35 protein-coding genes, 2 tRNA genes, 3 rRNA genes and 1 pseudogene are annotated in these 55144 nt (G+C 40.1%); 6 read left to right on the forward strand and 35 right to left on the reverse strand.

Features of this window, described 5'->3' with window-relative positions:
- Window positions 1-62: 62 nt before the first annotated feature.
- Entirely contained in the window at window positions 63-1163 is a 1101-nt protein-coding gene (gene trpS / locus HCG69_RS09005; protein WP_221649774.1) for a tryptophan--tRNA ligase, read from the forward strand.
- 82 nt (window positions 1164-1245) lie between these two features.
- Here the strand turns inward: trpS and HCG69_RS09010 are convergent, their stop codons facing one another.
- The 22 genes from HCG69_RS09010 to tig all read right to left on the reverse strand — a co-directional run bounded on the left by HCG69_RS09010 (window position 1246) and on the right by tig (window position 36587).
- Complete coding sequence (locus HCG69_RS09010; protein WP_025867898.1) at window positions 1246-2430, reverse strand: OmpA family protein; 1185 nt, start codon at window positions 2428-2430, stop codon at window positions 1246-1248.
- 213 nt (window positions 2431-2643) lie between these two features.
- Window positions 2644-2775, reverse strand: coding sequence for a hypothetical protein (locus HCG69_RS20690; RefSeq protein ID WP_255585636.1), 132 nt, complete (start codon window positions 2773-2775; stop codon window positions 2644-2646).
- An 86-nt stretch (window positions 2776-2861) separates the two neighbouring features.
- Window positions 2862-4745 carry a DNA mismatch repair endonuclease MutL gene (mutL, locus tag HCG69_RS09015; protein WP_221649775.1) on the reverse strand — a complete coding sequence of 628 codons (1884 nt, stop codon included), beginning with the start codon at window positions 4743-4745 and terminating at the stop codon, window positions 2862-2864.
- 66 nt (window positions 4746-4811) lie between these two features.
- Window positions 4812-5114 carry a hypothetical protein gene (locus HCG69_RS09020; RefSeq protein WP_221649776.1) on the reverse strand — a complete coding sequence of 101 codons (303 nt, stop codon included), beginning with the start codon at window positions 5112-5114 and terminating at the stop codon, window positions 4812-4814.
- A gap of 4 nt (window positions 5115-5118) precedes the next feature.
- The gene (locus HCG69_RS09025) at window positions 5119-6720 is read right to left on the reverse strand and encodes an OstA-like protein (RefSeq protein ID WP_370634143.1); all 1602 of its coding nucleotides are present in this window, start codon (window positions 6718-6720) and stop codon (window positions 5119-5121) included.
- Window positions 6721-6761: 41 nt separating this feature from the next.
- Window positions 6762-8153 carry a peptidylprolyl isomerase gene (locus HCG69_RS09030; RefSeq protein WP_002562350.1) on the reverse strand — a complete coding sequence of 464 codons (1392 nt, stop codon included), beginning with the start codon at window positions 8151-8153 and terminating at the stop codon, window positions 6762-6764.
- 9 nt (window positions 8154-8162) lie between these two features.
- Window positions 8163-9008 carry a peptidylprolyl isomerase gene (locus HCG69_RS09035; protein ID WP_221649778.1) on the reverse strand — a complete coding sequence of 282 codons (846 nt, stop codon included), beginning with the start codon at window positions 9006-9008 and terminating at the stop codon, window positions 8163-8165.
- A 58-nt stretch (window positions 9009-9066) separates the two neighbouring features.
- Complete coding sequence (locus tag HCG69_RS09040) at window positions 9067-10614, reverse strand: peptidylprolyl isomerase (RefSeq protein WP_221649779.1); 1548 nt, start codon at window positions 10612-10614, stop codon at window positions 9067-9069.
- Window positions 10615-10830: 216 nt separating this feature from the next.
- Entirely contained in the window at window positions 10831-12306 is a 1476-nt protein-coding gene (gene guaB / locus HCG69_RS09045) for an IMP dehydrogenase (RefSeq protein WP_221649780.1), read from the reverse strand.
- Window positions 12307-12434: 128 nt separating this feature from the next.
- Window positions 12435-15773 carry a T9SS type A sorting domain-containing protein gene (locus HCG69_RS09050; protein ID WP_221649781.1) on the reverse strand — a complete coding sequence of 1113 codons (3339 nt, stop codon included), beginning with the start codon at window positions 15771-15773 and terminating at the stop codon, window positions 12435-12437.
- Between the two features lie 30 nt (window positions 15774-15803).
- Entirely contained in the window at window positions 15804-16865 is a 1062-nt protein-coding gene (locus tag HCG69_RS09055; protein ID WP_221649782.1) for a hypothetical protein, read from the reverse strand.
- Between the two features lie 97 nt (window positions 16866-16962).
- A complete protein-coding gene (locus HCG69_RS09060) occupies window positions 16963-18450 on the reverse strand; it encodes a leucine-rich repeat domain-containing protein (protein WP_221649783.1) in 1488 nt (495 codons plus the stop codon).
- Window positions 18451-18463: 13 nt separating this feature from the next.
- Window positions 18464-20176 (reverse strand): BACON domain-containing protein, encoded by a 1713-nt coding sequence (locus tag HCG69_RS09065; RefSeq protein ID WP_221649784.1) that lies wholly within the window; start codon window positions 20174-20176, stop codon window positions 18464-18466.
- A gap of 11 nt (window positions 20177-20187) precedes the next feature.
- The gene (locus HCG69_RS09070) at window positions 20188-22797 is read right to left on the reverse strand and encodes a DUF4458 domain-containing protein (RefSeq protein WP_221649785.1); all 2610 of its coding nucleotides are present in this window, start codon (window positions 22795-22797) and stop codon (window positions 20188-20190) included.
- An 18-nt stretch (window positions 22798-22815) separates the two neighbouring features.
- On the reverse strand, window positions 22816-24669 hold the full coding sequence (locus HCG69_RS09075) for a hypothetical protein (RefSeq protein ID WP_221649786.1): 1854 nt from the start codon (window positions 24667-24669) through the stop codon (window positions 22816-22818).
- Window positions 24670-24689: 20 nt separating this feature from the next.
- Window positions 24690-25592, reverse strand: coding sequence for a DUF4984 domain-containing protein (locus HCG69_RS09080; RefSeq protein ID WP_221649787.1), 903 nt, complete (start codon window positions 25590-25592; stop codon window positions 24690-24692).
- Between the two features lie 11 nt (window positions 25593-25603).
- Complete coding sequence (locus tag HCG69_RS09085) at window positions 25604-27133, reverse strand: RagB/SusD family nutrient uptake outer membrane protein (RefSeq protein WP_221649788.1); 1530 nt, start codon at window positions 27131-27133, stop codon at window positions 25604-25606.
- Between the two features lie 17 nt (window positions 27134-27150).
- Entirely contained in the window at window positions 27151-30078 is a 2928-nt protein-coding gene (locus HCG69_RS09090; protein WP_221649789.1) for a TonB-dependent receptor, read from the reverse strand.
- Between the two features lie 755 nt (window positions 30079-30833).
- On the reverse strand, window positions 30834-33014 hold the full coding sequence (recQ, locus tag HCG69_RS09095) for a DNA helicase RecQ (protein WP_002562363.1): 2181 nt from the start codon (window positions 33012-33014) through the stop codon (window positions 30834-30836).
- Between the two features lie 166 nt (window positions 33015-33180).
- Window positions 33181-34428 carry an ATP-dependent Clp protease ATP-binding subunit ClpX gene (clpX, locus tag HCG69_RS09100; RefSeq protein ID WP_221649790.1) on the reverse strand — a complete coding sequence of 416 codons (1248 nt, stop codon included), beginning with the start codon at window positions 34426-34428 and terminating at the stop codon, window positions 33181-33183.
- Between the two features lie 2 nt (window positions 34429-34430).
- Window positions 34431-35093, reverse strand: coding sequence for an ATP-dependent Clp endopeptidase proteolytic subunit ClpP (gene clpP / locus HCG69_RS09105; RefSeq protein WP_002562365.1), 663 nt, complete (start codon window positions 35091-35093; stop codon window positions 34431-34433).
- A 138-nt stretch (window positions 35094-35231) separates the two neighbouring features.
- On the reverse strand, window positions 35232-36587 hold the full coding sequence (gene tig / locus HCG69_RS09110; RefSeq protein WP_221649791.1) for a trigger factor: 1356 nt from the start codon (window positions 36585-36587) through the stop codon (window positions 35232-35234).
- 731 nt (window positions 36588-37318) lie between these two features.
- On the opposite strand from tig, the pseudogene HCG69_RS09115 reads away from it, so the two are divergent.
- From HCG69_RS09115 to HCG69_RS09125, 3 genes and pseudogenes are all read left to right on the forward strand, one after another.
- Window positions 37319-39038 (forward strand): annotated as a pseudogene (locus tag HCG69_RS09115) (SusC/RagA family protein); the annotation flags it as partial.
- A 550-nt stretch (window positions 39039-39588) separates the two neighbouring features.
- A complete protein-coding gene (locus HCG69_RS09120; RefSeq protein ID WP_221649792.1) occupies window positions 39589-39834 on the forward strand; it encodes an RNA-binding protein in 246 nt (81 codons plus the stop codon).
- A gap of 74 nt (window positions 39835-39908) precedes the next feature.
- The gene (locus HCG69_RS09125; protein ID WP_221649793.1) at window positions 39909-40400 is read left to right on the forward strand and encodes a GNAT family N-acetyltransferase; all 492 of its coding nucleotides are present in this window, start codon (window positions 39909-39911) and stop codon (window positions 40398-40400) included.
- On the opposite strand, the gene lptB is transcribed toward HCG69_RS09125, so the two are convergent.
- Entirely contained in the window at window positions 40397-41161 is a 765-nt protein-coding gene (gene lptB / locus HCG69_RS09130) for an LPS export ABC transporter ATP-binding protein (protein WP_002562379.1), read from the reverse strand. The genes HCG69_RS09125 and lptB overlap by 4 nt on opposite strands.
- Before the next feature lie 75 nt (window positions 41162-41236).
- Between lptB and HCG69_RS09135 the strand changes: the two genes are divergently transcribed.
- A complete protein-coding gene (locus HCG69_RS09135; protein ID WP_002562380.1) occupies window positions 41237-41980 on the forward strand; it encodes an ABC transporter permease in 744 nt (247 codons plus the stop codon).
- Window positions 41977-42747, forward strand: a complete 771-nt coding sequence (locus HCG69_RS09140; RefSeq protein WP_221649794.1) for an ABC transporter ATP-binding protein — start codon at window positions 41977-41979, stop codon at window positions 42745-42747. The genes HCG69_RS09135 and HCG69_RS09140 overlap by 4 nt, the downstream gene beginning before the upstream one ends.
- A gap of 222 nt (window positions 42748-42969) precedes the next feature.
- Here HCG69_RS09140 and HCG69_RS09145 read toward each other — a convergent pair whose 3' ends face one another.
- The 12 genes from HCG69_RS09145 to HCG69_RS09200 all read right to left on the reverse strand — a co-directional run bounded on the left by HCG69_RS09145 (window position 42970) and on the right by HCG69_RS09200 (window position 54646).
- Entirely contained in the window at window positions 42970-43617 is a 648-nt protein-coding gene (locus HCG69_RS09145) for a response regulator transcription factor (protein WP_221649795.1), read from the reverse strand.
- A gap of 83 nt (window positions 43618-43700) precedes the next feature.
- A complete protein-coding gene (gene der, locus HCG69_RS09150) occupies window positions 43701-45014 on the reverse strand; it encodes a ribosome biogenesis GTPase Der (RefSeq protein ID WP_221649796.1) in 1314 nt (437 codons plus the stop codon).
- A gap of 47 nt (window positions 45015-45061) precedes the next feature.
- Window positions 45062-45943: a GTPase Era gene (era, locus tag HCG69_RS09155; protein WP_221649797.1), complete on the reverse strand. Its 882-nt coding sequence runs from the start codon at window positions 45941-45943 to the stop codon at window positions 45062-45064.
- Window positions 45944-46030: 87 nt separating this feature from the next.
- Complete coding sequence (locus HCG69_RS09160; RefSeq protein WP_002562386.1) at window positions 46031-47035, reverse strand: beta-ketoacyl-ACP synthase III; 1005 nt, start codon at window positions 47033-47035, stop codon at window positions 46031-46033.
- A 104-nt stretch (window positions 47036-47139) separates the two neighbouring features.
- Complete coding sequence (rpmF, locus tag HCG69_RS09165; RefSeq protein ID WP_002562387.1) at window positions 47140-47325, reverse strand: 50S ribosomal protein L32; 186 nt, start codon at window positions 47323-47325, stop codon at window positions 47140-47142.
- Window positions 47326-47338: 13 nt separating this feature from the next.
- Window positions 47339-47920: a DUF177 domain-containing protein gene (locus HCG69_RS09170; RefSeq protein ID WP_221649798.1), complete on the reverse strand. Its 582-nt coding sequence runs from the start codon at window positions 47918-47920 to the stop codon at window positions 47339-47341.
- Window positions 47921-48076: 156 nt separating this feature from the next.
- Window positions 48077-49222 (reverse strand): HAMP domain-containing sensor histidine kinase, encoded by a 1146-nt coding sequence (locus HCG69_RS09175; protein WP_221649799.1) that lies wholly within the window; start codon window positions 49220-49222, stop codon window positions 48077-48079.
- A gap of 282 nt (window positions 49223-49504) precedes the next feature.
- Window positions 49505-49615 (reverse strand): 5S ribosomal RNA (rrf, locus tag HCG69_RS09180).
- Window positions 49616-49694: 79 nt separating this feature from the next.
- A 23S ribosomal RNA gene (locus HCG69_RS09185) occupies window positions 49695-52580 on the reverse strand.
- 173 nt (window positions 52581-52753) lie between these two features.
- Window positions 52754-52827: transfer RNA gene (locus HCG69_RS09190), tRNA-Ala, on the reverse strand.
- A 68-nt stretch (window positions 52828-52895) separates the two neighbouring features.
- Window positions 52896-52969: transfer RNA gene (locus HCG69_RS09195), tRNA-Ile, on the reverse strand.
- A gap of 153 nt (window positions 52970-53122) precedes the next feature.
- A 16S ribosomal RNA gene (locus tag HCG69_RS09200) occupies window positions 53123-54646 on the reverse strand.
- Together the 16S, 23S and 5S rRNA genes with 2 tRNA genes alongside form the textbook arrangement of a ribosomal RNA operon.
- Window positions 54647-55144: the final 498 nt, after the last annotated feature.

A 55144-nucleotide genomic window follows, 5' to 3' on the forward strand; every position in this document is an offset into this window, starting at 1 on the left:
TTTATTCGTATCTTTGCCAAAGCGAAAATAAGCTGCACCTAATATATAAAAGTATAAAGAAAATGGGAAAAGAAAAGATCATATTAACGGGCGACCGCCCGACAGGTAGACTTCACATCGGACACTACGTGGGCTCTTTGAAAAGAAGAGTAGACCTCCAAAACTCCGGCGACTTCAGTAAGATGTTTGTCTTCATTGCTGATGCACAGGCTTTGACGGATAATATTGATAATCCCGAGAAAGTACGTCAGAATGTTATTGAAGTAGCTCTCGACTATCTGGCTTGCGGACTCGATCCGGCCAAAGCTACTATTTTCATTCAGTCACAGATTCCGGAACTTTGTGAATTGTCTTTCTATTTCATGGATCTGGTGACTGTATCACGTTTGCAACGCAATCCGACGGTAAAGACAGAAATCCAAATGCGTAACTTTGAGACGAGTATCCCAGTAGGTTTCTTTACTTATCCCATCAGTCAGGCTGCTGATATCACTGCATTCCGTGCAACAACGGTTCCGGTAGGTGAAGATCAGGAACCTATGATTGAACAGGCAAGAGAAATTGTACGCCGCTTTAATTACATCTATGGTGAAACTTTGGTAGAGCCGGAAATCCTGTTGCCGGATAATGCTGCTTGTCTACGTCTGCCGGGTACCGATGGTAAGGCTAAAATGAGTAAATCATTGGGTAATTGTATTTATCTCTCCGAAGATGCTGACGAAATACAGAAAAAGGTAATGAGCATGTTCACCGATCCCGATCATCTGCGTGTACAGGATCCGGGTAAGATAGAAGGCAACACTGTATTCACATATCTTGATGCATTCTGCCGTCCGGAACATTTCGAGCGTTATCTGCCGGATTATCCGAACTTGAATGAGTTGAAAGCCCACTATCAGCGTGGTGGACTGGGAGATGTGAAAGTAAAACGTTTCTTAAATGCCATCATGCAGGAGACATTGGAGCCGATCCGTAACCGCCGGAAAGAGTTCGAGAAAGATATTCCTGCCATCTATGAGATGTTGAAACAAGGATGCGAAGTGGCAAGAGCCGCTGCGGCCGATACACTGGCAGATGTTCGCAGATCTATGAAGATCAATTACTTTGACGACGCAGATCTGATAGCAGAACAAGTAAAAAAGTTCAGCACTCCTGAAAAGTAAGCAACGTTGAGAATCGTTTATGAAAATACCCCGCTACCGGTAAACCGATAGCGGGGCTTTCTTTTTTATATAATCCTATCTCTTAATTGTTAGATTTCACCAATACAACACGGTTCAGGATAGGTTGTCCGAATTTATCTACACCACCATTACCATCAACGCTCAGACGGTTTGCTGAAATACCATATTGTTTAACCAATACATTCACAACGGCTTGTGCACGTTTCATACTCAATTCTTTATTAAAGCTTGGAGTACCTGTTGCGGAGTCTGCATATCCGTTTACAACATATTTAGTATCCGGGAATTTCTTCATCTGCTCAGCCAGATAAGACAAGTTCATTGCTTCACGAGGAGATATCTCGGCAGAACCAATATTAAAGAATACGGTACGAGGAGCGATATTAGCATCTACGATCACTTCTTGTTCTACAACCTCTGTTGTTGGCTGGCTCTCTGCTTCCTGTAACTGCTGTTGCAATGTAAGGTTGGCAGCAGCCATTGCATTCATCTGTTCGCGCATATTTCTCAATTCCAATTCAGAGATAATCTGCGGGAACGGACGTTGGAATCCACGGTTCGGGAAACGATAAGTCAAACCTATAGAAGCTCCGAAAATACCATCGTAGTCGTGCTTGCCACCATGTTCACCATCAAATTTGCCTTCTACTCCCGTAGCACTTAACTCAAGATTGATATCAACTGCACTCGAAATACGGAAACGGTTTATCAAACCTGCATTTATTGTTAATGCATTTACGTGAGGTCTTGTGTAAGCATGAGTGAAACCAGCTCCCAAATAAGGAATCAACTCATATACACGATGTGAATTGTAACCACCAAAAAGGGCATTCAGATTGAACATAATATCACCATGCAGATTCATGTAGTCAAATTTCTGTTTGTAATATCCATCACCCAGTTCATTACCGGTTACATAAGGGGCAGTTTTATCGTATGTAAAACCTTTAGCTTCAAGTCCGCTATATTGCAAACGCAATCCCAATCCGGGAGTGAACCATTTACCAATTGCAACATTTAATACAGGACTGATACGGTCTTTGAACGCTCCGGCTTTATCACCATTTCCATAAAGCACCTGAGCACCTCCGCCAACAGAAAAGAACCAGTTACTCCAGAACGGGTTGGTTAACACTTGATATTTGTCTTGAACCTGAATTTCTTCAAACTCGGTTACAGTAACCTGCTGAGCAGAAGCTACAGCAGTAACGCCGGCAAACGCCAGCAACATTAGAATCTTTTTCATATACCTAAATAGTTAAAGTGGTTATTATTTTTCCTATTGAAACTGTTTAAATAACACCAAGGGAAATAAAAGGTTCTGAAAATAGATGATTTTATGTTTTTTCTTGTGAGAAAAGGAGAGTGAAGAGCCTGATGGAGCAGTCGGCATACTACTTTATGATTAGCTTTAATCTAATTGATGAATTGGCATATTGACAGATTATTAATCAGCTTTTTAGGTGAAACAGCGTTCTATTTCTATGGCACACGGATAAGCCAGATCAGGCAGATGACGACGGATTAAATTTTCTTTTCCCTGATTACCAATAAATGAAAGACCTGTTATCATCTGCCTGATCTGGCTCATCCGTGTGCCATATAGAAAACAAATCTATTAAGCTCATTTTTTTATCAATTAACCATCGCTTGGCGTACCTCCCCGTGCGGGAAGCACTATCTGAAGAGTTTCTCTATCTCTTCTTCCTTTATTGTGGAAAGTACCACTTTGCCATCGGGAGTATAGTTAGGGGCCACACAGGCAAACAGATTATCTACAAGATTCACCATCTCTTCGTTTGACAAAACTTGACCGTAAACAATAGCAGCAGCCCGAGACAAAGTCAGTGCCAGAATACTTTGTACTTCTTCTTTCACATCGCTACCTTTTTCCATTGCTGTGTGTAACATACTACGCACCAGTTCTACCGGATTCAACCCTTCGATACCAGCAGGAATTCCATTAATAGCATAACTTCCTCCACCCAGATCACTAAGTTCAAAACCCACAGCAGCAAGATCGTCCATAATACTTTGCAACACAGCTGCCTCAGAAACGGGTAATTGCAATATTTCCGGAAAAAGAACTCCCTGGGACATTCCTTGCTTTTGCTTAATCTGCATCATATAACGATCAAATAATACCCGGATGTGAGCACGATGCTGGTCAATAAGCATTAGACCGGATTTTACAGAAGTAAGAATAAAACGCCCCTTAAACTGTAAATGCAAATTTCCCTTTTCCATAATAGGTTCATTAGCATATAAAGTCGGAGGAGTCACCGACTGAACCTCTGCATCAGTAGGAAAGAAATAATCCGGTTCTGCCTCTGGTTCATCGATAACAGGCCGATTCATTTTACTGGCCTTTTCCAATCCGCCATAAAGATCTTCCCAATCCACTTTTTGACGGGAATACCCCGCAGCGCTTCCTCCAGATCCGAAAGAAGAAGTTTTGAAAGGATTAAAGTCCGAATTATATTGTACACGTGGCGGCTCCGGTGGAAGATTTTGTTCAAAAGCCGGAATATCAGGCATATCTTCCGTATCAAAATCAATCGAAGGAACAGCATTAAACTTGCCTAATGACTCCTTAACAGCTGCTGAGATAATCTGCCAGATAGCCTGTTCATTCTCAAACTTGATTTCGGTCTTTGTAGGGTGAATATTCACATCAATATTAGCAGGGTCTACCTCAAAATAAAGAAAATAAGAAATCTGTTCACCTACCGGGATCAACTGTTCATAGGCATCCATCACAGCCTTATGGAAATAGGGATGCCGCATGTAACGCCCGTTTACAAAGAAATACTGATGGGCGCCTTTCTTACGAGCGGTTTCAGGTTTGGCTACATAACCCGAAATTTTTATCATCGTTGTATTCACATCCACACTCAGTAATTGCTGATTAAGCTTTTTACCAAAAACAGCGAGAATACGTTGCCGCAAAGAACTCACCGGAAGATTGAATAATTCCGAATCATTACTATAAAGCGAAAAAGCCACTTCGGGATGTACAAGAGCAATGCGTTCAAATTCAGTAAGTATATTACTAAGCTCTGTAGAATTGGCTTTCAGAAATTTTCGACGTGCCGGGATATTGAAGAAAAGATTCTTAATAGAAAAATTACTCCCTTTGGGACAGGATACTGCTTCCTGACTTTCGACTTTAGAACCTGCAATAACCAATTTCGTTCCGAGTTCTTCAGCCTCAAGGCGAGTTTTAAGTTCTACTTGTGCTACAGCCGCGATAGATGCCAGCGCTTCACCACGAAATCCCATTGTACGCAAAGCAAAAAGATCGGATGCTTCACGGATTTTAGAAGTTGCATGACGCTCGAAAGACAAGCGGGCATCTGTTTCAGACATTCCCTTTCCATCATCAATAACCTGTATACAGGTCTTACCCGCATCAGTCACTAATACATGTATATTGCAAGCTTCAGCATCAATCGCATTTTCTACCAACTCTTTAATGACAGATGCCGGACGTTGTATCACCTCACCAGCTGCAATCTGGTTAGCAACTGAATCTGGCAACAAATGAATGATATCACTCATAATATTTAGTAGTTAGAATTTAGTAGTTAGGAGTAAGCAGGAGTTAGGACATACCTCCCTCATAAATCATAGCGCCCAACTACCGGTTTGCAAATAATGCCAAAGGAAAAGCAACAGGGCAATAATCAAAAGGATCACTCCCAGATGCACAGGTTTTCGTCCACTTTCCTTACGGCGTTTCAGATGAGTAGTTCCCTCTACGAACTTCCCACGAATATCTTCCGGAGAGAACTCTTTTTCAGATAGCATACCCAATTCGCGCTTGGCCTGCTCTTCCATTTTATCAAGCTTCTCTTTCCGCTCGTTCACGTAAATGTACTGATGATTAAAGCGACGCGGCTTTCTCATACCACTATTAAACATTCCCATAGAGCTATTTCATATTAATTAATTCACGCTTGGGCGAATTTAATGGTTTTCGGGTAGATTTACGCAATGTTTCACCCTCTTTTTTACCTCTCCATTCAAATATATCCTCTTTATTTTGAGGACGTATATAATCGAACCACACAAATGTAGGCAACCTCATTTTGTCCGAAGGAATCTGATCCATCGGATAAAGCACTCCATCCGATTTCGGACTCATGACCATCCTTTTCATTTTGCGGTCTTTCAAATGCATTGTTAACAAACTGGTTTGCGAAGTATTCATACCAATCATAGTACTATCCTCCTCTTGCGGATAGAAAATCACAAGCACATTGGCTATAACATCGACTTTCCGCATTTCCCCTTCATCAAAATACGCTTTAATTTCTTTTCCGGACACCTGGTTATAGTGCAACGAATCTTTCATCTCTACCGTCAATGCCTGGTTGATAATATGTGCCCAGTCAATCGTACTGTCATTCAGGTAGATTTTAATTTCTTCTCCCAGTAACTGCTGTCCTTCATTCCAAAGAATAGGGTCACGGTACATTGTCACACAAGAGTCTTTTGAATTATAAACCAATGAATCACAAACGCCCTGAACATCAGTTCTATACATACGAACTTTATGATAAGCCCGCATCTCACGAAACATAGAATCAGTATTCAGATAAGATGTAACCATCATCAAAGTATCAGCATGCATGAAAAGACTATCTCCTTGTGAATAGTCAATACCGACTGCACGTTTTGTAGCAAAAGCACTGTCAGTTAGTTCATTATAGAAACAATAATCACCAGTCAGCATATTTCTATTAATGCTGTCATTCATTATCACGTTGTCAAAGGCTTCTCCATAACCTAACTTACGGTCATAAAACAGACTGTCTCCGGTCATTCGTTTCCCCTCATTGGTCAACACAGAGCGATCAAGTAACTCAGCCTGTTCCGTCAATGTATTATAAATACCCCGTTCCGAATAAATATGATTCTTTTCATTTACTATCTCAGACGGACCGAGAATAGTGGCCACTTTAGACAAAGTATTATACTTTAAAGTATCTGAGGTAAGAATAAACTGGGGATTTACTAACTTGACATCATGATTGAAAACAGACTGCTTCGTAGCAGGACTGTACTCACCCCAGTCAGAAGTAAGTACATTTTCTTCATCCATCAATGTACCACCTTCGAAATAATATCCAAGATCATAAATACGATCATAATTCAGACTATCGGTCAACAAAGTCGTATTCCGATTAATCATCTTTACGTTTTCACGAAGCTGGGCTAATTGGGATATTCCATCATAATACAGGTAATCACCATAAATAAACAATGTATCCCCCTGCTCCATACGCACATTGTTGAATGCTTCAAATGAGTTCGTATTTTCATAGATCAACGCACTGTCACAATACATATACATACTATCATGACGCAACTTTACTGAACCGATAAGCACCTGCACATCCGGACGGGCCAATTTGTCTGCCCTCCCCTCATCAGCATGCAGAAGATCCACTTTCGTTTTTTTCTTCTGAGGCTTCTGTTGTGGTTTCTGCCCCTGTGCCCAAAGAAGGTATACACCAAACAAGCATAGCATCCCCGTGAGGATGCATTTAAAAAAGAAGTTGTTAGTTCTCATTAATCTTTAATCCAACCTGGATATTTGAAATCGCAATTCTTCCAGTTTTCATCGATACGAACATACGTATGTTTCTGTTTTTCCAGAATCCACTTATGTAACATCTCCTCCCGGCGTTTAGCAATAACAATCTCTTTCAGGTTCTGATAATCTTCTGTAATCGTTGCTTTATGACCATTGATACGAGTTTTCAACTTTACAATAGCACAAATTTCTTTTCCATCTTTCTCGTTAACCATTGTAAATGCCTTCGAAATCTCACCCACGTTCAATTTATCTACCACCTTAGCCACGTCCTGTGGCAATTCCTGCATTTCAAACTTAGAAGTAGCCATGGCATCATTGGAATTAGTATTCACCATTAATCCATGATTGTTTCTTGTATCCTTATCATGAGAAAGTGCGGCGGCTGCATCATCAAAAGAGAACTTCCCGACACGAATATCATCAGCAATGGAGTCCAAACGTGCACAAGCCTCTATTAACTCCTTCTCGGAAACTTTGGGACGCAACAATATATGACGAGTATTCACACGGTCACCACGTTTTTCAATCAACTGAATAATGTGATAACCATATTCAGACTCTACAATCTTGGAAACTTTCTTAGGATCCTGCAAACCGAAAGCAACCGCTGCATAAGCCGGGTCCATCATACCTTTACCCATAAAATCGGTTTCACCGCCCCGCATAGCAGAGCCACGGTCTTCCGAGTACATACGAGCCAAAGTAGAAAATTCAGTTTCTCCCTTATTCACACGATCCGTATACTCACGCAACCTACTTTTTACATCTTCTATTTCAGTAATAGGAATTTTGGGCTGCAAAGTAACTATCTGCACCTCCACCTGAGTTGGTACATAAGGAATACTATCTTGTGGCAGATCTTTAAAGTAACGGCGCACTTCAGAAGGAGTCACTTTGATATCACCTACGAGTTTTTGTTGCATCTTTTGCACAGTAAGTCCTTCACGCGCATTTTCACGCAAGGTTTCACGTATCTGTGACGGAGTTTTATTCTGCTGTTCGAAGAAATACTCCTCCATTTTCTCTCTTGAACCCAACATCTGTATCCAGTGATTTGTCATAGCATCCACACGCTGGATAACTTCACTTTCGGGAACATCAATACTATCAAGACGCGCCTGATGCAAAAACAACTTTTGCACTGCTAACTCCTCCGGAATTACACAATAAGGATCACCATCTATTTTACGTCCTTCATACAGGGCGCTCAAACGTGCCTCTTCTACTTCCGATTTCAAAATAGCCTCATCACCTACGACCCAGACCACTTCATCAATCACGTTGTCCTGTCCGTATGCTACCACATTAGCAAGCATTACTAAGGCAAATAAAACAACAAATCTAAAGTTTACAAACTTCTTCATTCTTTGTATTTAATAATTATATATAATCTTTTTCCGATCTATGGCCCGCTTATACAAGTCATCTTTTACCTGACGCATAAAGTCAACCCGCTTTATATTAACAAGCATATCTTTTGCTTCAGGCATTGCAAATTCATAAGGTTCCTGCTCTCCTATCGCCCGATAATCACTGACGTTAAGAAAATAATAAAAAGCGGTATCTTTCAACTCCACATGCCGATTCTTGTTGATATATTCTTCCGGTGAATCTGTCTTTAAAGGAATCAAATCGAGGATATCTGCCAATGAAACCCATTTATCATAAAAGTATTCATACTTCACCGCATTCTGAAAGCTGTACTTCTCTAAATGTTCTACGGCTTCTTGTGCTTCGGATTTATACCACTTACGCACATTGGTAAGTTGTGGTGCTGTCAACGGAACTTTTATAAACAATCCTTTCACCAAAGGACGATCCAGTTTAAAAAGTTCTTTGTTTTTCTCGTAATATTCAGCAATTTCCTGTTCAGGGATATCTTTGGTAAGTCTCTGGTCGATTAATTCTTCTTGATAAGTATGCATAATCAATGCTTTACGATAATTCTCCACCAGACGGTCTATTTCTTCATTGTCAGGAATGTTATTCTGAGCCTTCTCATACAACAAAATATCCTCAGCCCAAGTGCGTATGTAATGTTCTGCGAAAAGCAAACTATCATCTTTAGTCAACCCGGCAGGAAGTACAGATTGAAGATCCTCTTTGTATAAAAAAGTTCCATTAACCTCCACCAGAGGTGTTCTTCCCCTATGATCATGCTTTTCAGCACATGATATACAGAAAAAAAGAGAAACCAGCAAGAGGCCCGTTATTCGCATTGTCAACTGAAATTATACTTATATTCAAGGTACGAAGATAATGCAATAATCGGTTATATCAGTGGTTATTAACTGTTTTTAAAACCTCTTGGTTAATTTCAACCTTACTTTCTTCGCGTAGACGCTTTATCCAAAGCGAATCAAGGAAGTTCTGATAATCGGCTGCAAGCGGCCCTCGCACTTCTGTATAGCTATCAGGACCTTTCCGTTTTTCACCAAAAACAGTAGTAAAAGGATAAGACTCCAGAGAATCAAAGCTTCCGGTTTTAAAAACCAGTTTATCTACATATTTATTATCACCTTTAGCAAACACGCCCCCTTCTACTTTTACAACTTCTACAGAATCATTAAAAGTTTTTGCTATTGTATCTGTCCATACTTCTTCAGGAAGCTTCCGGATTAATTTCTTAATCTGCTTAGCTGTTTTTTTATCGGCACAATGGACTACAACGCCCTTATAACGCGGTTCTTTCCATTTATAATTTGACTTATGAGAAGCAAAATAAGCTATCTGTCCGGGTTCATCGGCCACTGCGCGTTCCCAAACCTCACGATTGCTAATCTCAAACAGCAACATTCCTTCTTTATATTCCTGCATCAACAACCGGAAAGCGGGATACTTCTGTTCCAAACGCCCATTTTCGTAATCCAATACAGTTTTTAATACAAAAGCATCTACTTGTGTTTTAAGACCTCTCGGAAATGACGCAGCAAAACGTTTAAAATCCAAACCGGTATACGAGTGATTATCTAATGTAAAGAGCGCTTTTTCTGTTTCACCCTTAGACAACAGTTCTTTCATACCTTCACCGTCCACCTGGTAGTTATATTCTTTCTTTAATTTTTCTACCATTGACTCTGTTCCTTTGTCAACTCCGAATTTACGGGTAAGCCGACGGGCTATTTCTCCCTTTATTTCTTCAAACGGAGGCAACTCTTTGGTATCAAGAACTTTTGTTATATGCATACCCTGAGGAGTAAAAAAAGGTTTAGAAATTTCTCCTTTATTCAAAGAGAAAACAACATCTTCAAACTCTTCCGGTGTCTGAAGAAACCCTACCCAAAACGGTTTCTTATCATCTGAGAACTTTTCTACATAAGTTGCAAAGTCATCCGTATTCGGTGCAGCAGATAATACTTTATAAATTGAATCCATCCGAACCTCCGTTTCATTCAGATACGATTTTGATACAGTTTGAGGAAGATATTTAAAGATATGCATCACCTGTACATAACCAGCCCGGGATTTAGCACTCATTTCATCATAAAATTGACGCACATACGCTTCTTCGGCTTCTTCATCCGTCAAATAAGATTTCGCTAATTGCCTGCGATATCCTTCCAGCTCTTCCCGAAAAGTCCGGGTGGTATCAATGCCAGCAGCTTTAGCAGCTGCAACTTTCAACTTAAAGTTGACAAAAAGATCAACATACTCATCAAGTGTTTTTGACTCTTGTTCATTAAGAGAGTTATTCTTATTATAGATATACTCAAACTCAGAACGAGTTACATCTTTTCCGTTTATCCGCATCAATACAGGATCTTGCTGTGCTACAGCAGAAAGTCCCAATAGACAGGTTACTAATAAAACCAAGTTTCTTTTCATACAAAGCTTCGTTTATATACATACGTTCTATTAAACGCTGAAAGATTGGAAAAATTGTATTTAACGATAATAAAAAGCCGGACTTCCTACCGAGTAAAACAGAGTCCCACAGAGTATTATTCTTTTTCTTACCATACGATAGTAGAAAAATAACTCTGTGAGACTCCGCATCAACTCGTGGTAAACTCAGTAGCTCCCACGTTATCGAGAATTATATTATTCCGGACGACTATAGTTAGGCGACTCGCTTGTAATTGTTACATCATGAGGATGACTTTCCATCACACCTGCATTGGTAATACGTGTAAATTTAGCATCATGTAACTTTTCAATATTCTGCGCACCACAATACCCCATACCTGCACGCAGACCACCAGTCAACTGATAAATCACTTCAAACAGTGTTCCTTTATAAGGTACACGTGCAGCAATACCTTCCGGAACAAGTTTCTTCACATCTGCTTCTCCACTCTGGAAATAACGGTCTTTCGATCCGTTTTCCATCGCTTCTAAAGAGCCCATGCCACGATATGACTTAAATTTACGTCCATTAAAAATAATAGTTTCACCCGGACTTTCTTCTGTACCGGCAACCAGAGAACCGATCATTACAGAATACCCTCCGGCTGCAAGTGCTTTTACAACATCACCTGAGTAACGAAGCCCGCCATCTGCAATCAAAGGAACACCTGTACCTTTCAAAGCTTTTGCTACATCATAGACAGCAGATAATTGAGGTACACCCACACCGGCCACTACGCGTGTTGTACAAATAGAGCCTGGTCCGATACCAACCTTTACACCATCAGCACCAGCTTCGACCAATGCTTTAGCAGCTTCTCCGGTAGCAATATTACCTACTACAATATCAATATTAGGAAAACGACTCTTTGCCTCCTTCAATTTTTCAATTACAAATTTAGAATGTCCATGAGCTGTATCAATAACAATAGCATCCACTCCGGCATCCACCAAAGCCTGCATACGTTCCATCGTATCGGCAGTCACTCCTACACCGGCAGCTACACGCAAACGCCCCTTAGAATCTTTACAAGCCATCGGTTTATCTTTTGCCTTGGTGATATCTTTGTATGTTACCAATCCAATCAGTTTGTTATCCTTATCAACTACCGGTAGCTTTTCTATCTTATATTTTTGCAGGATTTGTGCAGCAGCTTCCAAATCAGTAGACTGATTAGTAGTTACCAGCCTGTCTTTTGTCATTACTTCATCGATATGTTTATCCATATCACGTTCAAAACGAAGGTCACGGTTGGTAACAATACCAACCAGATATCTGTTATCATCCACTACCGGAATACCACCAATCTTATATTCAGCCATCAAAGCAAGCGCATCACGCACGGTGGAGCCTTTTTTGATAGTTACCGGATCATAAATCATACCATTTTCAGCACGCTTCACAGTGGCCACCTGCTTAGCCTGATCTTTTATCGGCATATTTTTATGAATAACACCAATTCCTCCTTCACGAGCTATGGCAATAGCCATTTTAGCCTCAGTAACCGTATCCATGGCGGCAGTAACAAAAGGAATTTTTAACTCAATATTTCTTGAAAACTTTGTCGAGAGCTCGACAGTGCGCGGTAAAACTTCTGAATAGGCAGGGATTAACAAAACGTCATCATACGTTAATCCATCCATTACAATCTTATCAGCAATAAATGACATAGGGCTATGCGTTTAAAATTTATTGCGTGCAAATATACGGTTTTTATTCAATACAGACAAAAATAGAAATAAAAAAATCCCCCTGCCAGAAGGCAAGAGGATTCTTTATAATATAACCAGACAAACGATTAACGAACAATCAGCTTAGCAACTGCATTTTTACCATCAGCATATACCCTGACAAAGTAAACCCCTGCTGTAATACCTTTCAGATTTACAGAAAACATAGTTGACGTTGTATATTCTTTATAAATAACTACACCTGCCATATTAATAACTTCAACCAAAGCACCATTGGTAGCCAGTTCACCTAAAGTAACCCGGAAGTTTCCGTCATTCGGATTAGGACAAACAATAATCTTATCAGAAGATTCGGTTGATTCGATTCCTGTAATCAACGAAGTACCCAGATTGAAACCATCTACAGTGAACGGGAAGAGAACAGTATAAGTTTTACCCGCTTCAATAGCTGTATTAGTCAACGTATAGGTATAAGTATATGTACCATCCCCATTATCTGTTTTGACCTTGGCCGGAGTAAATCCAATTCTGTTTCCTTCATAATAAACGAAGAAGTTTCCACTAAAATATGCCTCTTTAGTAAGAATAGTAAATTCCAGTTTATCATCTGTGGTAGTGATAGAATAAACATATCCTTCCAGAGTAGCTGCAGTTGTTACATTTCCGGCACCCAATGCATAATATTCTCCAGCCTTAGCAACAAACGGAGTTTCCAAATCATCGCCCTGAGCTTTCTTTCTTACAATTAATGAATAATCATAATCCTGATCTTCCGGCTTATCCTTTGATATAATAGCGCATATTTTTACAACTTGGTCTTTTACCAGATTTAGTGTTGTATACGCTCTTCCATACATAAAGTCTTTCACTTCTGCGGCTGTAGCTTTTGTACTACAATCATTAATCTTATAAGATACACCAGCACCTTGTCCCAATGAACTTACCAGGTAGTATTCGCCAATTTCAGGAGCAACAAATTCATACCATGTCTCACTGGCAACATCTTTGCATATCACAGTTTTATCAAAATCGATACTGATGGCTTTGTCACAAGATTCGCCTTCACCTGCTGCAGTAAACTTAGTTTTGATTACAATATCTGCTCCTTCTTCATTCTTAAACTGATAAACAGTAAACCGATATGTTTCGCCTTTGATTACAGAATAACGGTAAGTAAGCCTTCCCATCAATTCTTCAAACGACAATTTATCCTGTGTAGTACCACATTCTTTTACTATGCCACATGACCAGTGATCTCTAACCCATATTTTATCTTCCACTTCAAATTCTACAGTACCATCATCAGGAGCGGTAAATAGATACCATTCTTCCCGAGCGTCCCGGTTCTTCATTACAATATCTTCATCCAGATTAAACGGTCTCGGATAATCGCAATAATCTCCTAATGGAATATTCTCATCTTCAACAACTGTGAATGTAGCCTTATCTGTACTTGATGCCACAAATCTCATTCTATACTCTTCGCCTGCATTTACTCTCACTATACAGCTTGTAGAACCATAATTAGCAATATTCGTTGTACCGGAATTCAAAGTTATCATAGTCAATGCATCTTCCGGATAAATAAGTTTCAACATACAATCCTGAGTAGCAATATACTTAAACCAATAATTACGTTTTTCACCACCATATTCGTTATCACCTAATTTAGCATTTAACGGATTGACTTTCGCCTCACCTGGTTTAGGATCACGCTGTACTAATTTAATAGCATCTTCAACAGCCTTAGCACTGTTCACACAGATAAGATAATTAGTTCTGGTAACATCCATTTCAAAGTATGATTTAGCACTGGCTGCCACTTCATCTATCACAGGCTCGGCATCTGAACAATCCACATAATAACTGATCGTTCCTGTCCAACCTTTATTAGAAGCCAGTTCCAACAAATTAAATGCACTATCTTCGCTCTTTGTTATAGTATAGTTATACCAGGTAGATCCTGCTTTTACAGAAAGAGCCGAAGTCGTAGAAGTGATATTAATAGGTATAATACAATCATTGCCTTCTTCAACTTCCGTAAGCTTCAAAGTTGCTTTTGTTGGACGATTATTAGTAGTTACTACATAATAAGTAGTATTGGCTTTTACTGCAAATTTATGGCTATTATTATTTTCATCTTGTACAACCATCATCGGCTTATAATCCACAGCCCCTATTTTATCTTCTCCTTCATATACAAACAATACATACTGCTCAATATCTATATTGGCAAGCCCTGTTATCGGTGCTGTAAATTGCAACCATGACATTTCCGAATAACTTGCAAAATCAGGAAAATCGTCTACATTGGTATTCTCGTTTACAGGAATAATTGTCTCTACATCCGGTTGCAAGTTGACTGCATTCTCAAAAGTTGCCCCCGGAAGGAAAAAACCTGATACTGGTACAACCAAACTGCTAATTGAAAATTGACGAGGAAACTCTGCACCTTGTCCTTCTAAGAACTCAGTAGAAGTCACAGTAAATTTCAGCACATCGCCTTCCATCAGCTTTATAGCCGAATAACCACCTACCAGATTATCATAAGCCTCCCACTCTAATACGAGATCAGGTTCTCCAACTACTCCACCTGCAAATTTCACATCATAAGCCTCAGCTTTAGAAAAGAGATAGAACATTCCATTTTGAGTAGCTGTATAACTGAATGTTTTAGAAGTAGCCACATCGTTTAAAGTAATAGCCATAGTAGTTCCATCCCAAGGTTCAGCAGGAGTATCATCATCACCGTTACCATCACCCAGTTCAAGCGGGAAAGTTACAGGATATGACTCTTCCTCTGCTGCAGTTATTGTTAATGTAATAACCCGGTCTTTAACAGCATCTACTGTTAACGTTGCGCCAGCCCAATCGTAAAGTCCCTCAGACCATGCTGCAGAACTCTGTCCTTCCCAAGTAGCCTTTATTTTTACTGCATAACTTTTTGTATCACACTTAAAAGTACATTGCTTTGATTCAGTAGGAGTAAATGTTAAAGTCATTGCATCATCAGCTCCTGTAATAGTAATATCTTTCTTTGTACCATCCCAGGCAGTATCATCCCCACTGTCTTTAACCAATTCCATTGGCACTATTATAGGGAAAAATTCTTCTCCATCAGTTACAACTGTCAACTTAATAACTTCATTAGCTTTAGCCTCAATGCTGACTGTTGCACCAAACCAACCATGAAGTGCATCAGACCACTCGGTCACCTCTCCACATACAGCTTTAATTTTTATCCCAAACTCTTGGGTATCGCTCTTAAAAGTATAAGTTTTAGCTTCAGGAGCTGTAAACTCTAAATTTATTTCATCCTCCCCGGATTCAAATCTGATAGTTCTCCACGAACCATCCCACGCCTCCGCCTTTACGGTAGATGTAGCCACTGCCATAATGTTCATCATGACAAACATTAGCAAAAAGTAGTAGTTCTTTTTTCTCATGTTACACTAAATTTTAATTAATTACTAAGTTTATTTATAAGAAAATTCTTGTTTCAAAGTCATCGTACCCTCCGGCCAATAATCATTAAAGTAGCCTTTGATGACACGCTCGGCAAAAGTCCAGTTTCCTTGCACATCCAGCTCATAAGCGTTCAAATGGACAGATGCCATATTTTCCTCGTTATCGCTCTTAGTGGCAGAGAGTAGAAAACCCTCTTCTGTATATGCATACACAGTTCTTTCTTGCACCAATCCGGCTTCATAAGCAACTTCCTTTACCTGTAACCAGGGAGAAGCATAAATCAATGATTGCTTCTGAACCATATCGGGATCATCATTGGTACGGACGGAAATTGTCATTCCAAGCAATAACCCTTTCTCTCCGAAAGCATAGACCGTTTCTTCATGCTGAAGTACCTCGTCACCTCTGATCAGCTGTTTGGTACACATTGACGGGTAAGAGTTCCGAAACAAGTACTCTGTTCGGGTAATCCCCATCCAGCTGTCAGTCTCGCAAACAGCTTTCTCTCCATCAAATTCGTATTTGAAGCCATTATCACCTTCTACCGCGACCAATCCTTTCAGCAAGAAGAGAGGTAAACCAGCAAATGATAAAGGAAAAGGTACGTATACAGCATGAGTGCCGTATTTCAATTCATAAACGACGGAAGTGCCTCCCAACTCTGTTTCGGTAACTACCGCCAGCCTCCCGGCAGAATCATATCCATAAGAATACCTCATAGCATCACCGGCAGTAATCCATCCTCTCGTTAAGCCGGATACTACATCAGTAAATTCATTGATTGGATTATAGATTAGCAAGTGCCCTCGTTTGTCGAACAGATATTTCTTGGTTACATTGAATACTGCCAAGTCGTCGTCCGTGCTCTCTTCTGACACCTGTACATAGAGTGGATTTCCCTTAAAATTGAACAAGCTCTGATGAGTAGCCTCCCACACAACAGTTGCTTCACCATATTGCTTTTCATATGGAGTAACCGGTTGCACAATAGGGTCGTCGTCCTTACAAGCAGTAAAGACCGCACATATACAGCCTAATAGTATGGTAATAGTACAGTTTAAAGTCTTCATTCTTATTCATATATTAAAATAACTCTCTATAAAGTTGTTTCGGAAGGCCTATGGTTTCACAACGGCAGCCTTCCTAACAACTTTCTTTAAGAGAGAGTTATTTATTATTAAGCAGATAGTCCGCGTTTACTTCATAACCTTTCATTACTGCATCATATTCTTCCTGTGTCATAAACAGGAATCTCAGATTAGGTAGATTACTCCGATCTATATCAGTAGCTTTCAATCCACAATTAATCAAGCTCAACATCAATAGATTATCACTTTTCATAGCAGGAAACAACGGCAATTTATTACCATCTAATATCAGCGAATGCAGATTAGGCATCTTCTCTAATTCTTCTTTCGTCACAGATTGGATTTGATTATCAGCCATAGACAATAGTTGCATATTCTCATGCTGTACCTCTTTAGGTATAGAAGTAAAAGAACATCCATCCAATAACATGCCACGCAGATATTTACGGGTTCGGTTGCCTTCTTCACCAATTACTGTATTGGCAATGGAAGGAGGCAACGATTTCAGGTTCTTGTTGTTGCGCATATCCAACGTTGATATTTTGTACAGCTGGTCAAAGACATCGGGAAGTTCACTAATTTCAGTATTCATAAAACGTAGGCTGACCAATTCCGTCAGATTGACAATGCTAGCCGGTATTTCGCTTACCTTTTCATTAACCACGTCAATGGTTCTCAGTGTCTTAATCTCACCGATCGATTCAGGAAGTTCCGTCACTTTATTGTTTATCAGTGTCAGGTCATTCAGCTTTTTCATATCCCGGAAAGACTTTGGAAAGGTGCTAAAATTAGTATTCTCAATATAAATAGAAGCAATCCTCGATTCACCCATATTATCGGGAAGTTCTTCCAGATCGCAATTACTGATATGCAGTCCCGTCATACTCGGGAAGTTGATGATCGCCCGGGACAGTTTTTTCATATGTTTGAATTCAGGCAAATTCCCGTCGCCGTCAATATCCAAATCGGTAATATAAAGCAGATTTCCATAATCATCCGTCTCAAACGAGAGTCCGGCCCAGGTATCCAGAGTTTCTTCCACATCCCAAGAAGGTGGCCACTTACTTCTATCATCCCCCAATACCTCTTTACAAATAGCAAAAAGCACATTGGTATAGTTGTTAGTAGGATCAACAACTGTTTTTACCTTCACCGGTAAAATATATTCCTGCAGTTCTCCTACTTTCACATCAAACTCATTATCTTCTGTCAAAGTAATATCCAGATTTTCAATTAAATTAGCATCCTTACCAAAAGCCCGATAACTTAAAAGCTTATAATGTCCTTCCTCTAATCTTACTTTTTCAGTAGACAATAATTCAGTGTTTCCCGTAAGCGGGCAACTGGGTAGTTCTATTTTTACCCCGTCTTTCTCTAACACAATCTTTACGGTAGCAATATCATCCAGATCGGCCAATGTATAGGTTGTTATCTTGGTAAACTGGAAACAAATTTCTCCCTGATTGGGCAACAAAGCATCCTTATCATCCTCTTTACAAGCCGAAATTAAGACCAGTAAAAAACAAGCTGTCCAGACAATCGCCAGTATATTCTTAATCTTCCTCATAATCATTTTAGTTTTAATCATCTATTTCACCCCAGTTTCCATCCAATGAAAGCTTGGGATATTGTTTCTTACTTGCATCATAATAGTGAAACCATCTAAAGGTGCGATCAAACGAAGATGGAGTCAGAGCCGTGTTGTTCGTATTCTCTTCCCAATCAGGACACGGAGTTTCTATGAAATCCGGTTCATTATCGAAACCAACACGCCGGTTCTTACTATCCCTGCCATTGTAAGTCTGGTTAAAGACTAATGTATAGGGGTCCCAACATTTCAATCGTTTATGCTTCAATATCCACTCGGGAATCATACCCGACAGATAATTCAGATTCAATGACAAAGCCCTTAATTGCGGCATCACATCAGCTACGCCTTCCATAGCTGGAATAGAGCCTTCAAAATAGTTGTATGACAGGTGAATATAAGCCACCCGTTTCAACCGGAATAAACGATCCGGAAGTTCACCACCCAAGCCAATGCTGTCTTTTTTGTTCGTAAAAAGATTACTACCAGCTTCGTAATGACGACAATTACTCAAGTTCACATAAAGCAAACTATCCTTATCCAAAGCCTCAATAATATCCATCGGAAATTCCTGTAAAGGATTGCCGGTCATTTCCAGTTCCTTCAATTTCTTCAGATTAGTCATCCGGGCAGGAAGTGAATTAATTCCATAGCCTATAAAGGCAAGGTTCTCCAAACTATCCAGATAGGTCACGTCATCCTCCAGCTTAATAGACTTGCGATAACTATTTTCATTACCCGTAAAAACCAATGTTTTCAACTGATTTAAATAACGAATCTGGAAAGGAATACTATTATCCGTATTAAATATATAAAAGTTTACCCCAACGACACGCAGTTCGGTTGTATCCCGTACAAAATCACCATCCACATATTTATAGTCAACCTCTTCCGTCTTTACATTATTCCAGTAAATCATCGGTTGACTTACGTCCCATACAGTATAACACTTCATCATGCGGCTGATAGCCAATAAGGCAAGTGAATCTCCCCGACGTGACGGAACTATTCTTTCTGATTTCTTCTGACGGAAAGTGAATGTTTTTTCTATAGGTATTTCACCCTCTTTTGCATCTGTCTGGCGAAACGTAAATTTAGCCACCCGATCCGCATCCGACTGTGTGTAAATGTCGAAATCGAAACGTACCTTATCCGGACGAGGTACTGAAGCGACCTTTTTCTCCGGAACACTCACACGTACCCATTTCTGGGCAGCATCAACCGGTATTACTTCATACTTAACATTTGAAGTAACATTCAACTCAGTAAACATCTTTTCGTAATCTACAAAATCCTCTACTTCAACCTCCTCTTTATCCAACTTTATGATTTTCTCATAACCATACTGGAACACCTTTACCTGAGAGGCTTTGGAACCGGAACGGAATGTAATAACCGCTTCCCGTTCTTTATACAAATAGCTGGTATCTACACGCAATTCACAAATCGTGGAAGCATTGCCATTGGCAGGTGATACCATGCACCACTCTGCATTCGATTCTACATACCAATCCTGATCTGCGGACAGATTGACAGCATATGTATCACCACAATCAGGAACAACAAACTCTGATTCTTCTTCGCTTACTCCAAAAAAAGAAGACTGAATATCGTCATCGTCCTTGCAAGAGAAGAGAGCAACTATCCCCAGGCTGATTAACAGGAAAACCTGGATATTTCTATTTTTATATCTGATTGATTTCATCTTCTTTGTCATTAGTTGTTAACATTTGTAATATCCTGAGTCTCATCATAAACCAGTAGGAATGAGCCATCATTCATACGAGCAATAATCGCTGAGGGAACAGTCATCTTGATATTCGGATTATCCGAAACATCAAACTTATTAAGATTGTCCGGGAAAGTTTGTATCATACGCAGGTCATTACCGGAAACCTCCAACACCTTCAAAGCCATGTGCTGATCCAAACCTGTGGGCCACTCAACTAATGTACGTTTGAATTTCTTCTGAGCGGCATCGGTATAATATCCCTGAGAATTAAGAATCAACTGATTGAGGCTATTCACATATAAGATATTGACAGGGAATGCAACAAAACGATTCTGGCTCAAATCTATTCCGGAGAAGTGAGGCAGATATTCCGAATTGAATTCATTCGGCATAGATTTTATCTTATTACCTGCCAGTTCCAATGCCTCCAGTGCTTTCAGGTTCTTAAACGACTCAAATGAAACCTCCGTTATTTCATTATAAGACAGACGAAGGAAGTTAATCACCGACGAATGTTGGGAGAATTCGACTGGCAACTTGGCAAATCTGTTAGAACATAGATTAAGCTTCTCTGCACGTACCCCTTTAAAACCTGGTTCAAAACCATCAATCTGGTTGACAGACAGGTCTATCTCCTCAATGGAATATTTACCATCATTTTTCATGTTAGACAACAATACCGGAAACTTCTTCAACTTATTACAAGAAGCCGAGAATAGCTCTAAATCATTTGTAATACAGAAATTATTAGGAATTGGATTACTTCCGGCTCCCAGAGCTTCATTTCCCAGTTCATTGCAATCAACCATAAACTGAACAGGAGATATATTGCCAAGGGGAGGAAGTTCAACCAACTTGTTATAAGCCAAGTCGAGCATTCCCAGTTTTTTCATATTACGAATACTGAATGGCAATTTTGTTAACTTATTATCATTCAGATACAACAGTTGAACCGTCCCCTGTGATTTTCCATTCGTAAAGAAGTCATCCAGATTCTTATAAGTCGATTCTAAATCAAGATTCCCATTCATGGAAAAGTTTAAAGAAATCAGATTGGGCAATTGTTTCAACTGTTCCGGAAAGGTAGTCATCCGGCTGTTATAGATTTCAAGATCTGTAAGATTTTCCAGTTTGCCAAATGATTCCGGTAACTCTTCTATATAGCCATTTGCTATGTAAACCATAGTCAATGTACCTGCCAGCTCGCCGATACGTTCAGAAATACCTGTAATACGGTTTGACATGGAACCTTTATTCTTACCAGCATATTTGGTATATACGACAGGACGTACATTTCTGCTTTCATACTTTAATTTTGAAGTTACCTGAAGCTGCGCCCTTCTCAAAACAAACCTTTCACGTGCAATGTCCATACGATGTGCACGTACATCCACTCCTTCACGGGCAAGCAAGTAAGAGCTAAGAATACCTTCCATCCCTTCATCTCCAACAATAGCACCTGTCTCATCATGATTTCCAAGATACAACATTTCGAGCTGAGTTAAATCTCCGATAGCATCGGGTACAAAACCTTTAGGATTGAAACTTCCCAAATTCAAAGAAGTAACCCTGCCATTACTGCCAAGCCCTACCCCTGGCTGATCTCCCCACATGTCGATAGGACGCGGGGTACCGTCGGCAAACTTAAACACCCAGTTTGAACCTATATTATAACCTTCACCGTTCCATGACCACTCTTCACCACCCATTGCCTTCCATATGTTATACAAAGCAATGTAATCACGAATCGCTGCCGTCTCATATAGTTTCACATCTACCGTATCACGTAAAAGCTTAAAATGTTCAATCTTTACATTCTGCTCTTTGTCCATTGCATAGATCAGCTCCTTGTTTTTATTATACAATTTATAATGAGACAGAACATAATCTCCCTGTTTCATCTGAATCGTATCGGTAGAAAACAGCTGAGTTTTCTTTTCCTTTTTTGCCTTTACCGGATAGCTCTCAATATAACTAATGCCATTATTTGAATACTTGAATGTGAATACTGCCGAAGCAATGTCTTCATATTTCACCCTACTGTTATCAACAGTGGCGCGGGAAAGAGGAGACTCAATAGCCGACAAATCTTTTCCAAATACCGCTGCATATTTACCATACAAAACAGCTTCCAATGCAAAGTCAACCTCTGTCAGACGATCATTCTCTATCCGGAAACGAACCTCCTCGTCAGGCGTCCCCGACTGTAAGATTTCAGCTTGTCCGTCTACCACCTCATCTCCATAAACAACAAAATAAGTGATCTTATAGGTACCGGGCATCAACTGCACCGGTACAGTAGATAATCCAAATTCAGCACCTTCCTCACTGACAGACTTCGGCATCAATGCCATACTGAAAGATTGATTATCGGCAGACGTCAAGGTAACCTGAATCTTACGTACATCTTTCAGATAGCTGAGTTCCTTTCCGCTATCCAGCGCGCGGGAGTCCGCACCCTTCTTATGCAACTGAAGCTGCATATATCCGTAACCTTCCTGAGAAGCGGCTATTTCATCATCAGAACAACTTCCGACCAAAACAAGTCCCAGAAAAGCAACAAACACCCCTAATATTTGATATAATAACTTCATTATTAACAGTATATTTAATTATTGAAATGGTTGTTTAATATAAAAAGTAAACATCGTAAAGGTATTGTCACTACCATCTTCCGGATTAATACCTCTAAATGCCTTGAACTCAATCTTGATTACACGATCCCGTTTATCCTTGTTTTTTCCTACGGCAAGTACGAACTTCGTTAAATCGACCACTCCATCTTTCATTTTAAACTCAATATTTACATCATTAGGAACAAAAGTACGTGGGTTCTCAACTCCTGTTACGACTTCTGTCACATCTAACCGGGATGTAAAAATTTTCACTGCATCAGAAAGCATATCAAAAGATTTGGTTTCACCTGCTGCCGGAAAGGTGATTGTTGCTCCATTTTCAATACCGGTTACGCTCATCTTATACTCCAGAAAAGCATTTTTTTGCCGTATATATGACCCTATATACTGACTCTTCAAAGTAGTAGAAACCGGATCTTCAAACAAATCATCAAAACTTACCGAATTGGGAACAATAAACAGGTAAGCCTCTCTATCTTCTCCCATCGAAGTAATCTTATTCATATCATCTTCGTCACCACGCTGATTGGCTGTCAGATAAAGTTCTTTTGTGTATACCCCATTGGATGTCTTATCTTTGGAAGAATCGCCCATATGCAGAGTAGCCCAATGAACAGCTGTCCGTTCAAGTGCACCGTTCACACATTTACATAAAAGTAACTTGAATGGTGCATCGGTTACATCTGTATAATTTTTACCTGTTTCAATCATAAATGGCAATTCGAGTATCCGTGCCGTACCAGGTATCGGATCAAATGCAAAATCATTTCCATACGGGTCAAATGCCGGAAACTCAAAATTATGATTAATATAATCATCACTAATTCCGGCAAAGTGGATCGGAATAGTAATCAGTTGCTTGGAACGAATATCCGATAATATAATCACATCTTCTTTTTCTGACGCAGGAATCATACCGTCAGCTATGCGCACTTCTACATATAAAGGATTCGTAGCCAACGTTCCCGATACAGTAATATTAGTAGGCTGAGGAGTAGACAGCCATTCTGGCAATTCCAATTTCCACTGGATATTTGAAGAAACATACAGAGGGGCCATATAGACTCCAGGGGTAGCGGGATCTATCAACAATTCCAACTTTTCAACTGCAGCGTCCATTTCTTCTGTCAGATAAGCTTTACATTCAGCTGTAGCTTTCACTGAAATATATTTTAGAGTAGTACCAGCCTTAATATTGAACCCACCCTCCAGAACCATTGATTCAAAATCGGTAAACAGTACTTTCACTTCTAACTTCTTAGTAGTAATCTGGTCAGACTGATGTTCGTCTATAAAAGAGAAAAGTATTCCACTGGTTGCATCAACCAGCTCCCAAGCTTGATCAGAACTTACAGTCAACGTATCTACAAAGTACTCTCCAACATTATCTGCCTCTAAAACCAAGCTTTCTGTGTCAACCACGAGACTGGCCCCTTTGCCCAATTGAGAGATCTTCACTACATATACCGTTTCATCTCCAACAACTGATATACGGAGTTCCGCTGTACGTACCTGTGCTTCCAGGTTTGTTCTCAAAGGTTGTATGGTAATTTCCGCTTTGCCTTTACTTCCTTTAGTTTGTGAAGCCGAGAAAAACACACTGCCACCTTCCGAAAAAGAAGCCGTCCATTCATTTCCTGCTTCAAAAGAGAAGGTTGTCTCCTGTTCTCCTTTTTCACTTACAAAAACTATATCTTCAACATCAAACGTTGTTTTTCCCTGCACCTCCGGTGATTCTTCCTTATCATCCGAGCAGGCTACAATGGCAAAGGTCATTACGAGTAACGCCCAATAGCCCAACCGATTTTTCAAATGGGTAATTGTATTCATATTTTCTTTCTTTTAATCGATTATTTCTTCAATGAATATCCCTTAGGCTGTACTTTAATGTCATAAGGAGGAGTAATACCGTTCTTTTCTGCTTCAGCCTCATAAGGGCTAATCCACTCAAATATATACAGGTACGTTCCAAATGAACCCACTTTAGGAAGGAATATATTCAAATAGAGAACTACTCCTCTATCTGCTGTTATGAAAAAGCTCGGATTACTTGCCACCGATTGTGCAAAAACTAACCCATATCCTGCGTCAAGAAACGCTTCCTGTTCCACAACAGTTACTCCATCATTCATCGGTTCCTCATCCGACGCATTAAATTTGACCTTTAAATCATAACTGTCGTCAAAGGGTGCCTTGATAAGTATAGTATGATCGTCTACTTTCTCGCTTTTCACTAAAAAACTCTTTGAGTCCTCACTGAATGGGAATGTACATGTCATACGCAGATCACCTATGTAATCATTTATATTAAACGGATAACATTTAAATAAAAAAATATTTGTCTTATTCCCATACAGGTTCATCGTTTCATTCTTATCACTGATTAGTTTCAAAGTCACTGCCAGGCTATCTGTACGATTCATATTATCAAAATACCCCTTTATCGTTACAGTTCCTGTCCGCTCACCCGATTTTATCAAAACATTCTTATTCAAAAGCTCAAAATGATATCCTTCAATGGCATTCGTATGATCTACATCTACACTAACTACATAATTCCGGTCATAATCCGTTGCCTGAGTGGCAGCAACCACAACATCAAAAGTTCTTTCCGAATTCACCGTCACAGGCATTACCATGGCAGAATCGGTAAACATGACATACGAAGCATCTGAATAAAGCACCTCTTTACTGTCACAACCTACCAGTAGAATTGCAAACAGTGTACATAAACTATATATACTTTTCTTCATAATCATCTCTCTTATTTATTGCTTTCATTTGGTTTAACCAATCCCATCGAAGCATCAAGTTCATGTTTCGGGATAGGCCATATAAAGGCCGGATTGTCTTTTCCTATTTTCAATGAATTATTTAAAGCTCCATCTATCGTTCCGGTTTGGGGCGTACGTTCAAAACCCAAATTCCAACGCTTCAAATCAGACAAACGGAAACCTTCCATAAATAATTCTTTTGCACGTTCATCCTGAATTGCTTTCATCAGTTTATCCTGAGTATAGGATGCACTGCCATAATCTGCAATACGCGCTCTTCTCAACTTAGTCAAATCATTATTGGCCTCTTTAGTCTTTCCCAATTGTGCATAAGCCTCAGCGCGGTTCAAAAAGACTTCAGCATAACGCAATACTTTAGGCATATTTGTATAATACTTACCAACACCGGCATCAATATCCGCATTACCCAAATATTTGATAACAATAGGCCAGGTTAATCCATGAGAATATCCGGTCTTAATGGAATAAAAGAAAGCAGAATAGCGCATATCATTTGCACTATATGAATCGAGTAACCATTTTGCCGGTACATAATCGGGCAGATAAGCCACATTATTATAATTCAGGAAAATTGTTCCCAAAGCTCCGCCTCTATCCGTCGTACTCATTTGTACACGCCAGATCACTTCATCACCTTCATCATATTTCCACATCCGTTGATAGTCGGTCATCGTATTACCAGTTTCTTCATCTACCCATTTTGCTTTCATTGCATCGGCCAAGGTATATACTTTAGAGTCAACTACCTTTGTAGCATACTCTATCACCTTTTCCCAATTCTTCATATGAAGAAAAACTCTTGTTTTCAAAGTCTGCACGGCTCCTATTGTAATCCACTGCGTATCTGCTCCCTTACGGGTTGCATATTTCTCCGCTTGTTCCAGATCGCTTAATACTTGCTTATAAGAATCGGCTAATGAAGAACGAGGTTCAATAGAACTGTCTTCACCCTCTTTGCGATAGCGCAAATACAAAGAAACTCCCAGCTGGTTTTCCGCATTATCCGGATCATAAGCCTCACAATACATACGTATCAAATCAGAATAAGCTAACGCACGGAAAAAATAAACATCCCCTTCATATTTCTTGAAAGTAGTTTTATCAGCCTCTGTTGTTAGTTTACTATATACTTCATCTTTATGATCCATAAAGAAATTACAACGGGCTATCACTTGATACAAACCCGAATACACCGACTCAATGCTGGTATCACTATCCCGGAAATCCCAACGATACATCGGGCCATATACATTTGTATACCCTTTAACAGCATATACCAGATCAGTCTGTACATCGGGGGCCAAGGTCAAAGTTCCGCTATACAGAGCCGAGTTCTTAAAACTACTGTAAATACCGATTACAATCTGTTCACTGGACACCAGATCGGTCATCGATTCTTCTTCGGGCACAGCTGTATCCGGGTATCTGTCCAGAAAATCACTGCAGGAGGACATTCCACACAATAGTGCCACTAATACATATATTCTTATCTTTTTCATACTCTTTCTTCTACTTATTAGAATGTAACTTCAATACCGAATGAGAACTGACGGGACAACGGGTAAGAAGCCCGGTACATATTCAAATTAGATTCCGGATCCAGCCCTGTGAACTTAGTGAAAGTCAACAAATTCTGTGCTTGCCCAAATACTTTAGCACGTTCTATTACTTTTGTCTTTTTCAATAACGATTGCGGGAAAGTATAACTAAGCGACAAAATTTTCAAACGCATGAACGAAGCATCTTCTACCAAATGGCTATCAAGCTGCGTCTGGACTCCATCACGGGGAATTTCTGTTATATCACCAGGTTTCTGCCAGCGATTTAATAATTTAGCAGATTGGTTATAAACAGCATATGTACCATTACTTTCATCAAAGAAGCGATCATTATTCATCATCCAACGGTCTGCTACCCAACTAAACAGGGCAGATAGCTGAATACCTTTATAAGAAAAGGTTGTACCAAAACCACCTTGCCAAGGAGCTACATAAGATTTACCCAATAGCACACGGTCTTCATTGCTAAAACGATTTGTCAGTTCTCCCTCTTTAGTGTACCATAAAGCATCGCCATTGGCTGGATTAACTCCGGCATAACGTACTGCATGAAATTCACCATAAGAATGTCCTACTTTCAAAAGTAACCCAGTCGTACTTATTTCATATTCATCCAAACCGTTATACAATTCTGTTATTTCATTATGATTATAAGAAGCATTTGCTGAGATATTCCATGTAAAGTCTTTCGTACGAATAATATCTGCATCCACATCAAACTCCACTCCTCTGTTAATCATTGCTCCGATATTATCCCATTTAGTACTGAAACCATTACCAAAAGTTATGGGAACTTCCATCAACATGTCGGTTGTCTTTTTATTATAGAACTCAACGTTCAGGTTCAAACGGTCAAAAATCCCGATCTTCACACCAACATTGGTAGTCATTAACTTTTCCCAGGTTAAGTCCTCATTTCCACGTGAATAAGGTGCAATACCTGTTTTACCGGAATACTGCGGCCCAGCCGCAAACAAGGCTGTATGATCATAATTAGGAATGGAAGAGTTCCCCGATGTTCCGATACTTGCAATCAATTGAAGATTGGTCAGCCAATCTATATCCTTTAAAAAGTCTTCTGATTTCAGATTCCACATTGCACCTACCGACCAGAAGTTGGCCCAACGTGCATCCTTACCGAACTTGGAAGAACCGTCTCTACGAACTGAAAAATCAGCATAATACTTATTACTATAGTTATATTCCGCACGCCCGAAGAAGGACAAATAAGTAGCTTCTGATACAATGTCGTCCCATGAAGTGGCAGAGGTGGCAGTAGCCATGGTCAACAGTTTGTCATTGGATTGTCCTCTTGTGGTTACATTGAATCCTTCAGACTGGTTAATAACCGCCTCTTGTCCAAGCAGCAGGCTAATATTGTGATCGTCCTTTATCGTAAATGTATAATTGGCAGTATTTGTCCATGTCAGGTTACTATAACGCTCAAATGATTTGGCTACCGTACCGGAACCATAATTAGGGACGTACGAAGGATTAGAGGTAGCAGTCAGACGATTGTCCGATGCATCGAGACCTCCGACAGTACGTAGTACCAATCCTTCAATGAGTCTCAACTCAGCAAACAGACTGGTCAATACCTTCATACGATTCCGTTTTACCGGATTATTATCCAGCCACTCCAAAGGATTCTGATTCGTACCATTCCAGGAACCGTCTCCTATAGATGTATAAGAGCCGTCTTCCTTATAAGGATTCCAATAAGGTAACATAAACTTAGAAGCCGAAACCGGAGTTACTACATTATAATCACCTTCATCTGCTTCCTTTATTTTTTCATATGACAAAGAAGTATTCGTGCCGATTTTCAACCATTCCACCGGGCGGACTTCCAAATTGGCACGAACCGAATAGCGTTCAAAATCAGATCCTACCGCAATACCTTCCTGACCGAAATAAGCTGCTGAAACAAAATAGTTGAACTTGTTACTTCCACCCGATGTACTCAATTCATAAGAATACATGGGGGCATTATTATTGTATATTACATCGCGCCAGTTTATATCAATGCGCTCTAATGCTTCACGGTCATACGTACCCGGCACGCGTAACCCAATCTGTTCCTCATAGTTAAGGCGTTCCGTTGTATTCATCTGGTCCCACTTGCCATAGGCCAGATCAGAAAAACCATATTGAGCACGAAGAATGATTTTTCCTTTTTCAGCCGTACGCCCCCTCTTTGTTGTAATTACAATCACACCATTGGCAGCACGAGCTCCGTAAATTGAAGTAGACGATGCATCCTTCAGTACTGTAAAACTTTCTATATCATTGGGATTGATAGACGAAAAATCATCAGCAGAGATAGCAACTCCATCCATTATAAAAAGAGGTGCAGTACCTGCATTAATTGAATTCGTTCCGCGAATCTGAAAACTGGCAGCAGCACTCGGTTCTCCTGTATTCTGTAAAACGGTTAATCCGGCAGACTTACCTTGTAGTGCCTGATCGAAGCTGGCTGTGGGTGTATTTTCGATCTTATCCCCTTTAACTACGGAAACCGAACCGGCTATTGTCCCTTTTTTCTTTACCCCGTAAGCTACTACTACAACTTCGTCCACCATTTGAGTGGCATTTTCCATTGTAACATTAATTGTTGAAGTACCTGTCACCTGCTTTTCTACCATTGTCATTCCTATATAAGAGAATTGCAAGGTTGCCGGAGACTTTGTTACATTCAGTCTGTAATTACCATCTATATCGGTAATTACACCATTCGTTGTACCTTTTTCCAGGACAGAAACACCTATCAAAGGCTGATTATCTTCAACCGAAATGATATGTCCGCTCACAACATACCCCTGTGCATAGAGCATTGAGATATGCAAAACTGAAAAAAGTACAAACAAAAGGATACTTTTTCTCATCTTCTGCGTTCTTTTTAATTAAACTTTATTCTATATACTATTTAGACTATTCATATGCGTACAAAGGCAGGGGATGCAATCAGATATGATAAAACAAATCCAGCCCTCTTTAAAAGAGGGTAACTATTTTCGCATAAACTTTAATACGATTAAAAGAGAGTATTCAAACAGGCCACTTTTTTATCTTGACCCAAATATTTTTTAAAGCATGTACAGGAAAAACAGCAATTAAGTAATCTTCATCCATGATAAACTTGTTTTGTCAGGTGTGATAACATTGATTATAATAAAAAAAATCTTTTCGTTAGGATATTTATAGTATGAGCAATTTCAATGTATACAGAAAAGAGCAAAAGTGAGAAAATCACTTTTGAATACATTATTATAACAGCTCAAGAGAAGATATTCAGACAGGGCACTTTTTTATCTTGACCCAAATATTCAGAGCGTGTGCAGTTAATACATTTATTAAATAGTCTCCATTCATGATAAACTTGTTTTGTCAGGTGTGAAACTTATACTTGTATTTTTTTATTTTATGCTACAAAGTTAAATATAATTCCGTAAAAACTCCTACTTTATTGTTAAAATTTCCCATTTCCATCCAAATGAAAGGGAAAAGTCGTGTTTTTATAACAATTCAGTATTACAACATTGCAAAAAGAAACCTTCATTTTCCTTCATAAGAAAAGTCCGGCTACCTCAACAGGTAACCGGACTTTTACTATTCTCCGCAAAAAATATTTTGCTGTTTTTTAATTAGCCATTTCCGAGATAAACTTGATACGCACCAGACGCACTTCCTCTTCGGTAAACTCATCTCCCAATTCATCCAGGGCATCATCTATTTTGTCTGTTGTTGATTCTTTGAAATAATCATAAATATCAAGCATGTGATCTTCATCCATTATCTCATCAAGAAAATAATCAATATTCAGTTTTGTGCCCGAATAAACAATTGCCTCTACTTCATCCAATAGTTCACCGAATTCAATTCCTTTAGACAAAGCAATATCATCCAATGCAACTTTACGGTCAATAGCCTGAATGATAGCAACCTTTAACTTAGATTTATTGGCAACAGTACGCACCCGTAAGTCCTCAGGACGTTCTATCTCATTCTCTTCACAATGACGCTTAATCAGTTTGCAGAACTCCTCACCATAACGTTTCGCTTTTCCAGCACCAACTCCCGGAATATTCTGAAGTTCATCAAGCGTTACCGGATAGATCGTTGCCATTGCTTCCAAAGAAGGATCCTGAAAAATAACATAAGGGGGAACTTCCAGCTTCTTAGAAAGTTTTTTCCGTAAGTCTTTAAGCATAGAGTAAAGTGCCGGATCTACAGCACAAGATCCACCACCTCTGGCCGGAGTTTCTTCTTCTACCTCTTCAAAATCATTATCTTCTGTAATTTTAAACGATTTAGGTTTCTTCAGAAACTTATGTCCTTCCTCTGTCACTTTCAACAGACCATAATTCTCAACGTCTTTACTTAGGTAACCGGCAATTAATGCCTGACGAATAACAGCGTTCCAGGTTTTATCTTCTTCGCCCATACCCGATCCGAATACTTCCAGATCTTCATGTAAATGTGCTTGTATTTCAGAAGTTTCTCTTCCTTGTAAAATATCTATTATATAGTCTGCCTTAAAGTTTTCTTTTACCGCTATGACCGCTTCAATCACAGCACACAATAATTCTTGAGCCTCCACTTGTTTTTTAGGGTTTAAACAGTTGTCACAATTTCCACAATTATCTTCCGTATACTCTTCGCCGAAGTAATGTAGTAAGGTCTTACGGCGACAAACGGAAGATTCGGCATATGCAGCAGTTTCCAGCAGAAGCTGCTTGCCTATTTCCTGTTCTGCCACAGGTTTGCCTTGCATAAACTTCTCCAGTTTCTGCAAGTCTTTATTGGTATAAAAGGTAATACACTTACCCTCACCGCCATCTCTACCGGCACGTCCTGTCTCCTGATAGTATCCCTCCAAACTCTTTGGTATATCATAATGCATTACATACCTGACATCCGGTTTATCGATGCCCATACCAAAAGCAATGGTTGCCACAATCACATCAATTTTTTCCATCAGGAAGTCATCCTGGTTTTGAGTTCTTGTAGCCGAATCCATACCTGCATGATAAGCTCGCGCATTAATACCATTCGCCTGAAGAATTTCAGCAAGTTCCTCCACTTTTTTCCGGCTCAGACAGTAAATAATACCTGACTTTTCCGGATTATTTCGGATAAACTTAATGATATCTCTATCTATATTTGTAGTCTTCGGACGTACTTCATAATATAAGTTCGGCCGATTAAACGACGATTTAAAGACTTGTGCGTCTACCATTCCCAGATTCTTCTGGATGTCGTGTTGCACTTTGGGTGTTGCAGTTGCTGTAAGCGCAATAAGTGGCGCTTTGCCTATCTCATTAATAATAGGACGTATTCTTCGATATTCCGGACGGAAATCATGTCCCCATTCCGAAATACAGTGAGCCTCATCTACTGCGTAAAACGAGATTTTTACTGACCGCAAAAATTCCACATTCTCTTCCTTTGTCAATGACTCAGGAGCCACATACAGCAACTTTGTCTTTCCGGCAAGAATATCAGACTTCACCTGATCTATCGCACCTTTATTTAATGAAGAATTAATAAAATGGGCTATACCATCCTCCTCACTGAAGTTACGCATTGCATCCACTTGATTCTTCATCAATGCAATCAATGGAGAAATAACAATTCCCGTACCCTCCATCAAAAGAGAAGGCAACTGATAGCATAAAGATTTGCCGCCACCGGTAGGCATCAACACAAAAGTATCGCCACCATTAAGCAAGTTCTGAATGATCGCTTCCTGATTTCCTTTGAATTTATCAAATCCGAAATACTGTTTCAGTTGGTCTGTCAAATTAATCTTCCCTGCCATCTTAAATAGGTTGTTTTATTCAGTTCATGGTTTAACTTTAAAAACTCTTTCTGTAAAAGAGCTCTAACAAAGTTATAAACAACTTCTTAAATATCAAGCATAATTCGACTAATATTTTTCAATAAAAAACAGAAACGAACCATCCGATACTTCTTACCTTTTGATTTTAAGCAGTTTGCAATCTTGCTATATTTGCTTTTTCCAGCTGCTGTTTCGCATAGTCCAATGTTACTTCGTACTCTTTTTCATTTTCCGAAGGGATTTCAAACATGACATCCATCATGATTGTCTCTACAATGGAACGCAATCCGCGTGCTCCGAGCTTATATTCAACTGCTTTATCTACGATGTACTCAAACACCTCATCCTGAAACGTCAGTTTGACTCCATCCATCTCAAATAACTTCACATATTGACGGATAATAGAGTTTTTCGGTTCGGTCAGTATCGCACGAAGTGCATCACGATCCAACGGATTCAGATAAGTAAGCACCGGCAAACGACCAATAATTTCGGGTATCAACCCGAATGATTTCAGGTCTTGCGGTGCAATATACTGCATCATATTGCTTTTATCAATCGTAGCTGTCTTACGTGAAGCGCTATAGCCTACTACATGCGTATTCAAGCGTTGTGCTATCTTCTTTTCAATACCATCGAAAGCGCCACCACAAATAAACAGAATATTTTTGGTGTTCACAGGAATCATTTTCTGATCCGGATGTTTACGGCCACCCTGAGGCGGTACATTCACAACAGACCCTTCCAATAGTTTGAGTAGCCCTTGTTGTACGCCTTCACCACTAACATCACGGGTAATAGAAGGATTATCACCTTTACGGGCAATCTTATCTATTTCATCTATAAATACAATTCCCTGTTCTGCCTCGGGTACATTATAATCGGCTACCTGGAGCAGACGAGTGAGAATACTCTCGATGTCTTCTCCTACATAACCAGCCTCAGTAAGCACTGTAGCATCTACAATAGTAAACGGCACATGTAACAGCTTCGCAATTGTACGTGCCAATAAAGTTTTTCCGGTTCCGGTACTTCCCACCATAATAATGTTCGACTTTTCAATCTCCACATCATCTCCTGTATCTTTCTGCAAAAGACGTTTATAGTGGTTATACACTGACACAGACAGGAATCGTTTCGCATCATCCTGTCCGATAATATACTGATCCAGAAACTTTTTAATTTCTACCGGTTTAGGCAGTTCTTTCAGATTCAGTGTTGTAGTTCCTGCGCCCTTTTTGTCAGCCCCCAACGCTTCCTGAGTTATCTCATAAGCCTGGGTAGCACAACTATCGCAAATATAGCCGTTCATTCCTGTTATCAGGAAGCCGACTTCATTCTCCGTACGGCCGCAAAAACTACATCTCTTTTTATTATTTTTTGATTCAGCCATTTTTATTTTTTAATCAACACTTCGTCTACCATACCATACTCCTTGGCTTCTTCTGCTGTCATCCAGTAATCACGGTCAGAATCCGCCCATACCTTTTCAAAGTCTGTATGAGAATGGTCTGCAATAATAGTATAGAGTTCTTTCTTTAACTTCATTATTTCGCGGGCAGTGATTTCGATGTCCGAAGCCTGTCCTTGCGCCCCCCCCATCGGCTGGTGAATCATTACGCGTGAATGCTTTAAAGCGGAGCGTTTGCCCTCTGTGCCCGCTACCAGCAGAACAGCAGCCATAGAAGCAGCCATACCTGTACAGATAGTAGCCACATCACTGGAAATGAATTGCATTGTATCATAGATGCCCAATCCGGCATACACAGATCCTCCCGGAGAGTTAATATAGATAGAGATGTCTTTACCTGGATCCACTGAATCCAGATATAATAACTGAGCCTGTAAAGTATTGGCTGTATAATCATCTATCTGGGTACCAAGAAAGATAATGCGGTCCATCATCAGACGCGAGAACACATCAAGTTGTGTTACATTGAGTTGTCTTTCTTCAAGAATATAGGGATTCAAATACCCAGCCTGTGATTTAATCACATCATCCAGTGCCAAGCTGTTCATTCCTAAATGCTTGGTTGCGTATTTTCTAAAATCATCCATTTTTATGTTCCTTTCTTATTTTTAATATGTAACTGCAAAGAAACAAAAAAGAACACAGAGACACAAAAAAACACAGAGTTATAATTTTATAAAAACTCTGTGTTTCTGTGACTTTATGTTCTTTCCTGTAAAAGGATATTATTCGAACATCTTGTTAAATTCTTCCATCGGAACAGTCTTGTTGTTCAGTGTCACCTTAGCTTTCAGCGCTGTAGCCAATTTAGCTTCAACCACGCGACCTACAAGGCCATCAACATTTTCTTTTTTCTTAAGCATTTCCTGAGCGTAGTTTTCAAGAATATCCTCGGGCACTGTCATCATACCATACTGAGCAAACTGTCCTTTGGTAGCATCTTTAGCCATCTTGATTACATCTTCCTGCTCAACTTTAATTTCGTTGTCTTTCACCAATTGTTCTTTAATCAGGTGCCAAGTCAGTTCCTCAATGCTCTTGTCATAGTTTTCAGCTACGAATTCTTCGCCTTTCTCTTTGTTGTTCAGCAACATTACACGTTTCAGTAATGCATCCGGGAATTCAAGTTTACCCACCTTTTCCATCAACATCTTACGAGCGTCAATCAGGAATTTATAGTCACTGTCGGCTACAAGCTGCTCAGCAATGCTTTCCTTAATTTTAGCACGGAATTCTTCTTCAGTCTTCACAACACCTTCGCCAAATACCTGGTCAAAGATTTCCTGATTCAATTCACCTGACACAAAACGAGTAATTTCTTCCACCTGGAAACTGAAATCAGATTTCACTTCAGCAGCAGCCTCTTTTTCAATCTTCAGTAACGATGCGATTTCAGCAGCATGTCCGTCATATGCAGTATTCGGATTGAACACCAATACATCATTTACTTTTGCATTGGCAAAGATAGCTTTCTGCTCATCGTTCTTCATATAAGAAGGCATCAATACTGCACCTTCTACCTGGATGCCACCTTCTTTAGTATTACCGTTTTCATCCAGTTCTGCAATCAGACCTTTCAGCATATCGTTATCTTCGTAAGCAGCAACCTGTTCGTATTTACCATTACGCTGTGTATAAGCTTTCACCTGGTTGTCTACCATTGCATCAGTTACTTCGATTGTATAGTAGTCTACCTTATCACTGCTACTTACTTCTGCCTTAAATTCAGGTGCCAAAGCAATATCAAATACAAATTCAAAATCTTCCATTGTATCGAAATCAATCACCTGCTGCTTTTCTTCGTTAGGCATTGGTTCGCCCAGCATATTTATATTATTACTCTTAATATAATCATATACTTTTTCTGAAAGAAGTTTATTTACTTCCTCAGCAACCACTGATTTACCATACATTTTCTTCACCAGGCTCATCGGTACCATCCCTTTACGGAATCCCGGAATCTGAGCTTTTTGACGGAATGTCTTCAAAGATTTATCTACTTTTTCCTGACAATCAGCTTTTTCCAGCTTTACTGTAAGCAATGCGCTTACTTTGTCAATGTTTTGAAATGAAACGTTCATTCTGACAATTATTTATTTGATTTATACTTTATTCTATATTCAAATGAGGGTGCAAAATTAGTGCTAATCTTTCAATTATCAAAAAAACGCAGAAGAATTATTTATATAACTAACGCATTGAAGATTTTTTAATATGAATCAATAAATGAGTTTAACTCATCACAGAACCACACAAAGTTCTACTAAGTATTAGTATTCAATAAAACAGAGATTAAAAAACTGTTTTTCTTTATCTTACACATCTTTTTATTTTCGAGAGTCTGAGTTAACATGCATTTCAACCAAGCATCGCTTGCCATACTTCCCATAAATATTTCTACCAAAATTGATAAAAAACCACCGAAAGTATTACCATTCTTAAATATAAAAATAACATTCACCCCTAAACCCGCATCTGTAATTATTTATAAAATAAAAACACAAAGAAAAGAAGAAAAAAGCAAGATTGTATTATTAAGAAAATACAAGACATAAACAAGCGCTAACAAAACACTGAATATCAATATATTAAATACACATATTTTTTCTCTACGAGAAACGCGTCGAAACTCTACGAAGATCGAACCGATTCTCTACGACAAACGAGGCGTTTCTCGGTGAGAAACCGACAAGTTATTCATAAAGGATGACAAGGAACATAAATCTCAAAAAATACTTTCATCACGACTTGTAATAAAAAACAACCAATATTGATAATGAAATTATATTCTTATTACTATAGTATAACAAGCTATACCCGTAATTATGTTCCTTTTCAATATTTTCCATGAACTGGAGAATAATTACATGGATATCAACGCATCCGACCTGAAGTACTCATCAACATCGCAGGAACATATTATCACTGACTTTTCCAATTAGGCAATGGCCTACAGGACCATGCCCACTTCCAGCATCAGAGACCAAACCCCTCATTTATACCGTGATCCGGACAATCCACATGCACCGCCTATCAGCATACTCCCGGAAGGTGGTATTTACAAGAGAAACATATCGTGAACTTATTTGGCGGTATGGAATCAAACTATATTGACCGGCAAAGAAAGTGGATACGCGGATGGGGGCTTCAGTACTCAATGGGTGAAGTACCGTTCTATGCTTATCAGGTATTTAAAAAAGGTGCCGAAGAAGGCACTGATTACTATTCAATCGCAAAGGGAAGGGTGCGTAACATTGCCTTCTTCGCCAATGCGACCTATTCTTATAAAGGAATATATACCCTCAATGGTACGATTCGTTACGAAGGTTCCAATACGCTGGGAAAGACACGCTCGTCCCGTTGGTTACCAACATGGAATATATCGGGGGCATGGAATATCCATGAGGAAGAATTTTTCAAAGACTGGGAACCGGCTCTATCTCATTTATCGCTTAAAGCATCTTATAGCTTGACAACAGACCGTGGTCCCGAAAGTGTAACAAACTCCACAGCCATCTTATCCGCTTATAAGCCCTGGAGACCAACAGCCTCTACAGGTGAAATGGGATTGCAGGTAGTGAATCTTGGAAACTCTGATCTGACTTACGAAAAAAAACATGAACTGAACATAGGAGTTGATGTAGGATTGCTGGACAATCGTATCAGTGTTGCAGTAGACTGGTATCAGCGTAACAACTATGACCTCATAGGACCGGTAAGTACTCAGGGAGCCGGAGGCGAGATTTTGAAAATGGGTAATATCGCCGAGCTGAAATCCAATGGTGTAGAGTTCACTCTATCAACAAGAAACATCCAGACTAAAGATTTTAGCTGGACTACCGACTTCATCTATTCTCATACCCATAACGAGATTACCAAACTAAAATCAAACAAGACACTGATGGGGCTGGTATCCGGATATGGTTTACTATCCGGTACGTTCTATCTTCTCTATTCCATTTCAGGGATTAAACAAAGATGGTATACCTACCTTCCTCAATCAGGACGGACAGATTACAACAACAGATATCAACTTTCAGGAAAGTAAAAAACTTGATTTCCTGAAATATTCGGGAGCTGCTGCCCCAACAGATCTGGGTAGTTTCGGGAATACATTCGGCTATAAAGGGTTTAAACTAAACTTATTCATCACCTATTCATTCGGCAACGTGGTGTGTCTGGACAATGTTTTCAGTTCCAGTTATTCCGACCTCACCGCTACTCCAAAAGAATTCAAAAACCGCTGGATGGTGCCGGGAGACGAAAAGTTTACTAATATACCCGTAATAGCCAGTACGCGCCAAAACAGACTGGATCCTTATTTAAGCCGGGCCTACAATGCCTACAACTATTCTGATATGCGCATTGCTGACGGCGGATTTATCCGAATGAAAGAAATAGGCTTGTCTTATGATTTCCCAAAAGCATTGATAGCCAACTGGAAACTGAACAGCCTGTCATTGAAACTACAATGTACGAACCTCTTTTTGATATATGCCGATAAGAAACTGAACGGGCAAGAAGATCCGTATGCCTTGTGGAACCGATCATATAAATCAATCTCCGCAGCCAATCAGGTACTGGAAGCCATAGGAAAGATGGGAACTTCTGCCGGATTATACATTGTAAAAATCACAAAAGACCAGGTATCCTATGCAACAAAAGTTGTAATCGAATGATATTCTCTCTCTCTTTATCTAACAAAAAAGAGAAACCACCTAAAGATATCTGTATAAAAACAGGTCTTTAGGTGGTTTTATAAACTATCCGGAACTAATTTTCAGCAAATCCTTGTTATCGGAAAAAGCCCCTCTAAAATACACCAATTTATACTACAAAACGAACAAAAGCACAGTATATCATCACATTAACAGCAAAAAAACACAAGAAAAATAATTGTATTTTCATTTTTTATGTTTTTCTTTGTTACGGAATGATGATGTATTAGTTTCTCGATTTCTATTACAAGGCTTTACTTCGTTTGAAAAACGCATTTGTAAACTCTCTGTCGTTTTAATCTTTTTATTATCAATCATCTTCCTGAGAGTTTTATTTCATTATTTATTTTTTATCATTTTCACTATGAACATTTATGTTGGAAACCTTAACTACCGCGTTAAGGAAGCAGATTTGCAACAAGTCATGGAAGACTACGGAACAGTATCTTCAGTAAAAGTTATTATGGATCGCGAAACCGGCAGATCAAAAGGTTTTGCTTTTATTGAAATGGAAGACGATGCTGCTGCTTCAAAAGCTATCACCGAATTGAATGGCGCAGAATACCATGGCCGTACAATGGTGGTTAAAGAGGCAAGACCCAAATTCTAACAAAAGAAAAAAAGAAATGGCCTTCCGATATACTTAATTTTGTCGGAAGGTTCTTTTTTGTTATATTTGTCTATATGAAATATCCACAAGACATGGTGATAGAGGAAATCACTGAGAATAAAGAAGCTTTCATCGAATTACTGCTAATAGCAGATCCTTCAGTAGACATGATAAATAAATATCTCAGCAAGGGGCATTTATTTACTATGCAGGTAAAAAAAGAGATTGTATGCGCAGCCGTAGTTGTATCAGATGGCTCCACTGCAGAAATTAAAAATCTGGTTACGCATCCCGATCATTTAAGAAAAGGATATGCCAGCCGTATGATTTCATTTATTTTCAATTATTTCAAAGAAATTCCTGAAATCATTGTTGGTACAGGAAGTACCGGTATCCCTGAACGGGAATTCTACCAATTGGCATTCTACCGGAAATGCGGTTTTGTTGATTCACACATTATCAGAAACTTCTTCGTTGACAACTATCCCGAACCTATATTCGAAGACAACGGCGAACAATGTATAGATATGATTTATTTGAAGTACCTCCCGAATGAGAAAGATTAATCTTTCTCTAACTGGAAGTCTTTACGACGAAGCACGAAACTGTTACTCAGATATTTTTCACGAACAATCTTATTCGCTGCAAGTTCCTCCGGAGTTCCCTGAAAAAGGATCTTTCCTTCAAACAGAAGATAGGCACGATCCGTAATACTTAACGTCTCCTGCACATTATGGTCAGTAATAAGAATACCGATGTTCTTGTCTTTTAGTTTCCAGACAATTTGCTGAATGTCTTCTACTGCAATAGGGTCAACTCCGGCAAAAGGTTCATCAAGCATAATAAATTTGGGGTCAATAGCCAGACAACGAGCTATTTCCGTACGACGGCGCTCTCCTCCCGAAAGTTGGTTACCTTTATTCTTACGCACTTTCTGCAAACGAAACTCAGCAATCAGACTTTCCAGCTTTTCTTTCTGATATTCTTTCGGTTTGTTTGTCATTTCAAGCACAGAAGCAATGTTATCTTCCACACTCATCTGACGAAATACGGAAGCCTCCTGTGCCAAATAACCGATACCAGTTTGCGCACGCTTATACACCGGATATTTTGTTATTTCAAGATCATCGAGGAAGATACGGCCCTCATTAGGAGTAATCAGGCCCACGGTCATATAGAATGAGGTAGTCTTACCAGCACCGTTCGGTCCCAGCAAACCTACGATTTCACCTTGCTTCACATTAATGGAAACATGGCTAACCACAGTTCTCTTACCGTACTTTTTTACCAGGTCCTCCGTACGAAGCACCATCTTGCTTTCTTCCATATCTTTGTTATTTTGCGGCAAATGTAGCAAAAATAAGCCGAAAAAACGTACATTTGCAGACAAATATACGAAGTTATGATCAAAGCATTAAGAACGGTTGGAAGATATATGGTGCTGATGGGGCGCACTTTCTCACGGCCTGAACGTATGAGAATGTTCTTCCGTCAATATCTCAATGAAATAGAACAGCTGGGTGTGAACTCTATCGGAATCGTACTGCTGATTTCATTTTTCATAGGAGCGGTTATCACCATACAAATCAAGCTGAATATCGAAAGCCCCTGGATGCCTCGTTGGACGGTGGGCTACGTAACCCGCGAAATCATGTTACTGGAATTCTCCTCCTCCATCATGTGTTTGATACTGGCAGGTAAAGTGGGCTCTAATATTGCCTCAGAATTGGGAACAATGCGTGTAACACAACAAATAGATGCTCTCGAAATAATGGGAGTTAACTCTGCTAACTACCTGATACTTCCTAAAATAGCCGCAATGGTAACAACCATTCCGATTCTGGTAACGTTTAGTATTTTTGCTGGTATTATCGGTGCCTTTGCCACCTGTTGGTTTGGGGGCATTATGACGGCTACCAATTTAGAGTATGGTCTGCAATATATGTTCGTAGAATGGTTTGTGTGGTGCGGTATCATAAAATCACTATTCTTTGCATTTATCATTGCCAGTGTATCTTCTTTCTTCGGCTATACAGTAGAGGGTGGTTCGATAGCCGTAGGAAAAGCATCTACAGACTCTGTGGTTTCCAGTAGTGTACTAATCTTATTTGCCGACCTGATATTAACTAAACTTTTAATGGGATGATTGAAGTAAAAAAGCTCTATAAGTCATTCGAGGACAAAACGGTACTGAAAGATATCAATGCCACCTTCGAAAATGGAAAGACCAATCTGATTATTGGTCAGAGTGGTTCGGGAAAGACTGTATTGATGAAATGCATCGTTGGTTTGCTTGTCCCGGAAAAAGGAGAGTTACTATACGACCATCGTAACTTTCTAACCATGGGAAAGAAGGAAAAAAAGATGCTCCGACGGGAAATGGGAATGATATTCCAGAGTGCTGCCTTATTTGACTCCATGTCCGTGTTGGACAATGTGATGTTCCCGTTGAATATGTTTAGCAATGATACGGTACGGGACCGTGCCAAGCGTGCAATGTTTTGCCTGGACCGTGTAAATCTGACAGAAGCTAAAGATAAATATCCGGGAGAAATCAGTGGAGGTATGCAAAAACGTGTAGCTATTGCACGGGCTATTGCATTAAATCCCCAGTATCTATTTTGTGATGAACCCAATTCTGGTCTTGACCCCAAAACCTCATTGGTAATTGACGATCTTATACATGACATTACCCGCGAATATAACATGACTACTATTATCAATACACATGATATGAACTCCGTTATGGGTATTGGGGAAAAAATTATTTATATCTATGAAGGTACAAAAGAGTGGGAAGGTACAAAAGATGACATTTTTACATCGACCAATAAACGTTTGAACGACTTTATCTTTGCTTCCGACTTGCTTCGTAAAGTGAAAGATGTAGAAATACAAAACATAGAAGGTTAAATAGCACAATGCATAGTATAGAAAAAGGGCGCACTCACTTCAGAATGCGCCCTTCTTAATTGTAAAAACCAGTTAATAGAATTGACATATATCATCACGACATATTGACTGTCCCTTTTCTTTATAAAACTCTAAAAGAGAGTATTTCAATTACCGCTTCAAAGATAGTCGAAAATTCACACAGAAACATCACCGAAAACCGTGACAAAAGAAAAAATCTGTTTACAAAACATTAATCCATCCTTGTGCCATTGCCTTTACTACCATATCAATAGCATTCTTTGCATTAAACTTCTGAATCAGCCTCCTACGAAATGTTTCAACTGTATTCTCCGTAATCTGCAATCGCCCTGCAATCTCATGTGTACAGAGTCCCTCAGCCACCGCCTGTAATACTTCTATTTCACGTTTAGTAGGCACATCTTTAGGATGTATTTGTGAAGATGTATGTCCCAGTTTCTTACGTATCCCCTCAAACCGTGGACAAGTATAAGCTTCGCCTCGTAGTACACTCTTCACTGCATTTTCTATTTCAATTGAATCTGAAGCCTTTAGAATTACAGAATTTACCCCTTGCCGTACAAGCCTGTTAATATACCATATTTCTTCATGCATCGTATTTACAATAATACGCGCATCCTCATTGAGCTCACGAATCATATCTATCAATTCAAATCCAGATACATCGGGAAGCCCAACATCCAAAATATAAATATCATAATCACGCTCGGCTATTAATCCAACGGCTTCCTCACCAGTTGTTACAGCGTCTGCTACTACAACTTCCGGAAGCCGTTTAAGAATATGACATATCCCTTCCAGGATTAATGCATGATCATCAACCAGCAAAATCTCCGCTTTCTCTACCATACTATTTTATTGTCTGTTGCTATTTTTGACAAATATAAATATTATCATTAGAAAAATGAAGATCTTGCATTATTTATTTCATATTATTTCTGACGAATATAAATATTTACAGGAGTTCCAGTCAGATTCCACTTCTCACGCATTTTGTTCTCAAGGAATCGCTTATATGGTTCTTTAATATATTGCGGCAAATTAGCAAAAAACACAAAAGAGGGTACTTGTGTATTAGGCAATTGAGTAATATACTTAATCTTTATATATTTCCCTTTTATTGCGGGAGGCGGATAAGCTTCTATCAATGGAAGTAATTCTTCATTCAAACGCGCAGTAGGTATCTTTATAGTCCTGTTTTCATAAACAGCGCGTGCTTCTTCAAGTACTTTTAAAATACGCTGTTTGGTCAATGCTGAAGCAAATATAATAGGAAAATCCACAAAAGGTGCAAAACGAGAACGAATCGCTTCTTCAAAAGTTTTCATTACTTTCGCTGTTTTGTCCTCTACCAAATCCCACTTATTCACAACTACTACAAGTCCTTTCTGATTCTTCTGGATTAAAGAAAATATATTCAGATCCTGACTTTCTATACCACGGGTTGCATCAACCATAAGAATACATACATCCGCGTTTTCTATGGAACGGATAGAACGAACAACCGAGTAATATTCCAAATCTTCATTGACCTTATTTTTCTTACGAATACCCGCTGTATCAACAAGATAAAAGTCGAAACCGAACTTATTATAACGGGTATAGATTGAGTCACGAGTCGTACCGGCTATTTCAGTAACAATATTACGCTCTTCACCAATAAAAGCGTTAACAATAGATGACTTTCCTGCATTCGGACGGCCTACTACAGCAAAACGAGGAATATCGTCATCCAGAATCTCAGCTGACTCCTTCTTAAATTTACTAACAATAAGATCCATCAGATCCCCTGTACCACTACCGGTCATAGCCGAAATACAGTAAGGATCACCTAGTCCCAGACGATAAAATTCAGGAGCATTATACTGTAAGTCATGATTGTCCGTTTTATTAGCCACCATAATTACCGGACTTTTCGCACGACGCAAAATCGCTGCTACTTGCATATCCAGATCAGTAACACCATTCATCACATCCACCACAAACAGTATTACATCAGCTTCGTCAACTGCCATCAATACCTGTTTACGAATTTCTTCTTCAAATATATCATCCGAGTTGACAACCCAACCGCCGGTATCAACTACTGAGAACTCACGTCCCAGCCATTCCGACTTGCCATATTGTCTGTCACGGGTTGTACCCGCTTCATCATTCACGATTGCCTGACGAGTCTTTGTCAAGCGATTAAATAAAGTTGACTTTCCCACATTGGGACGTCCAACAATTGCAACTAAATTTCCCATAGTTCACGTGTTGTTTTTGCGACTATCACAGTCGTATGAATATTTTCTTAATCCAGCTGATAACCAAAGTTACGCAATTCCTTGTCCGAACTACGCCAATCTTTATCCACCTTTACATACGTCTCCAGGAAGACAGTTTTCCCAAAGAAACGTTCCAGATCCCGTCGAGCTTCAGTAGCCACTTTCTTCAAAGCTTTTCCCTGCTTTCCGATAATAATCCCTTTTTGAGAGTCTCGCTCCACATAGATTATCGCACGGATATGTATCATCTTCGCCTCTTCCTTAAACTCTTCCACGACAACCTCTACTGCATAAGGTATCTCCTTGTCATAATACAGAAGAATCTTCTCACGAATAATCTCGTTTACAAAAAAGCGAGCCGGCTTATCAGTCCATTGATCTTTTTCAAAATAAGGCGGAGAATCCGGCAGCAATTCCTTTATTCGCTTCATCACATAATCCACATTGAATTTTGATGTTGCCGAAATAGGAATAATCTCTGCTTGCGGAAGTAAATTAGTCCAGTCTTCTACAAGTTTAACAAGCTTCTCCTGATCTGTTAAATCTATTTTATTAATAAGTAGCAACACCGGAACTGTCATCTGACGCACCTTCTCAACAAACTCATTATTTTTATCAGGAGTCTCTATCACGTCTGTCACATAAAGCAATATATCTGCATCCGTCAATGCTGAAGTAGAAAAATTCAGCATAGACTCCTGCAATTTATAGTTTGGTTTCAGAACTCCCGGAGTATCGGAAAAAACTATTTGCATATCATCCGTATTATAGATCCCCATAATACGATGACGAGTGGTTTGTGCCTTAAAGGTAGCAATAGAAACACGCTCGCCCACTAACACATTCATCAACGTCGACTTTCCGACATTCGGATTACCTACTATATTTACAAAACCTGCTTTATGCATCGCCTTTCATTTATTGATTTAGACAAAAAAACGCATCGAATCGAAATAAGATGCGTTTTATGTGTTATATTTTAGTAACATTTGTTACTATTCCTTCTTTCCATCATAACCCCACTTCACATAAACAGCTCCCCAGGTAAAACCTGCACCGAATGCAGTAAAGATTAAGTTGTCACCTTTCTTCAGTTTATCTTCATAATCCCAGATACAAAGAGGCAAAGTACCAGCACTGGTATTACCATATCTATCTATATTGATTAAAACCTTTTCAATCGGAAGCTCCAAACGATGAGCCACTGCGTCAATGATACGCATATTAGCCTGATGAGGAATAACCCAATTAATATTGTCTTTGTTCAGACCATTCCGCTCAGCAATAGCAGCACAACTATCAGACATGTTTGAAACAGCATATTTAAATACAGTTCTACCTTCCTGATAGATATAATGCATATGGTTGTCTACAGTAAAATAAGAAGGGGGGCAAACAGAACCACCAGCCTTCATATGGAGAAACGGCAAACCTTTACCATCTGTTCTCAACAGAGAATCCATAACACCAAGCTCTTCAGTAGTTGGTTCCATCATAAAAGCAGCTGCACCGTCTCCAAAGATAGGACATGTAGCACGTTCCGTGTAGTCCACCATCGATGACATTTTATCAGCTCCCACAAGAATCACCTTCTTATATCTTCCCGAACGGATATAATTTGCTGCAGTTTCTATTGCAAACAAAAAACCACTACAAGCAGCTTGTAAATCAAAAGCAAATGCATTTTTTAATCCGAGTTTATCACAAAGAATAGAAGCAGTGGAAGGAAAGTGATAGTCAGCTGTAGTAGTAGCAACAATAACCAAATCAATGTCATCAGGATTAGCACCAGTCTTCTGCATTAACTGTCTGCAGGCTTTACGAGCCATATAAGAGGTACCTAATCCTTCTTCATTCAGGATTCGTCTTTCTCTTACTCCAATACGAGTCATAATCCACTCGTCGTTTGTATCTACCATCTTTGATATCTCGTCATTAGTCAAGACATAATCAGGTACATATCCGCCGACTCCTGTAATTACTGCGTTTATTTTTTCCATCAATTCAAATTTAATTTAGCAATACTTATAATACTTAAAGCAGCCCGAGAGCAAGCTCCCTGGCTGTTTATTTAAGTATAAGTCTATTCAGACTGTACCAGAATTTATACAGCTGCTTCTTTTTCGATAGCGAGTTTACCTCTGTAATAGCCGCAGGCGCCACATACAGTGTGATAAACGTGCCATTCTCCACAATTTGGGCAAATAGCCAATGTAGGAGCTACTGCCTTATCGTGAGTTCTTCTCTTTGCAGTTCTTGTTTTTGATTGTCTTCTCTTAGGATGTGCCATTTTTCTTTAAACTTTAATTATTATCTAATATTTTTTTTAATTCATTCCATCGAGGATCTATTTGCTCCTCTGTCTCTTCTTCCACAACAATATCATTTCCTCCGACAGATTCATATGAATCTTCGTTGTCATCATCAGCATTGGTTCTTAAATGTTTACTTAACTTACTTGTTACCGCTTTATTACATTTTCCGGGAGCATGTACATGCTTCATCGGAATAGATAAAGCTATAAATTCATACATAAACCATGCTACATTGATCTCTCCTTCTTCTTCAGGAATCACAATAAGGTTATCACCTTCTTCTGCATATTCATGACCAAATTTCACCATCAACTTATCAGAAGAACTAACAGGCTGTTCCATTTCATCCAGACAACGGTCACACGGCACCCATACCATACCATCGGTCTGAAAACTCAGTTCAAAAGCACGAGATGTTCTCTTTACAGTTAATTCCACATTAACCTTACCTTTCTGAACCTCAGGGCCATCAATGTGAGTGAAATAAAGATTATCCAGTACAAACTCATACTTAACAGAGTCTGACTGCATTCCTTTCAAATCAATTTTGTATTTATCAAACTTTCCCAAAGCTTTACTTTTTTAATCGTTGCAAAGGTACAAAAAAAGCCTAAATATTCTGTTCTTCACCAGTTATTTTCCGATTTAGGACAATTAGATGGACAGAATTCGGGCGACAAAGATACAAATAATAATCCTCATAACACACAAATCATCAGTAAATATTCACTTTTTAAGTTCTATTCTAAATACTGTACCTTTATTTAATTCCGATTGTTTCACAAAAATACGTCCGGAATGATACTCCTCGACGATTCTGCGAGCCAATGACAAGCCAAGCCCCCATCCTCTTTTTTTAGTTGTATAGCCCGGTGTAAAGACTGTTTGATGCTTACTTTTTATAATTCCTTTTCCCGTATCCTCCACATCAATGTACCAGCGATTTGAAGAGTTCGTGACTGAGATGGTAATTCTTCCTACACCATCCATAGCATCTATCGCATTTTTACACAAATTTTCTATTACCCAGCCAAATAAAGAAGCGTTCAAAGGAAGAGTTACTGAGGTTTCTGGCAAGTGAGTAACAATTTTCACTTTATCTGAGGTACGGCGTGCCATATATTCGGTCACCTCTTTTAATAGTATCCGCAAATCAACTTCCTCCATTTCTGGTGCGGAACCAATTTTAGAGAAGCGATTAGCAATCATCTGTAAACGGGCTACATCTTCGGCCATACAGGGAATAAGACCATCCGAAGGGTATTCACTCTTTAGTAACTCCGTCCAGGCCATAAGAGAAGAAATAGGAGTTCCCAGCTGGTGAGCCGTCTCCTTAGAAAGGCCAACCCAAACTTTATTCTGCTCAGCCTTTTTAGAACTAAGTAAAGCAAAAATAGCTACCAATACGAATATCAGAACAACTCCCAACTGCACATAAGGATAAACAGAAAGGCGAGTCAACATCAAGGAATCTTCATAGTAAACATCTATATAATCACTCCCTGGAGACAAATTAATACGGATCACACTTCCATATTGCTTCAAATGTTCCAACCGTTTATATAAGAAAGAAACAGAGTCATTGGAAGCAACGTCTATATTACGATAGGTTTGGATATCTCCTACCTCGCCTGCTACAATTACAGGAATTGTATTATTAGCATTTAATACCTTCAACACCAGATTAAGGTCTGTCTTTTCATCAGCTGTATTAAAAGCGCGCATGGCCTCCGCCCAAACCTCCATCCTAAGCCTTTCTTCCATTGAAAGATCTCTAACCAGCTGATGAGAAATGTACAAAGAAGCCACGGCTATAACTACAGCAGAAACAACCAATACAACCTTTATACGTCGAATATCAATAAATTGCATATAAATATAGATTTACTAATATATAACGTCCTATCGCTCTTTATATTGTGCTTCCCGCACGGGTAGTTTTCTCCAGGCGGTGTTTACTTTGGTTCACCACAGAGTGGCACAGAGTTTCACAGGGGACACAGATGACACAAAGCGATTTACATTCGTATTTTTGCGAAAATCTGCGCTAATACGCGTTTCAATAAAGATTAAAACTCTCTGGTAAAACAAAAAAAAATCCCCCTGCATCCACCACAACCACTCAATCGGTCGTAAGATACAAGGGGATTCAAAAAACGGCGACTACCTACTCTCCCACTGTTACGCAGTACCATCGGCGTGATCAGGCTTAACTTCTCTGTTCGGAATGGGAAGAGGTGGAACCCTGATGCTATAGTCACCTAAAGAAGGTAGACATGTGTACAAAAAGTAATTCAGTCAGATACGAACTAAACGTATATATAAACCATACAGACAGGCAAGAAAAAAAAAGTCAACGGGCAATTAGTAAGGCTCGGCTATGATATTACTACCTTTACACCTGCCTCCTATCAACGTCATCGTCTTTGACGACCCTAAGAAATCTAATCTTGTGGCTGGCTTCGTACTTAGATGCTTTCAGCACTTATCCAATCCCGACTTAGATACCCAGCAATGCACCTGGCGGCACAACTGGTAAACCAGCGGTCAGTCCAACACGGTCCTCTCGTACTAGTGTCAGAGCCACGCAAATTTCATACGCCCACGATAGATAGAGACCGAACTGTCTCACGACGTTCTGAACCCAGCTCGCGTGCCACTTTAATGGGCGAACAGCCCAACCCTTGGGACCTTCTCCAGCCCCAGGATGTGACGAGCCGACATCGAGGTGCCAAACCCCTCCGTCGATATGAGCTCTTGGGAGGGATCAGCCTGTTATCCCCGGAGTACCTTTTATCCTTTGAGCGATGTCCCTTCCATACGGAAACACCGGATCACTATGCTCTAGTTTCCTACCTGATCGACTTGTTAGTCTCCCAGTCAAGCGCCCTTATGCCATTACACTCTGCCGCCGGTTACCAATCGGCGTGAGGGCACCTTTAGAAGCCTCCGTTACACTTTTGGAGGCGACCACCCCAGTCAAACTACCCACCAAACAGTGTCCTCGCAACTGCGAGTTAGAACTCAAATAATCAAAGGGCCGTATTTCAACAGCGACTCCACAAACACTGGCGTGCCTGCTTCAAAGTCTCCGGCCTATCCTACACATCAATTACCCAAATTCAATGTTAAGCTATAGTAAAGGTTCACGGGGTCTTTTCGTCCCATCGCGGGTAATCGGCATCTTCACCGATACTACAATTTCACTGAGCTCACGGTTGAGACAGTGTCCAGATCATTACACCATTCGTGCAGGTCGGAACTTACCCGACAAGGAATTTCGCTACCTTAGGACCGTTATAGTTACGGCCGCCGTTTACTGGGGCTTCAATTCAATGCTTCTCTTGCGATGACATCTCCTCTTAACCTTCCAGCACCGGGCAGGTGTCAGGCTGTATACGTAATCTTTCAATTTTGCACAGCCCTGTGTTTTTGTTAAACAGTTGCCTGGACCTATTCTCTGCGCCCCGCCATCACTGACGGGGACCCTTTATCCCGAAGTTACAGGGTCAATTTGCCTAGTTCCTTAACCGTGATTCACTCAAGCGCCTTAGTATATTCAACCCGACTACGTGTGTCCGTTTACGGTACGGGTACCTTTAAGATTAAGTTTAGCGGATTTTCTTGGGAGTATGTTTACACGCACTATTGGATTGTTCAGAAGAACGCTCCATACTATCAGGTTCGACTCTTGCGGTGGATTTGCCTGCCACAATCAACATCTACACCCTTCAACGAACTATTCCGTCAGTTCGCGGCGCTGTCACGCCTCCGTCTCCACGTCACTCTTAAAGGTAGTACAGGAATATTAACCTGTTCTGCCATCGGCATCACCGTTCGGCTGAGCCTTAGGACCCGACTAACCCTGATCCGATTAGCGTTGATCAGGAAACCTTAGTCTTTCGGCGAGGGGGTTTCTCACCCCCTTTATCGTTACTTATACCTACATTTGCTTTTCCACACGCTCCAGCATACCTGACGGTACACCTTCAACGCAGAGTGGAATGCTCCCCTACCGATCATTACTGATCCCATAGCTTCGGTAAAACACTTAATGCCCGATTATTATCCACGCCAAACTCCTCGACTAGTGAGCTGTTACGCACTCTTTAAATGAATGGCTGCTTCCAAGCCAACATCCTAGCTGTCTTAGCAATCTGACTTCGTTAGTTCAACTTAGTGTTTATTTGGGGACCTTAGCTGATGGTCTGGATTCTTCTCCTCTCGGACATGGACCTTAGCACCCATGCCCTCACTCCTGTGATAGAACTAATGCGCATTCGGAGTTTATCAAGACTTGATAGGCGGTGAAGCCCTCGCATCTTATCAGTCGCTCTACCTCACATTAGTAACTCACAAGGCTGCACCTAAATGCATTTCGGGGAGTACGAGCTATCTCCAAGTTTGATTAGCCTTTCACCCCCACCCTCAGGTCATCCGGAAGCTTTTCAACGCTTATCGGTTCGGTCCTCCAGTTAGTGTTACCTAACCTTCAACCTGCCCAAGGGTAGATCACTTGGTTTCGCGTCTACTCCTTCCGACTATGGCGCCCTGTTCAGACTCGCTTTCGCTTCGGCTGCACGTCTTGAGACGCTTAACCTTGCCGGAAAAAGTAACTCGTAGGTTCATTATGCAAAAGGCACGCCGTCACAGCTAAAGCTGCTCCGACCGCTTGTAGGCGCACGGTTTCAGGGACTATTTCACTCTTCTATTCGAAGTGCTTTTCACCTTTCCTTCACAGTACTGGTTCGCTATCGGTCTCTCGGGAGTATTTAGCCTTACCGGATGGTCCCGGCAGATTCACGCAGAATTCCTCGTGCTCCGCGCTACTCAGGATACCACTAGGGTTCAGATGGCTTCGTGTACCGGGTTATCACCGTCTATGACTGAACTTTCCAGATCATTCCACTCACCAACTTTCGTCCCACAACGTGGTCCTACAACCCCAATTATGCCGTAACATAATTGGTTTGGGCTATTCCCCGTTCGCTCGCCACTACTAGGGGAATCATTATTTATTTTCTTTTCCTGCAGGTACTAAGATGTTTCAGTTCCCTGCGTTAGCCTACTGCATTGCAGTATAATCGGTCTTCAACCAATTGGGTTGTCCCATTCGGAAATCCACGGATCAAAGGTCATTTGCACCTACCCGTAGCTTATCGCAGCTTATCACGTCCTTCATCGCCTCCGAGAGCCAAGGCATCCGCCATGCGCCCTTTCTTACTTTCTTTCTCTTGCCTTATACTGTCAAAACAACAGCGTACGGTTCGATATATACTTTTAGCTCTTTACTAAATTTACTTTTTTTATGTACAACATGTCAAAGATCGTGGGATCTACGATTGGAAGATTTACAATTTACAATTTACAATTGAAATTAAAAACCAAAAATCAAGATCGGAGTGGAGAATAACGGATTCGAACCGTTGACCCTCTGCGTGCAAGGCAGATGCTCTAGCCAGCTGAGCTAATCCCCCGAAGTAGTGCTTAGTGTTTAACGCTTAGTGATTAATCACTCATCACTTATCACTAAAAAACTAAATCGTAGTCCCAGGCAGAGTTGAACTGCCGACCTCTACATTATCAGTGTAGCGCTCTAACCAACTGAGCTATAGGACTAGTTCAAACTGAGCCTATTATTAGACCCGGCTTCTGTTTTCTCTTGTTTATCTCTATCTATACTTCTATAGATGGTTGATCTATATTCTATAAATAAACAAGTACCAGTAGTACTATTAGAACCATAAAGTCATGATTACGGCATCACTCCAGAAAGGAGGTGTTCCAGCCGCACCTTCCGGTACGGCTACCTTGTTACGACTTAGCCCCAGTCACCAGTTTTACCCTAGGACGCTCCTTGCGGTTACGTACTTCAGGTACCCCCGGCTCCCATGGCTTGACGGGCGGTGTGTACAAGGCCCGGGAACGTATTCACCGCGCCGTGGCTGATGCGCGATTACTAGCGAATCCAGCTTCACGAAGTCGGGTTGCAGACTTCGATCCGAACTGAGAGAGGCTTTTGGGATTAGCATCACGTCGCCGTGTAGCTGCCTTCTGTACCCCCCATTGTAACACGTGTGTAGCCCCGGACGTAAGGGCCGTGCTGATTTGACGTCATCCCCACCTTCCTCACATCTTACGACGGCAGTCTCTCTAGAGTCCTCAGCATAACCTGTTAGTAACTAAAGATAAGGGTTGCGCTCGTTATGGCACTTAAGCCGACACCTCACGGCACGAGCTGACGACAACCATGCAGCACCTTCACATTTGCCTTGCGGCTAATCTGTTTCCAAATTATTCAAATGCAATTTAAGCCCGGGTAAGGTTCCTCGCGTATCATCGAATTAAACCACATGTTCCTCCGCTTGTGCGGGCCCCCGTCAATTCCTTTGAGTTTCACCGTTGCCGGCGTACTCCCCAGGTGGAATACTTAATGCTTTCGCTTGGCCGCTTGCTGTATATCGCAAACAGCGAGTATTCATCGTTTACTGTGTGGACTACCAGGGTATCTAATCCTGTTTGATACCCACACTTTCGAGCCTCAGTGTCAGTTACCAGTCCAGTGAGCTGCCTTCGCAATCGGAGTTCTTCGTGATATCTAAGCATTTCACCGCTACACCACGAATTCCGCCCACCTCTACTGTACTCAAGACACACAGTATCAACTGCAATTTTACGGTTGAGCCGCAAACTTTCACAACTGACTTACATGTCCACCTACGCTCCCTTTAAACCCAATAAATCCGGATAACGCTCGGATCCTCCGTATTACCGCGGCTGCTGGCACGGAGTTAGCCGATCCTTATTCATAAGGTACATACAAAAAGCCACACGTGGCTCACTTTATTCCCATATAAAAGAAGTTTACAACCCATAGGGCAGTCATCCTTCACGCTACTTGGCTGGTTCAGGCTCTCGCCCATTGACCAATATTCCTCACTGCTGCCTCCCGTAGGAGTTTGGACCGTGTCTCAGTTCCAATGTGGGGGACCTTCCTCTCAGAACCCCTATCCATCGAAGGTTTGGTGGGCCGTTACCCCGCCAACTGCCTAATGGAACGCATCCCCATCTTTTACCGAAATTCTTTAATAATAATCCCATGCGGAAATATTATGCCATCGGGTATTAATCTTTCTTTCGAAAGCCTATCCCCGAGTAAAAGGCAGGTTGGATACGTGTTACTCACCCGTGCGCCGGTCGCCAGCAATGTATTGCTACATCCTGATGCCCCTCGACTTGCATGTGTTAAGCCTGTAGCTAGCGTTCATCCTGAGCCAGGATCAAACTCTTCATTGTAAAAGTTATTTTGATTTACTATCAGACAATTGACAATTTACGATTGAAACAGTCAAAAGGCAATAGTAAAGTCGTTGCTCTGTTCAGGATACCGTTATTTATTGACCTTATTTCAAATACCTATATATAAGTATTGACGGTTCTAATTTCTCAAAACATTTTAGTGTTTTGGACTTGTACTACTTGTATTGTTTATCAATTTTTCAAAGAACGCTTCGTTTTTTAAAATCGCTTCGTTTCAAAAGCGGGTGCAAAGGTAAAGGACTTTTTTATAACTACCAAATGTTTTGGAAAGTTTTTTTTTAGTTTTTTTTCCGAGGATTCTCTAACAGCTCTCTTGCGAAAGGAGAAAAAACCTACAAAGAAAAAAACGCCTTTTCATTTGCGAATCGGACTGCAAAGATAAGAACTTTTAAACTTTAAAACCAAATCTTTTCAGAAGTTTTTTTGTTTATTCATTATCCGGTAATCCGCGCTTTCAATATGTCAATCTTAAAA

This window comes from Bacteroides sp. K03 (assembly GCF_019734355.1).
In the GTDB taxonomy this organism is placed as follows: Bacteria; Bacteroidota; Bacteroidia; order Bacteroidales; family Bacteroidaceae; genus Bacteroides; species Bacteroides nordii.

Bases quoted from the DNA above. Each gene is read 5' to 3' on its own strand.
- HCG69_RS09135 (WP_002562380.1), top strand. From the start codon at position 41,237: ATGATCAAAGCATTAAGAACGGTTGGAAGATATATGGTGCTGATGGGG.
- HCG69_RS09050 (WP_221649781.1), bottom strand. From the start codon at position 15,773: ATGAGAAAAAAGAACTACTACTTTTTGCTAATGTTTGTCATGATGAAC.
- HCG69_RS09125 (WP_221649793.1), top strand. From the start codon at position 39,909: ATGAAATATCCACAAGACATGGTGATAGAGGAAATCACTGAGAATAAA.
- HCG69_RS09085 (WP_221649788.1), bottom strand. From the start codon at position 27,133: ATGAAAAAGATAAGAATATATGTATTAGTGGCACTATTGTGTGGAATG.
- HCG69_RS09070 (WP_221649785.1), bottom strand. From the start codon at position 22,797: ATGAAGTTATTATATCAAATATTAGGGGTGTTTGTTGCTTTTCTGGGA.
- HCG69_RS09090 (WP_221649789.1), bottom strand. From the start codon at position 30,078: ATGAGAAAAAGTATCCTTTTGTTTGTACTTTTTTCAGTTTTGCATATC.
- clpX (WP_221649790.1), bottom strand. From the start codon at position 34,428: ATGGCTGAATCAAAAAATAATAAAAAGAGATGTAGTTTTTGCGGCCGT.
- mutL (WP_221649775.1), bottom strand. From the start codon at position 4,745: ATGAGTGATATCATTCATTTGTTGCCAGATTCAGTTGCTAACCAGATT.
- HCG69_RS09030 (WP_002562350.1), bottom strand. From the start codon at position 8,153: ATGAAGAAGTTTGTAAACTTTAGATTTGTTGTTTTATTTGCCTTAGTA.
- der (WP_221649796.1), bottom strand. From the start codon at position 45,014: ATGGGAAATTTAGTTGCAATTGTTGGACGTCCCAATGTGGGAAAGTCA.
- lptB (WP_002562379.1), bottom strand. From the start codon at position 41,161: ATGGAAGAAAGCAAGATGGTGCTTCGTACGGAGGACCTGGTAAAAAAG.
- recQ (WP_002562363.1), bottom strand. From the start codon at position 33,014: ATGGCAGGGAAGATTAATTTGACAGACCAACTGAAACAGTATTTCGGA.
- HCG69_RS09075 (WP_221649786.1), bottom strand. From the start codon at position 24,669: ATGAATACAATTACCCATTTGAAAAATCGGTTGGGCTATTGGGCGTTA.
- HCG69_RS09140 (WP_221649794.1), top strand. From the start codon at position 41,977: ATGATTGAAGTAAAAAAGCTCTATAAGTCATTCGAGGACAAAACGGTA.
- HCG69_RS09035 (WP_221649778.1), bottom strand. From the start codon at position 9,008: ATGCGAATAACGGGCCTCTTGCTGGTTTCTCTTTTTTTCTGTATATCA.
- HCG69_RS09120 (WP_221649792.1), top strand. From the start codon at position 39,589: ATGAACATTTATGTTGGAAACCTTAACTACCGCGTTAAGGAAGCAGAT.
- tig (WP_221649791.1), bottom strand. From the start codon at position 36,587: ATGAACGTTTCATTTCAAAACATTGACAAAGTAAGCGCATTGCTTACA.
- HCG69_RS09060 (WP_221649783.1), bottom strand. From the start codon at position 18,450: ATGAGGAAGATTAAGAATATACTGGCGATTGTCTGGACAGCTTGTTTT.
- trpS (WP_221649774.1), top strand. From the start codon at position 63: ATGGGAAAAGAAAAGATCATATTAACGGGCGACCGCCCGACAGGTAGA.
- HCG69_RS09055 (WP_221649782.1), bottom strand. From the start codon at position 16,865: ATGAAGACTTTAAACTGTACTATTACCATACTATTAGGCTGTATATGT.
- guaB (WP_221649780.1), bottom strand. From the start codon at position 12,306: ATGTCATTTATTGCTGATAAGATTGTAATGGATGGATTAACGTATGAT.
- era (WP_221649797.1), bottom strand. From the start codon at position 45,943: ATGCATAAAGCAGGTTTTGTAAATATAGTAGGTAATCCGAATGTCGGA.
- HCG69_RS09020 (WP_221649776.1), bottom strand. From the start codon at position 5,114: ATGGGAATGTTTAATAGTGGTATGAGAAAGCCGCGTCGCTTTAATCAT.
- HCG69_RS09160 (WP_002562386.1), bottom strand. From the start codon at position 47,035: ATGGAAAAAATAAACGCAGTAATTACAGGAGTCGGCGGATATGTACCT.
- HCG69_RS09040 (WP_221649779.1), bottom strand. From the start codon at position 10,614: ATGAAAAGAAACTTGGTTTTATTAGTAACCTGTCTATTGGGACTTTCT.
- HCG69_RS09145 (WP_221649795.1), bottom strand. From the start codon at position 43,617: ATGGTAGAGAAAGCGGAGATTTTGCTGGTTGATGATCATGCATTAATC.
- HCG69_RS20690 (WP_255585636.1), bottom strand. From the start codon at position 2,775: ATGAGCCAGATCAGGCAGATGATAACAGGTCTTTCATTTATTGGTAAT.
- HCG69_RS09065 (WP_221649784.1), bottom strand. From the start codon at position 20,176: ATGAAATCAATCAGATATAAAAATAGAAATATCCAGGTTTTCCTGTTA.
- HCG69_RS09025 (WP_370634143.1), bottom strand. From the start codon at position 6,720: ATGCTATGCTTGTTTGGTGTATACCTTCTTTGGGCACAGGGGCAGAAA.
- clpP (WP_002562365.1), bottom strand. From the start codon at position 35,093: ATGGATGATTTTAGAAAATACGCAACCAAGCATTTAGGAATGAACAGC.
- HCG69_RS09080 (WP_221649787.1), bottom strand. From the start codon at position 25,592: ATGAAGAAAAGTATATATAGTTTATGTACACTGTTTGCAATTCTACTG.
- HCG69_RS09175 (WP_221649799.1), bottom strand. From the start codon at position 49,222: ATGCAATTTATTGATATTCGACGTATAAAGGTTGTATTGGTTGTTTCT.
- HCG69_RS09010 (WP_025867898.1), bottom strand. From the start codon at position 2,430: ATGAAAAAGATTCTAATGTTGCTGGCGTTTGCCGGCGTTACTGCTGTA.
- rpmF (WP_002562387.1), bottom strand. From the start codon at position 47,325: ATGGCACATCCTAAGAGAAGACAATCAAAAACAAGAACTGCAAAGAGA.